Here is a 56819-nt window from a genome sequence, read left to right on the forward strand (position 1 = left end):
GCGCATGACCACTCGTTTCGGGGGGCTGCGAGAGACTGCGGGGGACGGCAGCGGATGGCATGTGAAGCGGACGTGAGTTCCTGTACCCAGGTGCTTCCCCACCTGTCACACCCGACGGCCGCCTATCTCAGTCCCTTTGGCCTCATCAGTAACAGCAGCCCCAACCGTCCCTCGTGTCTACCGGGAAACCGCGCCCGACCCGCCTAGCCTCGTCCCGATGAGCTCCGACGCCGAGGTCCCCGACGAGGTGCCACGCAACCGCCGGCTGCAGCCGCCGACCGTGTCGTACCGCGCGCGCGTCGGGGTGCGCGCCCTGTTCGCGTCGCTGTCCCTGCTCGTGCTCGTGGGCAGCGGCGTCGCCTGGGTCACGTTCTCGAACTTCACGGCCAGCGTCCCGCACGGCGACCGTGTCCCCGCCCTGACCCGCGGCGAGAAGGACCCGGACGGCGCGGACCAGAACGTCCTGCTGATCGGCAACGACACCCGGGCCGGCGCGACGAAGGCCGAGCTCAAGGCCCTGCACGCCGGTCACGACACGACCACCGTCAACGCCGACACCATGATGGTGCTGCACATCCCGGCGAACGGCTCGAAGGCGTCGCTGGTGTCCTTCCCCCGCGACTCGTGGGTGACGATCCCGGGCTTCGGCAAGGGCAAGATCAACGCGTCCTACCCCGACGCCTACAACGCCGCCAAGGCCAAGCACGCCACCGAGACCCAGGCACAGAGCGCCGGCATCATCTCGGTGATCCGGACCATCCACGCGCTGACCGGCCTGTACATCAACCACTACATGCAGGTCAGCCTGCTCGGCTTCTACCGCATCAGCAACGCCATCGGCGGCGTCCGCGTCTGTCTCAACGCGGCGCAGAACAAGCACACCGAGGTCGGCGACGGCGCGCACGGCAACTCGGGCATCGACCTGCCGAAGGGCGTGTCGGTCATCAAGGGCACCCAGGCCCTCGCGTTCGTGCGGCAGCGCCACGGCCTCCCGCACGGCGACCTCGACCGCATCCGCCGGCAGCAGTACTTCCTGAAGTCGGCGTTCACGAAGATCACGTCGGCCGGGACGCTGCTGAACCCCTTCAAGTTGCGCAACCTGCTCACGGCGGTCGGCAGCTCGTTGCTCACCGACCCCGGCCTCGACCTGCTGTCCCTCGCCCGGCAGATGCAGTCCCTGACCTCGGGCAAGATCACCCTCGAGACCATCCCGAACAACGGCCCGCAGCTCATCTATCCCGACGGTGTCGAGACCTCGATCGTCCAGGTGAACACGAGCGCCATGCCCGCCTTCATCACCCAGCTCGAGGGCAAGTCCGACGCGGCGCTGAAGAAGGCCAAGCCGGCCGCGCCGGCGACCGTCACCGTCGACGTCCTCAACGGCACGCCCACCCCCCGGCTCGCCGCCCGCAACGCCGCCGCGCTGATCAGGTTCGGTTTCAAGGTCGCCACGGTCGACTCGGCCCCCACCACGGTGGCCACCACCGTGGAGTACCCCGCCGGCGCACAGGCGCAGGCCCTGGCGGTGGCGCGTCGCGTGCCGAAGGCCAAGCTGCTGCTGACGCCCACCCTCTCCCGGGTCACGCTCGTGCTCGGCACGAACGGCCGCGAGGTGGCCGGGCTGCCCGGGCCGGCCTCAGGGGGCGCCACCGCGTCGCCGTCCGGGCGCTCGGCCACTCCTGCGGGGGTCGCCGGGCTCGGTTGCATCGACTGACGCCTGGCAACGAGCCGCACCGCTCAGCAACCTCACACGGCCGCAACTTGTACCCTCGGGCCGATGTCCTACGAACCCCTGCCCCCGCATCTCGACCCGCGCGGTCGACACCGCGGCGGCAGTCACGGGCCGCGAGCCGGGGTGGCCCGCCCCCTGGGGCGGGTGCTCGGCGCGCTGCTGTCGGTCACCCTGCTGCTGGTCGCGGGGTACTACTGGTACACCTACCGCGAGATCAACAACAAGGTGCCGCGCCTGAACGGGCTGCACGTCGGGGCGGCGCCGAGCGGGTCGAACGGCGCCCATGACATCGACGGCAAGGACCAGAACATCCTGCTGGTCGGCAACGACGACCGCTCGAACATGACCAAGAGTGAGATCAAGGCGCTGCACGCCGGCGAGAGCAGCGGCAGCCTGGCCACCGACACCATGATCATCATTCACGTACCGGCGAACGGCTCGAAAGCAACGTTGATCTCGGTACCGCGCGACAGCTACGTCGACATCAAGGGTTTCGGCAAGGGCAAGGTGAACGGCGCCTACGCCGACGCCTATTACAACAGCGCACCGAAGAACGCGACCCCCGACGAGCGGCGCACCGCCGGCGCGAACCTGCTGGTCGACACGTTGCAGGACCTCACCGGGCTGACGATCAACCACTACGTCCAGGTCGACCTGCTGGGCTTCTACCGCATCAGCAACGCGATCGGCGGCGTCACCGTCAACCTCTGCCACGCCGTCGACGACAGCCACCAGGCCAACGTCAACGCAGGCCTGAGCGGTGGTTCCGGGCTCGTGCTGTCCAAGGGCAAGCACACGATCAAGGGCGTCACCGCGTTGGAGTTCGTGCGCCAGCGGCACTTCCTGCCGCGCGGCGACCTCGACCGCGTGCGCCGCCAGCAGTACTTCCTCACCGCCGCCTTCCGTCAGGTCGCCTCGGTCGGCATCCTCACCAAGTTGCGCTCGTTGGGCGACGCCGTCGAGAAGTCCGTCTACCTCGACCCCGGCCTGAACCTGACCGACCTCGGCAGCCAGCTGCAGAACCTGCGCGCCAACAACATCGTCAGCAAGACGATCCCGACCACGAACGCCACCATCGACGGCCAGGACGTCGAGCAGGTCAACAAGACCAAGGTGCAGTCGTTCATCGACAAGCTGATCAATCCGGCGCCCAAACCGTCCGCCACGCCGGGCTCCCCGGGGACGAGTAGCACCGGATCGACGTCCGCCTCGACGCCGACCGCGGCGACGTCGACGAACACGCCCATCGACTCGAAGTGCATCAACTGACCCCGGATGCCTCCAGCCAGCACCCCTGAGCGGCGCTTCGCCGAACTCGTCGCGACCGAGGGCACCCGCCCGTTCGTCACCTACTACGACGAACACACCGGCGAGCGTTCGGAACTGTCCGTGCGCTCGTTGGCCAACTGGGTCGCCAAGACCCACCATCTGCTCACCGACGAGCTGGGGCTCGGGGTGGGCGACGTCGCGCGCATCGACCTGCCGGCGCACTGGATCTCGGTGCCGGTCCTGCTCGGTTGCCTCAGCGCCGGCCTGGCCCTCACCGACTCCGAGGACGCCGACGTCGAGTTCGTGACCGACGCGTCCTCCCGCGGCGGTGCGCCCGACGTGTTCGCGGTCGCGACGGCCTCCGCTGCGGTCGGTTTCCGCGGCAGCGAGCCGGAGGGGACGACGGACTACGTGGTCGCCGTGCGGCCGCAGGCCGACGCCTGGGCGGGCGTGGCCATGCCCGCGGGCCCGGACGACCCCTGTCTGCCCGGGCTCACCCGGCGGGCCGCCGGCACGACGGCCCTGGCCCGGGCCGGCGAGATCGGGCTCGACACGGGTGGGCGCCTACTCACCACCCGCGACTGGCGGGGACCGGCCGAATGGGTGGACGCCGTGCTCGCCCCGCTCGCCGTCGGCGGCTCGCTCGTCGTCGTCCGCAACGCCGACGACGCGACGGTGACGCGGCGCGTCGACCAGGAGCGGGCGACCGCCCAGCTGCGCTGAGGACAGTCGACTAGGCAGCCGGCGGGCGACGGGGCAGCTCGGCGGCCAGGCTGCCCCACCAGCCGACGCCGTCCCCGTCGTAGCGCAGGGCGCGCCGGATCATCCCCAGCGGTTCCCCGAGATCGAAGTCGGCGACGTTGTGCCCGAAGGCCACCGGGTCCACGTCGGGGCCGACGTCGTACCCCCAGGCCATCAGGTTGCCCAGGCGCCACTCCCCCGGCTGCACGGCGTCGTGCCAGCGTCGTCGCAGGCCCACGATCGAACGCGTCTCGCCGGGCGGGCGGTAGACGACGCACAGCGCGTCGGGGCCCTCGGTCCAGGCGTCGACGACGTGAACGAGCTGCGCGGCGGTGACCATGCTGACCTGCAGGCGGTCGAGGCAGGCGGCGAGCGCAAGGTCGGACCACTGCTGCTCGCTCACGCGCTGCTCCGGCACACCCACCCGACCAGGCTGCCACACCCGCTGACCGGGACTACTTCAGCAGCTGGCGGGCCATCACCATGCGGTTGATCTGGTTCGTTCCCTCGTAGATCTGGGTGATCTTGGCGTCGCGCATCATGCGCTCCACGGGGAAGTCGCGGGTGTACCCGGCGCCGCCGAACAGCTGCACCGCGTCGGTGGTCACCGACATCGCGGTGTCGCTCGCGAACACCTTCGCGGCCGAGGACGTGAAGGTCAGATTCGGCTCGTTGCGCTCGGCGCGGGCGGCCGCGGCGTAGACGAGGTGACGGGCGGCTTCAATGCGCATGCCCATGTCGGCGAGCATGAACTGGATGCCCTGGAAGTCGGCGATGCGCTGACCGAACTGCCGGCGCTCCGAGACGTAGTCGCGGGCCGCGTCGAACGCGCCCTGCGCGATGCCCAGGGCCTGCGCGCCGATCGCGAGCCGGGTGTGGTCGAGGGTGCGCAGCGCGGTCTTGAACCCGGTGCCGGGCTCGCCCACGATGCGATCGGCCGGGATGGTGCAGTCCTCGAAGTAGATCTCGCAGGTCGGGCTGCCCTTGATGCCGAGCTTGCGTTCCTTGGCGCCGACCGAGAACCCCGGGTCGTCCTTGTGCACGACGAACGCCGAGATGCCGTTCGCCTTCTTGTCGGCATCGGTGACGGCCATGACCGTGTACCAGCTGGACACGCCGGCGTTGCTGATCCACGCCTTGGTGCCGTTCAGCACCCAGGTGTCGCCGTCGCGCACGGCGCGGGTGCGCATCGACGCCGCGTCGGAACCGGCCTCGCGCTCGGACAGCGCGTAGCTGATCATGGCCTCGCCGGAGGCGATGCTCGGCAGCACCTGCTGCTTGAGCTGCTCGGAGCCGGACAGGATGATCGGCTGCGAGCCGAGCTTGTTGACGGCCGGGATGAGCGCGGACGACGCGTCGGCGCGGGCGACCTCCTCGACCACGATGCACGCCGAGATCGCGTCGGCACCGGCGCCCCCGTAGGCCTCGCCGAGGTGGACGGCGTGGAACCCGGCCCTGACCATCGCCTCGTAGACGTCCCAGGGGAACTCGCCGGCCTCGTCGATGTCGGCGGCCCGGGGCGCGACGCGGTCGTCGGCGAACTCCCGCACCGCCTTGCGCAGCATCTGCTGTTCTTCGGAGAGCCGGTACTGGTCGAAGGCTGCGTCCACGTCGCTCATGACCTCGATAGTAGGACGCCCTAGTAATCAGGTCATCCGGCCCGTGGGCGCCCCCGGACGCTGGGATAGTCTTCCCGGGAGCCGTGACTGGCGCTGTTGAGGTGGTCCGACCACCGGGGAGCGGTTCTGTTCACCCGCCGCGCGCCTGGGCCCACCGACTCGCGATCGGAGTTCTCCCGTGTCCCAGCCCTTCGACGGCTCGACTGCGTCAGCCGCCTACCGCAACGCCCTCGAGGTCATCGGCGCCGTCGAACCGACGATTGCCGACGCCATCCGCAGCGAGCTGACCGACCAACGTGAGTCGCTGAAACTGATCGCCAGCGAGAACTACGCCTCCCCCGCCGTGCTGCTGACGATGGGCACCTGGCTCTCGGACAAGTACGCCGAGGGCACCGTCGGGCACCGCTTCTACGCTGCGTGCCAGAACATCGACACCGTCGAGCAGGCTGCCGCCGACCACGCGAAGGCCCTGTTCGGCGCCTCGCACGCCTACGTGCAACCGCACTCAGGCATCGACGCCAACCTGGTCGCCTTCTGGGCGATCCTGGCCCAGCGCATCGAGGCGCCCGCACTGGCGGCGGCCGGCGCCAAACACGTGAACGACCTCGACGAGGGCGACTGGCAGCAGCTGCGCCGTGCACTCGGCGACCAACGCGCGCTGGGCATGTCGCTCGATGCGGGTGGGCACCTCACCCACGGCTTCCGGCCCAACATCAGCGGCAAGATGTTCCACCAATCGTCCTACGGCACGGACGAGAACACCGGCCTGCTCGACTACGACAAGGTCCGCGCGACCGCCCGGGAGTTCAAGCCACTCGTCCTCATCGCCGGATACTCGGCGTACCCCCGCAAGGTCAACTTCGCCACGATGCGCGAGATCGCCGACGAGGTCGGCGCCGTGCTCATGGTCGACATGGCGCACTTCGCCGGGCTCGTCGCGGGCAAGGTCTTCACCGGCGACTACGACCCGGTGCCGCACGCGCACGTCGTCACCACGACCACGCACAAGTCGTTGCGCGGCCCGCGCGGAGGCATGGTGCTGTGCCAGCCGGAGTTCGCCGACTCCGTCGACCGCGGCTGCCCGATGGTCCTCGGCGGCCCGCTGGGCAACGTCATGGCCGCGAAGGCCGTCGCCTTCGCCGAGGCCCGTCGGCCCGAGTTCCGCACGTACGCCCAGGCCGTCGCCGACAACGCGGTCACGCTCGCGGAGGGGCTGGCCCGCCGTGGCGTCACGCTGGTCACCGGCGGCACCGAGAACCACCTCGTCCTGCTGGACGTGTCCGGGTTCGGCCTCACCGGACGGCAGGCCGAGTCGGCCCTGCTCGACTCGGGCATCGTCACGAACCGCAACGCGATCCCGCGCGACCCGAACGGCGCCTGGTACACCTCCGGCGTCCGGATCGGCACGCCGGCGCTCACGTCGCGCGGCTTCGGGGCCGCCGAGTTCGACCGCACGGCCGAGCTGATCGTCGACGTGCTCACCGCGACCTCCCCGACGGCGGCCGCGTCGGGCGGCGCGTCCAAGGCGAAGTACACCGTCGCCGACGGCGTGGTCGACAAGACCCGGTCCGCGGCGCACGAGCTGCTCACCGCGAACCCGCTCTACCCCGGCCTCGACCTGGGCTAGGCCGCCCGGCACCTCCCCATCGACCCACCGTGCTCGACCCTCGACGAGGAGGACTGCGTGCCGCTCGACCCGAACATCGCCGGACTGTTGCAGATGACCAACTCCACCCCGGCCCTGTCGGCCGGCACCCCGGCCGACGCCCGTGCCGCGCTGCGGATGCTCATGGTCACGTTCCGCGACCCGGCCGGCGTGGTGCAGGTGGCGTCCGTCGAGGCGGGGTTCGCGGGCGGGGTGCCCGTCCGCGTCTACCGCCCGGCCGAGTCGGCGTCGGGCACGGCCACGGGAACCATCGTCTACCTGCACGGGGGCGGGTTCGTCATCGGCGACCTCGACACCCACGACGGCGCGTGCCGACGGCTGTGCCGGGACGCGAACGCGGTCGTGGTCAGCGTCGACTACCGGCTCGCGCCGGAGCACCCCTTCCCGGCAGCCGTCGACGACTGCTACGCCGCGCTGACCTGGGTCGCGGCCAACATCGGCGACTACGGCGCGGACGACGCACGGCTGGTCGTCGGCGGCGACAGTGCCGGCGGCAACCTCGCCGCGGTCTGTGCCCAGCAGGCGCAGCACGACGGGCTGTCGCTGGCCGGTCAGCTGCTGCTCTACCCGAGCACCGACATGTCGCGCGACTACCCCTCACGGACCGAGAACGGCGACGGCTACTTCCTGACCCTCGCCGACGTCGAGTGGTTCGCTGCGCAGTACACCGGGATCACGGGCGGGGCCGCGGCGCTGGCCGACCCCGCGGTGTCCGACGTCGCGGCCGACCCCCGCCTGTCACCGCTGCGGGCGGCGAGCCTGACCGGCCTGCCACCGGCGGTGGTGGCCACAGCCGAGTTCGACCCGTTGCGCGACGAGGGTGACGCCTACGCCGACGCGCTCAGCGCGGTCGGCGTACGCGTCGCCCATCGGCAGTTCCCGGGGCTGATCCACGGGTTCTACGGCCTGGAGCAGTTCAGCCCGGCCATCGCCGAGGCGACGTCCTGGATCAACGCCCAGGTGGCCGAGCTGCTGCGGTGAACGGTGTACGTCCCGCTCAGTCGAGCACCTTGTTCGGGTCGTAGAGCACCACAGTGCCGCCGATCAGGTCGGGCAGGCTCTGCCGCTTGGCCGACGACAGGAACAGGATGAACGAGATGAGGCCGGTGATGATGCTCAGGATCTGCTGCACGATGACGCCGACGATGTCGCGCAACGCCATCGTGCCAAAGGTCGCCGACCGACCGTCCACCGGCTTATAGCACCGCATCCCGAGCACGCGGAGCGCCGGCGAGGTGCCCTTGCCCCACAGGACGAGGCCCCAGATCAGGTAGCCGATCACGAGCGTGACGAGGATCAGCGGGATGGCGAGAAAATAGGCGCCGATGCGGCGGCCGCGGCTCGCGAGCTCGGTGCCGACCGGCAACGTCAGGCCGGACTCCTGGTGGAAGTAGTAGCCGGGGGGTGCGTATCCCGCAGGTGCGACGGGCGCCGACGGGTAGCCGCCCTGACTGACGGGCGGCGGCGCGGAGCCGGGCTGCCCGTAGTTGCCCTGTGGCGGCGGCGGGAACCCGCCCTGCGGCTGCTGACCCTGCTGTGTGTAACTGCCCTGTTGACCCTGGGGCGGGTGACCGCCGCCCTGCGGCTGCTGACCCGGAGGCGGGCCTTGTGGCGGCTGACCGTGTGGCGGCTGACCGTGTGGCGGCTGACCGTGTGGCGGCTGACCGTGTGGCGGTTGGCCGCCGCCGTGGGGCGGCTGGTTGGGGTCCGAGGGGTCGTGCTTGCCGAAGTCGGTCACCGGCTGGCTCCTTGGCTGGGGCGTCGTCAGTAGCGCGTCACGGTAGCGCACGCTGACCGCCCCGACCACCGTCACGACGTCGTGGCGACCCCGAGCGAGCTGAGGGCGTAGCCGGGGAACACCGAGTTCGGCGACCCGACGCCGAGGCGTTTCTGGGCCAGCTCGCCGAGCACGTCGAAGGGGCTGTTCAGGCCGGGCACGTCGCCGCTGTCCACAGTGGTCGCGCTGAGCTTGTTCCACTTGCCGAACACCGAGCTCTTGGCCAGGCCACCACCCAGCAGCCACATGACGCTGCCGTGGCCGTGGTCGGTGCCGCCGCTGTCGTTCATCGCGACCCGGCGCCCGAACTCGGTCATGACGACGACGGTGACTCGCTTGCGGCGGGTCGGCCCGAGGTCGTCCATGAAGGCACGCAGCGCGGTCCCGGCGGCGGCGAGGTTGTTGTCCAGGTCGTTGGCTTCGTCGGTGTGGGTGTCCCAACCGCCGACGTCGACGGTGGCGACCTGCATGCCGACCTCGGCCTTGAGGATGCCGGCGATGTCCTTCAGCGCGCTTGCGAAGGCGCCGCTGGGGTAGACGGTCGTGGTGGCCGGCTTGGCCTGGATGGTGGCGGCAGTGGTCAGGGCGGCCAGGGTGTCCGGTACGTCGTCGGCCAACGGGCTGCCCACGCCGCGGTACAGGGTCGACATTGCTTTCTCAGCTGCTGCGCTGTAGCTCGCAGTGCCGGGGAAGGTGAACGTGTTGATGCCGGACAGTGTTACTGACGGGACCGGCCCGGCGAGGGATGCGGGGGTGGCCGAGCCCTCGGAGATGGCCCGGAAGGTCGTCCCCAAGCCCATCTGACTCAGCGCCCGGTCCAGCCAGCCGGTCGTTGCGGTGTCGGATCCGCCCTTCTCTAGGAATTGAGCCGCCTGAAAGTGGCTGTGACTGACTCCCGGCACCGAGACCGCGGGCACGAAGGCCAGCTCGCCCGTCCCCCAGAGGCCGTCGTAGAGCGGCTTGAGGTTCTTGTTCAGGGCCCACCCCGAGGTGCCGGGCAGAGCGATGGCGTCCGTGGGGACGAGCTTGCTCCGCACCGTTCTCAGGTAGTCCACGCCGAGGTCGCTCGAGCTCGGCACCAGGATGCGCAGCCCGTCGGCCGCGCCGCGCATGAACACGACGACCAGCGTCTGGTCGTTGGCGGTCGCGGCCGAGGCGAACGACGCCCGGCTGGTCACCAGCTGGCTGCCGAGGGTGGCGACGCCGGCCATGCCCACGCCGGCGAGGAAGCGACGGCGGGTCCACCCGCTCTGGCCCCACGCCTCGTCCTGCGCAGCGAGCTCGCAGCTGACCCGCTCGGCGCGGCGGCGCAGGACGGTGTCGAAGGTGCCGGTCATGAGCGAGCTCCGCGAGCAAATGACCCGGCGGTGTGGCCTTCGGCGGCCGGAGTGAAACGTAGGTCGGTCATGAGAGAGCTCCGTTCAGCGGAAGGCGTGATGGGGGGCGTTCAGAATGAGCGCGGCCAGGGTGCCAGCCAGCCAGCGCAGGACCGACCGGTCCATGGACGTGCCCGCCGGCTCACCCAGATACGTTTGCAAGGCGGCGAGGTGCGCGGCGGACCAGCTCATCCCGGTCAGACGTTTGGTCATGAGGCTGATCGCTTCGCCGCTGCTGGTCGGGGTCGCGCCGCCGTACAGCGAGGCCGTCGATGGCGCCGGAAATCCAGCCCACCAGGCCCCAGTCATGGCCTGGTGCATGCTCCAGAGCTGAAGGATTGTCCCGGAGGAGCGCCAGGAGTTGGCGTCGTCGGGGTAGCCGTTCGGCGCGGGCCAGTCGAGGGGGCGGTTGCCCATCTGATAGGTGACCCAGTTCAGGGTGCCGAGCGCCTTGGTCATGTCGTTGGGCGTGATGTCGAGCAGCCGGATCGTGGCCATGACGTTCTCGGCCGGGCGGCGCACCTTCTTGCCGCGGGACTCCCAGAACTCCGTCGAGCGCAGGATGGTCGACAACATGGGCAGGATCTGCGTGCCGCTCGCGGTGTAGGCCGCGGCCACCGCGGCCACCAGGTCGGCCGACGGGGTGTCGCTGACCAGCCTGACGCAAAGCTTCTGCGCGAGGTGCTTGGCGGTGGCCGAATGGCCGGCCAGGTACCGCAGCAGGGCGTCGCCCGCCTTCTCGCCGCCCGCCGCCGTCGTGTTGGCGTTGGTGAACCCGAGGACCGTGACCTTGCCGGTGCCATGAATGTCGGGGTTGTAGACGTAGTGGTTGTTGGCGTCGAGGGTGCGCCCGGTGAGCAGCTTGGCCGCGTTCTTGACGTCGTTCTCGGAGTAGATGCGCCCGACGGTGTGCATCTCCATCAGCTCGCGGCCGTAGTTCTCGTTGACGGCGAGCTTGGTCGACTGGGCGAGGTTCAGCGACAGCAGCATGGCCGGGTTCTTGGCCGAGGCCAGCAGCATGTCGGTGAACGAGCCCAGGACGTAGGGCCGGATGACGTCGCGGTCGTGGGTGTGCCGGGTGGTCCACAGGTCGCCGTTGTGGTTGGGGACGTTGAGGTGGTTGCTGAAGAAGTCGACCAGCACCTCGTAGAGCTGCGCCTCGCTCCACGCCTGCAGGCCCATGGTGACCTGGCTGAGCTGGTCCATCGCGTCCGACCCATATGGGTTGCCGTTCGCGGCCAGGGTGGCACGCAGGTCGAAGGGGCTCAACGACAGCAGCGGCCCCTGGGCCGCCACCGCCGGGTTGCCGGAGTAGCCCTGGCAGCGGCGGCCGGCTGCGACCTGTGCGGCGTACCAGGCGTCCGGGCCGGTCTGGGCGAGGGAGGCACGCGAGGCGGTGGTCGGGCCGAAGGCGCAGCGCGAGAGCAGGTGGTTGACGGGATCCCAGACGAGCGGCGCCGCGGCGGTCCGGGCGGCATTCCCTTGCGCCAACGCGATCGTCGGGTAGATGCGGATGGACACGGCGGGGACCTTTCGACCTCGGGTCCCGAAGCGCAGCGGGCCGGCTTCGGAGTGGAACGCCCCCGCGCTCATGTAAGTTCTGCGTGAAGTTACCCGTAGTCGAACGTCCCTAACCAGAAAAGTCGAAGGTCCCGCCGACAGGTTCTCGAGTCGTCTCCGGCCCGGTTTTCCGGGGCGTTGCCCGCTTTGTCCAACGGCTACGTTAGGAGAATGAGTGAATCTGCATCGGCGACCATCGGCGTCACCGGCCTCGCGGTCATGGGCCGCAACCTGGCCCGCAACCTGGCCCACAACGGGCACACGGTGGCGCTGCACAACCGCACCAACGCCCGCACGACCGACCTCGTCGACAAGCACGGTGACGAGGGCACCTTCGTACCGTCCGAGTCGCTCGAGGGCTTCGTCGCCTCGCTGACCACGCCGCGGGCGATCATCATCATGGTCAAGGCCGGCGGACCCACCGACGCCGTGATCGACGAGCTCGCGCCCCTGCTCGACGAGGGCGACATCATCGTCGACTGCGGCAACGCCCACTACAGCGACACCCGCCGGCGCGAGCACGACCTGTCCGAGCGGGGGATCCATTTCGTCGGCTGCGGCGTCTCCGGCGGCGAGGAGGGCGCGCTGCTCGGCCCGTCGATCATGCCCGGCGGCTCCGAGCAGTCCTACGCGAAGCTCGGGCCCATCTTCGAGTCCATCGCCGCCGACGTCGACGACACCCCGTGCTGCGTCCACGTTGGCCCGGACGGCGCCGGCCACTTCGTCAAGATGGTGCACAACGGCATCGAGTACGCCGACATGCAGCTCATCGCCGAGGCCTACGACCTGCTGCGCGCCGGACTCGGCGCGTCACCGGCCGAGATCGCGGACATCTTTCGCAGCTGGAACGAGGGCGACCTCGAGTCCTTCCTGATCGAGATCACCGCGGACGTCCTGGCCCAGAACGACGACGCCACCGGCAAGCCCTTCGTCGACGTCGTCCTGGACCAGGCCGAGCAGAAGGGCACCGGCCGCTGGACGGTGCAGAGCGCCCTCGACCTGGGCGTGCCGATCACCGGCATCGCCGAGGCGACGTTCGCGCGAGCGCTGTCGGGCCACGCCGAGCAGCGCAGGCCGGCGCAGGAGGCGTTCGGCTCCGAGATCGGCGACCTCGCGATCACCGACCGCGACGCGTTCATCGAGGAGGTCCGCCTCGCGCTGTACGCGTCCAAGGTGGTCGCCTACGCCCAGGGCTTCGACCAGATCAAGGCCGGCTCCCGGGAGTACGGCTGGGACGTCGACCCGGGCGCCATGGCCACCATCTGGCGCGGCGGCTGCATCATCCGGGCCCGCTTCCTCAACCGCATCCGCGACGCCTACGCCGACGACCCCGACCTGTCGTCGCTGCTCGTCGCGCCGTACTTCGCCGACGCCGTTCGTTCGGGCGTCGACGCGTGGCGACACGTGGTCGTGCAGGCGACCCAGGCCGGTATCCCCATTCCCGCCTTCGCGTCGTCGCTGTCGTACTACGACGGGCTGCGCCGTGACCGGCTGCCCGCCGCGCTCATTCAGGGGCTGCGCGACAACTTCGGGGCGCACACCTACAAGCGGGTCGACCGCGAGGGCACCTTCCACGTCGAGTGGGCGGGCGACAAGGCCGAGCACGACGCGTAGGCGACCGGTCGCCGGGAGCTGAGGGTCAGTCCGGTCGCGGTCCGGGTCACGCCGACCTGCCCCACGTGCGTGGTCGGTGACCGGGCAGTGCGACCGGTGCGGCCGGTGCTGCGATGGTGCTGCGATGGTGCTGCGATGGTGCTGGGTCAGGTGGGACGCTCGTCGAGATCCATCTCGTGGTCGAGGTCCTGGTCGATCGTCTCGTCCGTGCGGACGGCGTCCCGGCTGGAGGCGCCGGGGTCGTCCCCGGCCCCGTCGTCGGCCTCAGGCGCGGGGTTGTTCGGCCCGTAGTAGCGACGGGGTTGCTGGACGCCCCGGCCCGACACGGGGGGCGGGTCGTCGTGGCCGTGCGAACGGAACGCGGGCATCTCACCGGTCGTGGTCGGGCTCTGCTCGGCCGGGTTCCAGGTCTGTGACGGCTCGGCCGCGGCGTCCTGGTCGGCCTGCGGGGAGTCCTCGGACGGGGCCGGCGCGTCGTGCCCGGCGGCGCCGGCTCGTGCCCGGAAGCGCTCGGCGTCCGGATGACCCTCGGGTGGCTCCAGCAGGAACGGCGGTTCGGTCTGCGGTGCCGGCTCGGGAGCGACCGGCTGCGGTTCGGTGGGCTGCGGTTCGGTGGGCTGCGGCCCGGCGGGCTCGGGGCTGACCGGCTGCGGCTCGGTCGGGTGCGGGCCATCGGGTGCGGGGCCGACCGGTTCGGGTGCCGCGGGCTCGGGTGCCGCGGGCTCGGGTGCGGTCGACTCCGGGCTGACGTCCTCCGGCGCCCGGTAGGCGGCGTTGCGGTCGGAATCGGTCTCCCGGCCGCCGTTGTCCCGGCCGTCGTTGTCCGCGCTATCCGCGTCACGGTCCGAGAGGTTGCCACGGTCGCTGTCGGGGTGGTCGCTGTCGGCGTGGTCGCTGTCGGGGTGGTCGCTGTCGTCGTGCAGGCGCTCCCCCACGTAGAGGGCTCCTGCCCCGGCCGCCGCTCCGGCGCCGGCCAACGGCAGCTCGGTCGTGACCGCCGAGGACCGCTGGTCACCGTCGCTCGAGCCTGAGGTGCCGGGCGTGCCGTACCCACCGGAACGTTCCCCGGTCGGATAGGCCCCACCCGTGTGCTCCGCGGCCGGACGGTCGTGAGCGCCCTGCCGGTAGTCGTCCTGCGGGTAGTCGTCCGAGCGCTCGTCGCGTCGGTAGTCGTCCGAAGGCTCGTCGCGCCGGTAGTCGTCCTGCGTGTAGTCCTCGGGACGCTCGCTGTCCTGGTCCGCGGCGGCGCGCCGTGCGGCGGCCTGGGCGTCCCGGGTGCTGTGTACCGACAGGCGGCCGATGGCGACGGCCGCGAACAGGATGATCAGCGCACCCAGCCCCGTGAAGAACGCCAGGTACTCGGCGACGTAGCGGCGGTCACCGGCCGCCGACGGCGCGCCGGGTGAGCCGAGGGTCAGCAGGTAGGACACCTGCTGGCCGACGACGAACCAGCCGCCGGCCAGGGCTGCGATCCACGCCCCGAAGCTGGTGACGATGCGGTTCGCCGAGAGGATGAGCAGCACACCACCGAGCACCGCGATGCCGCCGGGCAGGACCTCATACCAGCCGCGCGCGGCGGTCCAGTGCCAGGTCTCGTGCGGATGGGGCGTGTAGGCAAAGTGGAACGACGGCCCGACGAACGGGATGAACGCACCCCAGATGCCGGCCAGCACGAGGACCACTCCGGACACGGCGCCGCGGCCGCGCGACAGCCGCATCCCTGCTCGAGGCGGGGCCGCGTCGGTGTCGGCTTCGCTCACGGTGGAGCACCTCCGGCGTCAGCGGACGCAGAACCGTCCGTGGACCCCCAGCGTTACCCAGAGCTGCCGAACCGGCCCGAAGGCACGCCGATCACGCCCCGGTCATCCCCGATCACGAGCGAGCTCCGTTGCGCTCGCGTCACTCGCCGGTGTTCCCGCCTTCGGTGATCAACAGACTCAATCGGCTCGGCAGCACGAGCAAGCTCGGCTGCGCTCGCCTCACTCGCCGGTGGGCAGCTCGTTGTGTCCGCCGAACGCCTTGCGCATGGCGGACAGCAGCTTGTCGGCGTAGACGGCCTCGCCGCGGCTGGAGAACCGGGCGAACAGCGCGGCGGCGAGGACCGGCGTCGGCACGCCCTCGTCGATGCTGGCCTTGATCGTCCAGCGGCCCTCGCCGGAGTCCGACACCCGGCCGGCGATGCCGTCCAGATTCGGGTTGCCGTGCAGGGCACCGGCGGTGAGGTCGAGCAGCCACGACGCGATGACCGAACCGCGCCGCCACACCTCGCTGATGGCGTCCAGATCGAGGTCGTACTGGTAGTACTCGGGCTGCTCGAGGGGTGTCTCCTCGGCCGAGTGGGTCTTCTCGGTCTTGCCGGCGTTGGCCTTGGCCAGCACGTTCAAACCCTCGGCGTAGGCGGCCATCATCCCGTACTCGATGCCGTTGTGGACCATCTTGACGAAGTGGCCCGACCCGGCGGGCCCGCACAGCAGGTAGCCCTGCTCCTCTGGCGCGGGGTCGCCCTCGCGGCCCGGCGTGCGCTCGATGTCGCCGAGCCCGGGCGCGATGCTCCGGAACAGCGGCTCGCAGTGCTCGTAGGCCTTCTGGTCACCGCCGATCATCAGGCAGTACCCGCGGTCCAGACCCCACACGCCGCCGCTCGTCCCGACGTCGAGGTAGTCGATGTTCTGGTTCTCCTTGAGGGCCTTGGCGCGGTCGTAGTCCTCGCGGTAGTTCGAATTGCCGCCGTTGATGATGATGTCGCCCTCGTCGAGCAACTCCGACAGCTGGGTGACGACCTTGTCCGTGATGCCCGCCGGGATCATCACCCAGGCCACGCGCGGCTTCTCGAGCTTCTGGACGAACTCCTCGAGGGTCTTGGCGCCGACGGCGCCCTCGCCGGCCAGCTGGTCGACGGTGTCGGGGTTCGTGTCGAAGGCGACCGCCGTGTGGCCGTCGCGCATGATGCGGCGCACGATGTTCGCGCCCATCCGGCCGAGACCGATCATTCCGAGCTGCATGGTGTCAGTCGTCCTTTCGAGCGTTCCGGTACCGCTGGATCAAGGCGTTCGTGGAGCTGTCGTGCGTGAGGTCGGGAGATTCGTCCGAGGTCAGCTCGCCGGCGACCCTCTTGGCCAGCACCTTGCCCAGTTCGACGCCCCACTGGTCGAAGCTGTTGATCGACCAGATCGTGCCCTGGGTGAACACGCTGTGCTCGTACAGGGCGACCAGCGTGCCCACCGCGTGCGGGGTCAGGTGGTCCAGCAGGACCGTGTTCGACGGGCGGGTGCCGTCGCACACGCGGTGCGGCACCAGCCAGTCGCGCGTGCCCTCGGCCGCCACCTGCTCGGCCGTCTTGCCGAAGGCCAGCGCCTCGCCCTGCGCGAACACGTTGGCCGTCAGCAGGTCCTGGTGGGTGGCGCCGGCCGGTGCCGCGTCGGACCGGGCCAGCAGCGGGTTCAGCGAGTGCAGGAACCCGATGAAGTCGGCCGGGATGAGCTCGGTGCCCTGGTGGATGAGCTGGTAGAAGCTGTGCTGGCCGTTCGTGCCCGGCTCGCCCCAGTAGACCGGGCCGGTCGCGTAGTCGACCCGCTCGCCGGTGAGCGTGACGTGCTTGCCGTTCGACTCCATGGTCAGCTGCTGCAGGTAGGCGGGGAAACGCTTCAGGTACTGGTCGTAGGGCAGGACGGCCTGCGTCTGGGCGTCGAAGAAGTCGGCGTACCAGACCGTCAGCAGACCGAGCAGCACCGGCAGGTTCTCCGCGAAGGGGGCCGTGCGGAAGTGCTCGTCCATGGCGTGGAAACCAGCAAGCAGATCACCGAAGCCCTCAGGCCCGATGGCGATCATCGTGGACAGGCCGATGGCCGAGTCCATGGAGTAGCGGCCGCCGACCCAGTCCCAGAAGCCAAACATGTTCATGACGTCGATGCCGAACTCCGAGACGGCGTCGGAGTTGGTCGACACCGCGACGAAGTGCTTCGCGATCGCGGCCTTGCTGTCCAGTGTCGCGAGCAGCCAGTCGCGGGCGGTGGCGGCGTTCGTCATCGTCTCGAGCGTGGTGAACGTCTTGGACGAGACGATGAACAGCGTCTGCTCGGGATCGAGGTCCCGGGTGGCCTCGGCGAAGTCGGTGCCGTCGACATTGGACACGAAACGGAACGTGAGGTCGCGCTGGGAGTAGTGCCGCAGCGCCTCGTAGGCCATGACGGGGCCGAGGTCCGAGCCGCCGATGCCGATGTTGACGATGTTGGTGGTGGGCTTGCCGGTGTGGCCCAGCCACTTGCCGCTGCGCACCTTGTCGGCGAACTCGCCCATCCGGTGCAGCACCTCGTGGACGGCCGGCACGACGTCGACGCCGTCGACCGAGATCTGCTCACTGGTGGGCGCGCGCAGGGCGACGTGCAGGACGGCGCGGTCCTCGGTGATGTTGATCTTCTCGCCGGCGAACATGTCGGCGATGTGCTCGCTCAGCCCGGACTGTTCGGCCAACTCGATCAGCAACCGCAGCGTCTCGGCGGTGATCCGGTTCTTCGAGTAGTCGAGGTAGATGCCCTCGGCCTCGACGGTGAACGTCGTACCGCGGCCGGGGTCGGCGTCGAACAGGTCGCGCAGGGTGGTGTCGGCGATCTCGGCGTGGTGCGCCTGCAGCGCGGCCCAGGCCGGTCGACGGATGAGGGGGGCGATGTCGGACTCGGTCATGGGCAGCGTTCCAGGACGATCCTCATGGGTCATGCCTACCAGACCCGCGGATGGCGCTAAACAGTCCCGCGGGGGCTCGCTGAGGCGCGCTCAGCGCTGTGCTCGAGGTCGTCGAGCACGACCCCGAGGACGCGCTCGCACACCCGTCCGTCGTCGTGCGGGGACATCTCGGCGTTCATGGCCTGTCGACGGGGCCCGTCGGCCGGGCCGCGGGCCGGATCGAGCAGCGCGGCGACCAGCTCGTCCTGCGTCCGGACGATGGGCCCGGGGACGCTGTCGACGGGCAGGTAGAACCCACGCAACGCGTTCTCGTAGCGGTCGAGGTCGTACATGAAGAAAATCATCGGACGGTCGAGCAGCCCGTAGTCGAAGTAGATGCTGGAGTAGTCGGTGACGAGCAGGTCGCTGGCCAGGCAGACCTCGTTGATCTCGTCGACGCCGGACACGTCGAGGACGAAACCCTCGTGCGCGGCCAGGTCGAAGGAGTTCGTCACCAGGTAGTGGGCGCGGAACAGGACCACCCAGTCGTCACCCAACGCCCGCCGGAGGGCGTCGAGGTCGAGCGGCTGGCGGTACACGTATCCCGACCGCGAACTGTGCTGGTCGTCGCGCCAGGTCGGCGCGTACAGCACGACCTTCTTGTCCGGGGCGATGCCGAGCTTCTCGCGGGCCGCCTTCACGTCGGCGTCCGTGGCGTTGACGAGCTGGTCGTTGCGCGGGTTGCCGGCCTCGAGGAACAGGGAGTCGACCTTGGCCTCCGGCACCCCGAAGGCGCTGGTGAAGCAGCGCGTGGTGAACGGCGCCGCCGACAGGAAGCGGGTGATCTTGCGGGCCTCGATCCGGTAGCGCTGGTCGATTTCGTCCTTGCCGTTCATGGCCGTCTCGGTGGTCTCGACGACGTCGATGCCGATGCGCTTGAGCGGGGTGCCGTGCCAGGTCTGCACGTAGGTCTGCCCCGGGCGGGGGCTGAGCTCAGCGGCGATCACCGAGTTGCTGACCCACGCCGCGGCGCGCCCGAACGCCTGGTAGTACGGCCCGGTGCGGTAGCGCACGATGCTCGTGCGCGGGTCGGCGAGCGCGGCGAAGTCCTGCGCGTGGGCGGGATTGCGGAACGACCACACGAACCGACGGTCGGCGAAGCGGGGGTCGTCGAGCATCGCCTCGTAGAGGGCGCGCGGGGAGCCGGCGTAGCTGCGGCCCATGAAGCTCTCGAAGGCGATCAGGCCCGCGTCGGGTGCGCCTCGGGAGTTCCAGCGGAACAGCATCGTGCGTTGACGGGTGCGCCAGAGGCGGTACTGGGCGCGCAGAGCGGGGTGGCGTTTGAGCACGCCCACGCCGTAGGCCTTGACCCGCTTCAGGACGTTCATCCGAGGTCCCCCGGGGCGGCGCCGAGAGCCAGCGCGACGATGCGACGGGTGCAGCCACCGTCGGCCGGTGCGACGAACTCGTCGCGGAAGCGGGCGACCGAGGCCACCGAGCCCTCGTGGTCGTGGATGGCGGCGGCGACGTCCTTGGCGGTGGCCGCGACGGGTCCGGGCATGTCTCCCTCGTAGTCCAGGAAGAGCCCGCGTCGACCGCGGTACTCCTCGAGGTCGTAGGCGTAGAAGTAGAGCGGCAGGCCGACCACCGCCGCATCGAACACGATGGCCGAGTAGTCGGTGACGACGTGGTCGGCGACGGCCAGCCAGTCGAGCGTCGAGAACGCGCGGTCCTGGACGACGCCCGGACGGCCGGAGTAGTCGCGACGGTCCAACGGGTGCAGGGTGACGACGACGTCGAAATCGTCCGGGCCCAGCGCGTCGAGGATGTCGTCGACCCGCACCGGAATGCCCTTGCGGAAGGTCGGCGCGTACAGGACCAGCGGCTTGGCCCCCAGCTGCGGGTGCGCCTCGTGGATGCGCCGCCGCTTGGCCTTCGTGGCCTCCGGGTCGTGCAGGATGTCGACGCGCGGCGTGCCGATGGGCAGGACCCGAGCAGGCGGCACGCCGAAGGCCTCGGCGAACGGCGTGACCATCCGACGGCCGCCGGCGATGACCCAGTCGTAGCCCTGGTGCATCCGCATGGCGGTGGCGAGCTCGCGTGAGCGGCCCTCGTCGGTGTCGAGTGCGGCGAGGCCGAAACGCTTGATGGCACCCAGCGCGTGCCACATCTGCACGACGACCAACGACTCGCGATGACGCAGCACGCTGAGGGCGGCCATGTAGCTGTCGGTGATGCACGCGCGGGACGTGGCCAGGTGGTACATCTCCTGCAGCATCTGCACCGGTACGCCGAGCGGGTTGGTGTTGCGGTGGTTCAGCACGACCACGCGCAGGGACGGGTCCTGCCGGCGGATCTCGTCGCGGACGCGCTCGAAGTCCTGGGACGTGCGGCCGTACAGCCGCGACATGAGCACGACCTTCGGCCGCACCGGCAGCAGCTTGAGCAGCGCGTAGACCACCGCGAGTACGCCCACCACGCCACGCGCCGCGAACGCGACGACGGACTCGAGACGGGCGCCGGGCATCCCGTCAGCCTACGAAAGGCTCATGGGACGAGTGAGATGCGCACCGCACGGAACTGGGCCGGGGTCGCCCGCAGGACCGCCAGCTTGGGGTCTTTGACCTCGAGCCACGGTCCGGACGGCGCCGGCAACGCGACGAGGCGCCGGTCGGCGAGCACGGTCTGCACGGCGTCCCGGTCGCCGCCGGCCACGAGGGCGTCCAGGTCGGTATGTGCGCCCAGGACGCGGGCGGCCACGTCCGCGGCGTCGGCGAAGACGGCGTCGGCCTGATTGGCGCGGCGCCGGGCGTAGCGCTGCTGCGACCACCCGCCGGCCTTCGTCCCGCCCTGCACGTACCGCGACCCCACCTTCGACTCGCGCAGCTCGGCGCCCTCGAAGACCCCGGCCGCGTACCCGCCCCGCCGCACGATCAGCACGCCGACCCGGCGGGGTCGGTTCGCATGCTCGACCAGGGCGTCCAGGACGTCCCCGCCCTCCGTGACCAGCGGCGGGAACGGGACGTGGATCCAGGCGCGGTCGCCGTCGGACCCGGTCAGCGCCACGACGTCGCGGTCGAGCCGGGTGTCGGCGTCCCCGTGTCGCTCGCCGAAGCCGGCCAACCACTTCGACAGCCGCTCGGGCCCGACGCTCACCTGGCGGGCGTGCGCCGGCGGATCCACCGACCCCTCGGACGCCGCCACCCAGGTCACGCTACGGCCCTCCCCTGCTCTGCCTCCCGCCCGCAGTGGTCGCGATTCGTGCGGGTTCTGCGACCACACCGGGCGGGAAGACGGGTGGGGTTGGGTCAGACGGGTTCGACGGCGACGGTGTCGGGTGTGTCGGAACGCTCGGGGTCGGTGCCGTCACCGGCCCGCACGAGCGCGATGCCGACGAGCACGACGACGGCCCCGACGCCCTGCAGCAGCGCCGGTCGCTGGTCGAGCAGCGCCCATGAGAACAGGATCGCGAACAGCACCTCGGCCAGCCCGACGAACGAGGCCACCCGCGCCCCGAGCCGCCGCGCCGCCGCGATGCCGGTGGCGTAGGCGACGACTGCGGCGATCAGCGACACCCCGAGCACCGGCACCAGCCAGCTCACGGCGGCGCCGGCCAACCGCACGTCGGCGGTCGCCGTACGGAACGGCAGCACCCCGGTCAGGTCGACGGCAATCAACGCGATGGCCGCCGACGCCATGCCCGCCCCGGCCATCACGATCGGCGGCAGCGGCTCGCCCGCGTCGGCCGGCGACGAGCTCGACAGCACGAAGTAGGACGCCAGGCCGACCGCCGCCCCGAGCGCCCACAGCACGCCGACGAGGTCGACCCGCTGCGCGCCCGTGAGGTCCAGGACGAGCACCAGGCCGCCGAGCGCCAGCACCCCACCGACCGTCGTCAGCCGGCTCGGCCGGTGCCCGTGCACCAGCCACATCCAGAGCACCACCAGCAGCGTGCCGCAGTACTCCAGCAGCAGCGCGACCCCTACCGACAGGTGCTGGACAGCGTTGAAGAAGAACAGTTGGGGCACGGCCACCGCGGTGACGCCGTAGAGGACGGCGGTGCGCCACTGCCGGCGCAGGAGATGCCACCGGCCCCGGAGCGCCCGCGCCGCCGGTACCAGCAGCGCCAGGGCCGCGATGCCGATGCGCAGGGTCGCCGCTCCCGCCGGCGTCCACCCGGCGGCCAGCAGCGAGTCACCGAACGGCCCGGCGGTGCCGAAGGTCGCGGCGGACAGCACGGCCAGCCCGAGGCCCGCGGCACCGATCCGCTGCATTGCCGCCACCCCGCTTCGAAAAGATTGTAAGGAGTCAAACACCCGTATGCTGGTGACGGTAACGAGCAGACCCGAAAGGAGTCAAGTTGCTTTTTGCTCATGACACCGAGGTGGCGCTCGCGGCCGCTGCCGCGCTCGTCAACACGCAGGGCGACGGGGGTCTTGACACCGTCGGCGAGCTCGACGCCTTCGTCTCCGCCTGGGGCTGGACCGGGTCACGCCGGCACAACCGCGCCGAGCTCGACAGCGTGCGTGACCTGCGTCCGCGGCTGCGCTCCCTGTGGACCGCCGACGCGGACGGCGCCGTGCAGACCGTCAACGCGCTGTTGACCGAGGCCCACGCCCTCCCCCAGCTGGTCAAGCACGACGGCTGGGACTACCACCTGCACGCCACGCCGCCGGCCGCGCCGCTCGCCGACCGGATGGCGGTGGAGGCCGCGATGGCCGTCGTCGACGTCATCCGCTCGGGCGAACTCGCGCGCCTGCGCCTGTGCGCGGCCGACGACTGCGACAACGTGCTCGTCGACCTGTCGAAGAACCGGTCGCGGCGCTTCTGCGAGAGCGGGTGCGGCAACCGCGCGAACGTCGCCGCCTACCGCGCGCGACGGGCGGCTACGACGTGATGTCCTTGCGCTCGAAGCGCAGCCAGGCGTAGCCGAGGAACAGCGCCGTGTAGACGAGCGCCACCCCCGTCCCGCGGATCATGTCGTCCCAACGGATGGAGGAGCTCAGCGCATCGACCCAGGCGTAGTCGTAGTGGGTCGGCAGGAAGTTGCGGTAGGACTTCAGCGCCGTGATCTGGTCGATGATGCTGGACACCACCGCGGCCATCACCGCGCCGCCGACCGCACCGAGCGGGTTGTCGACCGCCGTCGACAGCAGGAACGCCAACGACGCGAAGATCATCATGCGGATGGCGATGAAGACGATGACGACGACCATCCGCCACAGCGACGCGCTGGTGTCGAACGAGCCGCCGATCGGCGACTTGGCCGGTGCCCACCCGAAGAACACGCCGCCGACCACGAACGCCCACGCCGGCAGCACCACGATGGCCGCGAAGCTCAGTGCCGCACCCACCGCCAGCTTCTGGCGCAGCAGACGCGACCGGCGCACGGGCTGGGCCAGCAGGTAGCGCAACGACGACCACGTCGCCTCGCTGGACACGGTGTCGCCGCAGAACAGGGCCACGACGACGACGATCAGGAAGCCCACCGACGCGAACTCGGTGAACAGTGCGAAGTTGAACCCGCCGGCGGTGGCCAGCCCGACGAGTTGCGGCGCGTCCGAACCGGCCGCGCCGCCGAGCTTGAAGGCCAGCGCGATGACGAGCGGCAGCACGAGCAGGAGCCCGAACGCCACCTGGGTACGGCGCCGGCGCAGCTGGCGCTCGAACTCGACACGCAGGCGCAGGGTGCGACGGGGGTCGAAGGTCGGCGCCCGGTCGGGGTCGAGCGCGGCCAGCCGGTCGTGGAAGCCGCGCCGCGTGGCGGCGACGCGCGACAGCTCGCGGTCGTTCGCCGGTCGCCGCGTCATCGGTTCGACCATCTAGTCACTCCCGATCAGGTCGAGGAACACGTCTTCGAGGGCGCGCCGGGCCGGGACGACCTGGACGCCGATGCCGGCGGCGGCGAGCACCCGCGACGCCTGCTGCGGGTCGTCGACGGCCAGCTGCTCGCCGGCGGTGCCCGCCACGACCTCGTCGACCGAACCCGCCGCGACGAGCTTGCCGCGGTGCATGACGACGACGTGCGTGCAGGTCTGCTCGACCTCGGCCAGCAGGTGGCTGGACACGATGACGGTGCGACCCGTCTCGGCGTACTGCCGCAGCACCTCACGCATCTCGGCGATCTGCGGCGGGTCGAGACCGTTGGTGGGTTCGTCGAGCACGAGCAGCTCCGGCAGCCCCAGCATGGCCTGGGCGATGCCGAGCCGCTGCCGCATGCCCTGGCTGTAGGCCCGCACGCGCCGGTCGATGGACCCCCCGAGGCCGGCGATGTCGAGCGCGACGCCGAACTCGGCCTCGTCCTCCGGCCGGCCGGTGGCCGCCCAGTACAGACGCAGGTTGTCGCGTCCGGACAGGTGCGGCAGGAAACCCGGGCCCTCGATGAAGGACCCCAGCCGGGCGAGCACCGGAGCGCCGGGCACGACCGGCTCACCGAAGACGTGGATCTCGCCGGACGTCGGGGTGATCAACCCGACAAGGGTGCGCAGGGCAGTGGTCTTGCCGGCGCCGTTGGGCCCCAGCAGCCCGACGACCTGGCCACGCTCGACCCGGAAGCTGACGTCGTCGACGGCCCGGTAACCGCCGCGGTACTCCTTGACGAGGTGCTCGATGCTCACCGGGACGCCGGCCAGCTCCGGCACGGGCTTGAGGGTCAGGCGACGTCGCAGGAAGACCGCGGCGACCCCGAGCGCGACGAGAGCGGCGACGACGAGGCCGACGATCAGCCAGGTGATCGGGTGGCCGCCGCTGACCGTCGTGCCACCGACCGTCGGAACGGTCACGGCGGCCGACCCGCCCGCGAGCGCGATCGCGTACTCGCGCGGCTGCGTCTCGTTGGCGTAGGCGAAGTCGGTCGAGCTGACGGTCAGCACGAGGCGGTGACCCGTCTGGATGTTGCGGACGACGGCGGGCAACCGCACGGTGACGGTCGTCGGCACCCCGGCGCGCGCGTCCGCTATGCGCAGGGGCGACACGAGCTGCGACGGCAGCGTGGCCGAGCCGTCCTTGTCGAGGTCGCGGAGCCCGACAAACAGGACGACGTCACCCGAGCTCCGCGGCGTGACGGTCAGCCGGACGGTCGGGGCGCCGACGATGCGGACGTCGGACGTCAGCGCCGCCGAGGCGAACGCCGCCGTCTGGCCCGGGGCGGCGGGCAGGGCCAGGGCCGAGCCGCCGACCGAGCCGAGGCGGTTCAGGATGCCGCCGAGGCCCGGGATGCTGGTGATGTTCGAGGGCGTCCCACCGGCCGGCGAGGCGATCGGCTGGGTGGGCCCGCGGACGTCGACGGTCCGGGTCTTCGCCGCGGACGTGCCCCCGATACCCGGGTAGCCGTCGGCTCGGAGCACCTTGTCGGCGGCGTCGCCCGTGGCCGCGGACACGACGCCGGCCTGCTCGGTGTACTCGAAGGACTGCCGCTCGGACACGGTGCCGTGCCCGGCGCCCAGGGTCGTGCCGAACCACGACGCCGCCGCGCTGGTGGCCGTGCCGCCGCCGACCGAGCTGTCGTCGTGGCCGCCCTGCCGCCACACCACCCGCACCGGGGTGCCGTGGGCGGCGATCCCCCGCGCGTTGGCGTCGGCCTCGGTCAGCGGGAACAGCGAATCCTGCTCCCCCTGGGTCAGCAGCGTGGGCGCGTCGATCTTCGACAGGTAGGTCGACGGACTGGCGGCGGTCATGATCGTGCGCAGGGCCGCGGTGGGTGCGCCGGCCTCGGCCGAGGCCTGGTAGGCCGAGCAGACGTCGGGGGCGAAGTTGCCGCAGCTCACCGAGCGCGGCAGCTCGGTGGGTGCCTTGCCCGCGGCGAGCTGGGCCAGCAGTCCCTGGCTGTTGCCGAACCCGTTGCCGAACAGCGAGCCGACGTAGAGCCGCTTGAAGACGCCGGCGGTGCTGCCCGCGTTGTTGGGGAAGAAGGCGTGCGACAGGTTGTTCCAGGTGATGTCGGCCGCCACCGCACCCACCCGGTGGTCGGCAGCGGCCAGCAGCAGCGAGATGCCGCCGCCGTAGGACGAGCCTGCGGCGCCGATCTGGGCGCGACCGTCGACCTTCTCGACCTGGCGCAGCCCGCTGAGGTAGGTCACGAGCCGGGAGGCGTCGCGGATCTCGTAGTCGGGCGACGCGAAGTGGATCAGGCCGCCGGACTTCCCAAAGCCACGAGCGCTGTAGGTGAGCACGACGTACCCCCGGTCGGCCAGCTTCTTCGCGGTGCCGGCCAGGTCACCTTTGTCACCGCCGAATCCCTGGCTCAGCAGGACGGCCGGCGCCGGGGTACCGGACGGTATGTAGAGGGTGGTGTCGAGCCGCACCGGCGTGCCGTTCTCGGGGGTGCCGGTGACGAACTGGCTGCGGCTGGTGACGTGGCTCGACGACGAGACCGCGCCCACCACGATGCCCGCGACGGCCAGCACCACGACGGCGATGACCACGACGAGAACGGTTCGGGAGCGCAGTCGCTCTCGCAGGGCGGCCACCATCTGGCCCAGCGTACGGATCGCACCTAAGGGCAGCTGACAGCGCGGTGACCTGGGACGAGCCGGGCGGTCAGCCCTGCTGCATCCGGGCCTGCAGCGAGGCGTCCTTGGCCTGCGCCGCGGCGGCGAGCTCGAGCTGGAACGCGCTGACGCGACGGGCCAGGGCGTCGTCGGACGAGGCGAGGATGCGCACGGCGAGCAGGCCTGCGTTGCGGGCGCCACCGATCGACACGGTCGCGACCGGCACGCCGGCGGGCATCTGCACGATCGAGAGCAGCGAGTCCACGCCGTCGAGGTACTTGAGCGGGACGGGTACCCCGATGACCGGCAGCGTCGTGGACGCCGCGACCATGCCGGGCAGGTGGGCCGCCCCGCCCGCACCCGCGATGATGATCTTGAGGCCGCGGCCGGCGGCCTGCTGGGCGTAGGTGTGCATCAGGTGCGGGGTGCGGTGGGCCGAGACGACCCGGACCTCGTGGGCGACGTCGAACTCGCCGAGGGCCTCGGCGGCGGCGGCCATCACCGGGTAGTCCGAGTCCGAGCCCATGATGATCCCGACCTGCGGCGCGCGTGCCGCCGCCGTCGACTCACCCATGCGCGGGCACCGTGCCGGCCGCGTCGCCGACCATGAGGTACTGCGCGGCCTCCCGGGCGCGCCGGCGCAGCGTCTCGAGGTCGTGGCCGACGACGGTGACGTGCCCGACCTTGCGACCGGGACGGAACTGCTTGCCGTACAGGTGGACCTTGACCTCGGGCCAGTGCGCGAAGCAGTGGTGCATGCGCTCGTCGATCCCCTTCGGCACCACGTCGTCGGGGCCACCCAGCAGGTTGACCATCACGGTGTGGGGCGCGACCGGGTCGGTGGTGCCCAGCGGGTAGTCGAGGACCGCCCGGAGGTGTTGCTCGAACTGCGACGTCGTCGAGCCCTCGATGGTCCAGTGGGCGGAGTTGTGCGGGCGCATGGCCAGCTCGTTGACGACCAGCCCGTCCGCGGTCTGGAAGAGCTCGACGGCGAGCACGCCGGTGACGCCGAGCTCGTGGGCGATGCGCAGGGCGAGGGCCTGCGCCTGCTCGGCCACGTCCTCATCGAGGTCGGGGGCCGGCGCGATGACCTCGACGCAGATGCCGTCGCGCTGCACCGTCTCGACCACCGGCCACACGGCGCCCTGCCCGAACGGCGAGCGGGCGACGTCGGCGGCGAGCTCCCGGACGATCGCGACCTTCTCCTCGACGATCAGCGGGGTGCCGGAGGCGAGCACCGGGGCCGCCTCCTCCACCGAACTGACGACCCATACGCCCTTGCCGTCGTAACCGCCGCGCGTGGCCTTGAGCACGACCGGCCAGCCCACCTGCTCGGCGAAGCCCGCCAGGTCGTTCTCGGTGTCGACGGGGGCCCACCGCGGGCACGGCACGCCGAGCGCCGACAGACGACGGCGCATCTCGCCCTTGTCCTGGGCGAACACGAGCGCCGCCGCGGAGGGGTGCACGGTGACGCCGTCCGCCTCGAGCGCGGCGATGTGCGCGTTCGGGACGTGCTCGTGGTCGAAGGTCACCGCGTCGCAGCCGACCGCGAAGGCCCGCAGGTCGTCCAGCGACCGGTAGTCGCCGACCACGACGTCGTGGGCGACCAGGGCGGCGCCGTCGTCGACCGAATCGGCGAGGACCCGCAGCCCCTGGCCCAGCGGGATCGCGGCCTGATGCGTCATGCGGGCCAGCTGGCCGGCCCCCACCATGCCCACGACGGGCAGCCCGGTGCGTTCGTCCACGCCAGCAGCGTAGCCGGATGAGCGTGCGCTCCGGACGGGGTGGAGCCGCGTGCGGGCGGGGGTAGAGTCCGCCAGGATGACGACGGCCGGCCCCTCCGTGTTGCGCGCGCGCTTGCGCGCGTACCTGCGTGGCTCCTGGCGGATCCTGCTGAAGGAGCTGGCCGCATTCGGCGTCGTCGGCGCCATGGCCTTCGTCCTGGACATCGGCATCTTCACCTGGCTGACCCACGGCGTGCATCTGGGCGCCCTGAAGTCCAAGGCCGTGTCCACGGTGGTCTCGACGGTCTTCGCCTACTTCGGCAACCGCCACCTGTCCTTCTCCCACCGCGCCCGGTCGAGCCTGGGTCGTGAGACGGCGTTCTTCTTCGGCATCAACCTCGTCACGCTGGCCTTCTCCGAGCTGGCGCTGGCGCTGTTCGTCTACGGCTTCCACTACGGGCACCAGAGCTCGACGGTGTTCGTGGTCAACCTGGTGACGATCGGCATCGGCACGGTGCTGCGCTTCTGGGCCTACAAGCGGTTCGTCTTCCTGCATCCCGACCGCGTGCACGCCTCGGACGCGGACCTGGAACGGCAGCTCGCCGAGTAGAACGCTCGGCCCTCGTCCGGTGTCAGTCGACCCCGCCGACGTCGGTGTGGAACGCCTCGTAGACGAGGTCGGCGCCCGTCTGCCTGTGCCGCACCAGGTGGCCCAGCAACCGGGTGGCGCGTTCGCGCAGCTCGTCGACGTCCTGCTCCGCGACCGGAGGCTCGCTGTCGGCGACGAGGGTGTCGATCTCGGCGGCCATCCCGGCGTGCTCGTTGGTCAGCCCGGTGACTGCGTTCGCGAGACGCAGGTCGCGCGTCAGGATCGCCTGGTGCAGCCCGTCCGGGCCTTCGGTGACCTCGATATGGGCACCGAAGTCGGTGGCCAGCGTGCGCAACGCGTCGTGCACCGCCTCGCCCCACACGACCGCGCGGCCGGACGCCGGCGCGGCCAGGCAGCGTTCGAGGAAGTTCAGGCTCTCGCGCAGCTCGGCGCGACGCACCCGGACGGCGTCGAGCTCGTCGATCTCGGCAGGCATCTCGGTACGGGGTTCCATGGCGCACCTCCGGTGGGCGGAGCCGGTGTTCATGGCGGGTCACCATGGTGGTCCTTGCGCGCCCGTCCCGTCCACCCCCCAGGATGGACGCCATGACGAGTGTGCTGATCGGTGGCGGACGCGACGACCTGGGCGCGCTGCTGGCGCCGTTCTTCGCCGCGGCGGGGCCCGACCCCACGGTGGCGTGTGTGGTGATCGACGAGGGCACCGGGGCCGACGAGTTCGCCGAATGGGCGGCGGCGCTGCAGGCCGCGGCACCGTGCCGGCCGGTACCTGTGCTGCTGCCCGTCGGTGCCCCGTTCGCCCTCGAGTCGCTGGATGACGCCGACGCGCTGTTCGTGGCCGGCGGGCTCACGCCGGCGTACGCCGAGGCGCTGGTGCCGGCGGCCGCATCCATCCGGTCGTGGCTGGCCGGCGGGCGGCCGTACGCCGGGTTCTCGGCCGGGGCCGCCATCGCCCCGGTGGGGGCGGTCGTCGGCGGGTGGCTGCTCGCCGGGCGGCCCGTCTGCCCGTCCGACGCGGCCGAGGACCTCGAGGAGGTGACGGTCGTCGACGGCCTCGGCCTGCTCGGGCTGGCCGTCGACGTGCACGCCGCGCAGTGGGGGACGCTGGGGCGGCTCATCGGCGCCGTGACGGCCGGTCTCGTCCCGGCCGGGCTCGCGCTCGACAACGGCACGGCGCTGGTTGTCGCCGACGACGGCGAGCTGTCGGTCCTGGGGACGGGCGCGGCCCACCTGGTGCGGCCCGCGGCCTCGGGGGTGAGCGTCGTGTCCTTCACCGGCGGCGCGCCCCTGACCGTCTGAACCCGGGGGCCACCCCGGTCTTGATCAGGTCTTCCTCCCGAGTTGCCGGTTCGGAGTCGCGAAACGGCAACTCGGGAGGTAAACGTGATCGGCACTCGGCAGGGACGTGATCAGCAGTCGGCGGCGCGGCCGAGCAGCAGGGCCCGCTCGCTCGCGTTGGCGGTCAGCGCGGCCGCGCGCTCGAACTCGGCGCGGGCCTCGTCGCGACGGTCCAGCTTCAACAGCAGGTCGCCACGCACCGCGGGGACGAGGTGGTAGCGCCGCAGTAGCGCGACGTCCTCGTCGACGAGCGCGTCGACGACGGCCAGCCCGGCCTGCGGGCCGTCGGCCATCCCGACCGCGACGGCCCGGTTCAGCTCGACCACCGGCGAGCCCGTGACCGCGACGAGCCGGCCGTACAGCGCGGCGATCAGCGGCCAGTCGGTCCGGTCGGCGCTCACCGCCCGGGCATGGCACGCGGCGATCGAGGCCTGCAGCACGTACGGCCCGGCCCCGCCGAGGCTGGTCGCCCGGTCGAGCGCGGCCAGCGCGTGCGTGATCAGCAACCGGTCCCACCGGGAGCGGTTCTGGTCGAGCAGCGTCACCGGGGCCCCGTCGGGGCCCACCCGGGCGCGCAGCCGTGACGCCTGGATCTCCATGAGCGCCACCAGGCCGTGGGCCTCGGATTCGCCCGCGGCCAGACCGGCCAGGATGCGCCCGAGTCGCATGGCCTCCTCGCAGAGCGTCGGCCGGGTCCAGCTCTCCCCGGCCGTGGCTGCGTACCCCTCGTTGAACACCAGGTACACGACCTCGAGGACGGAGGCCAGCCGCGCGGTGAGATCGTCGCCGGACGGCACCTCGAACGGCACCTGCGCGGCCGACAACGCCTTCTTGGCCCGGGTGATGCGCGCGGCCATGGTGGGCGTCGGGACGAGGTAGGCGCGGGCGATCTCGTCGGTCGACAGGCCACCGACCATCCGCAGGGTCAGCGCGACCCGCGCCTCCGGCGCGAGTACGGGATGGCAGGCGGTGAAGATCAGCCGCAGCACGTCGTCGGCGACCGTGGCCCCGCCGTCGACCTCGGTGTCTATGTCGATCATGGGATCGTCCGTCGTCTCTGTCAGGTCGCGGCCCAGCTCCTCGAGCTTGCGCTCGTAGGTCACCTCGCGGCGGACGGTGTCGACCCAGCGGCGCCGGGCCACTGCGGTCAGCCAGGCGCCTGGGTTGTCCGGCACGCCGGACTGCGGCCACTGCTCCAGCGCGGCGAGCAGCGCGTCCTGCGTGAGGTCCTCGGCGAGGCCCGCGTCGTGGGTGACGCGGGCCAGCCCGCCGATGACCCGCGCGGCCTCCATCCGCCACACCGCGTCGATGCGGCGGCGGACGGCCTCACTGCTGCTGGGCGGCAATCTGGTCGCGCAGCTTCTGCTCGGCGGCCTGCACCTCGGCGGTGAAGCCCGCACCCAGGTCCTCGCCCTCCATGACCTTGCGGAGCTCGAGGTACTGGCCGTCCGGGAACGGCGCCCGCTTGGCCCACTCGACGGCCTCGTCCATCGAGGAGACCTGCCAGATCCAGAACCCGGCGACCAGTTCCTTGGTCTCGGCGAACGGGCCGTCGAGCACCGCGGCGTCCTTCCCGAACCGCACCCGCTTGCCCTGCCGGCTCGCCGTCAGACCCTCGCCGGCCAGCATGACGCCGGCGTTCACGAGCTGCTCGTTGTACTGGCCCATCCGGGCGAATTCCTCCGCGGAGGGCAGGCGCCCGTTCTCGGAGTCCTCGTTGGCCTTGACGATCACCATGACGCGCATCGCAGTCGCTCCTTCGTCCGTCGGGCCCCTGATGGGCCCGTCACGAGTGCGTCGAACGACCCGTGACCATTTCGACAGCGTCCGCAGACTAATTTCCGATGCGTGCGAGGTCACGCCTCTACGGCGTGACCGCGTCGATCGCCCGGTAGATCCGCTTCTCGCTGATCGGGCGGGGGGTCCCGAGCTGCTGCGCCCACAGGCTCACCCGCAGCTCCTCGAGCTGCCAGGCGATGTCGCGGACGTCCTGCCCCGCGGACCGCACGGGCGGCAGGGCCCGCACCAGCTCGTCGTAGGCGTCGCGCACCGTGTGCACGCGGGCCATCCGGGCACGGTCGGTGTCGACGTCACGGGGCAACAGCTCGAGACGGCGCGCGATGGCCGTCAGGTACCGCGTGAGGTCGCGGAGTCGTCCGGCGCCGGCGCGGGCCACGAAACCCGTGGGCAGCAGTTCGCGGAACTGCTGACGCACGTCCTCGACCGCGTCGGCCTGGCTGCGCGGCGGATCGGCGGGCAGGGCCAGGCGCACCTCGTGGGCGGCGGCCAGCACCTGCTCGACGTCGCGGACGACCGATGCCGTGCGGGTGACGAGCTGCTGGGCGACCTCGGTCCGCAGCCCTTCGAAGGCGTCCCTCGTCCAGACCGGTTCCGGCGCCAGCACGTCGACGGCCGCGTCGGCGCAGTCGTCGAGCAACGCGGCCAGCGACCCGTCCGGGTTGCTGCCGAGCACCAACCGGGCCCGGGTGGCGATGGTGCGCTCGACGGCCTTGACGGGTGACGGCGTGGTCAGGCGCAGCAGCCGCCGCTGCCCGGCCCGCGCGGCCGCACGCTGCTCGGCCGCCGTGGCGAACACCCGTACTCCGACTGTGGCGCCGCGCTCCACCAGCGCCGGGTACCCGCGGACGACGTGCTCGCCGCTGCGCCGCTCGACGACCTGCGGCAGCTCGGCCAGGTCGGCAGGCCAGGTGGTGAGGCCGTCGCGTTCCAGCTCGCCGCCGATCGCGTCGGCCACCGCGGCCCGGACCGGGGCGGCCAGCTGCTCCTGCAACGCGGCGAGGTCCTTGCCGCGCGCCACCTCGGCCCCGGACGCGTCCTCGACGACGAAGGACATGCGCAGGTGCGACGGCAGCCGCTCGGTGTCGAAGGCGTCGAGCGGGACGAGCACCCCGGTACGCCGTTGCAGCTCGCGCTGCAGACCGACCAGCAGCGGTTCCTGGCCTGGGTCCAGGTCGGCGAGCACGGCCCGCGCGGTGTCGGGTACCGGCACGAAGTTGCGGCGCAGGTCCTTGGGCAGTGAGCGGATCAGCGCGGTGACCAGCTCCTCGCGCAACGCGGGTACCTGCCACGCGAACTCGTCACCGCCGAGGCGGGCCAGCACGTCGACCGGGACGTGCACGGTGACGCCGTCGTCGTCTGCCCCTGGCTCGAACCGGTAGGTGACGGGCAGCGCGAGGTCGCCGGCCTGCCACACGTCGGGCCCGACCGCGTCGGCGTCCTCGGTGCGCAGCAGGTCGTCACGGGTCAGGGTCAGCAGGCCGGGGGTCCGGTGCCTCTGCCCCTTCCACCACGCGTCGAAGTGCCGTTGGGACACGACGTCGGCCGGCAGCCGGGCGTCGAAGAATGCGTACAGCTCGTCGTCGCCGACGAGCAGGTCACGGCGGCGGGCCCGCTCCTCCACCTCCTCGAGCTCGGCACGCAGGACTGCGTTGTCCCGGACGAAGTGGTGCCGCGTCTGCCAGTCGCCCTCGACGAGCGCGTGGCGCAGGAACAGCTCGCGCGACTCGACCGGGTCGACGGTCGCGTAGCCCACGCGCCGGCGGGCGACCAGCGGCAGCCCGTACAGCGTGACCCGCTCGTAGGCCATCGCGGCGCCCCGCCGGGCGTCCCAGTGCGGCTCGCTGTAGGTGCGCTGGACAAGGGGTCCGGCGACACGCTCGACCGTCTCGGGTTCGATGCGGGCGGCGATGCGACCGAAGAGCCTGCTGGTCTCCACGAGGTCCGCGACGACGATCCAGCGTGGCGGCTTCTTCGACAGCGTCGAGCCGGGCGCGAGCACGAATCGGGTGTTGCGGGCGCCGACGAAATCGCGCGACGCGCGAGAAGGAGGACCGGAGTCCCGGGAATCGCTCTCCCGCAGGCCGACGTGACCGAGCAGGCCGGCGAGCAGGGCGGCGTGCACCCGCTTCTCGTCGGCGGGCTCGTCGTTCTCGACGATGTCGAGGCCGCGGGCGATGGTCCGCAGCTGGCCGACCAGGTCCTGCCACTCGCGCACCCGCAGGTAGTGCAGGAACTCCTCGCGGCACATGCGTCGGAACTGGTTGCCGGACAGGTCCCGGCGTTGCGAGCGCACGTAGTTCCAGAGGTTGACGAAGCTGACGAAGTCCGAGTGCTCGTCGGCGAAGCGCGCGTGCTTCGCCCTTGCGGCGTCCTCGCGGTCGGTCGGGCGTTCGCGCGGGTCCGGGATCGACAGCGCGGCGGCGATGACGAGCACCTCGCGGACGCACCCCTCGTCGTGCGCGGCGAGGATCATCCGCCCGACGCGCGGGTCGAGCGGCAGCTGCGCCAGCCGCCGCCCCACGTCGGTGAGCCCGCCGTCGGCGTCGAAGGCGCCGAGCTCCTGGAGCAGGGCGACGCCGTCGCGGATGCTGCGGCGGTCCGGCGGGTCCAGGAACGGGAACTGCGCGATGTCGCCGAGGTTCAGCGCGGCCATCTGCAGGATGACGCTGGCCAGGTTGGTGCGCAGGATCTCGGGCTCGGTGTAGCGCGGACGGGCCTCGAAGTCCTGCTCGCTGTACAGGCGGATGGCGATGCCGTCCGCGACACGACCGCACCGTCCGGCGCGCTGGGCGGCCGACGCCTGCGAGATGGGCTCGATGGGCAGGCGCTGGACCTTGGTGCGCCTGCTGTACCGCGAGATGCGGGCCGTGCCCGGATCGACGACGTACCGAATGCCCGGCACGGTCAGCGACGTCTCGGCCACGTTGGTGGCCAGCACGACGCGTCGACCGGTGTGCGACTGGAACACCTTCTGCTGCTCGGCCGTCGACAACCGCGCGTACAGCGGCAGGACCTCCGTGTTCGGCAGGTCGGACAGCGCTTCCGCGGTGTCGCGGATCTCGCGCTCGCCGGACAGGAACACCAGCACGTCGCCCGGCGCCTCGTGCTCCAGCTCGCGCACGGCGTCGACGATGGCCTCGGTCGGGTCGCGTGTCTCGGTCCGGACGACGTCGTGGTCCGGGTCATCCGCATCGTCGTCGTCGGCGGGGGCGACGGGCTGCTCGAGCGGCCGGTACCGGATCTCCACCGGGAAGGTGCGCCCGCTCACCTCGACGATCGGCGCACCCCCGAAGTGGGCCGCGAACCGTTCGGGCTCGATGGTCGCCGACGTGAGGACGATCTTGAGGTCGGGACGACGCGGCATGAGCTCGCGGAGGTACCCGAGCAGGAAGTCGATGTTGAGGCTGCGCTCGTGCGCCTCGTCAATGATCAACGTGTCGTAGCGCTGCAGCAGACGGTCACGTTGCATCTCGGCGAGCAGGATGCCGTCGGTCATCAACTTGATCAGCGTGCGGTCGCTCGCCTGGTCGGTGAAGCGCACCGTGTAACCGACCGCGTCGCCCAGCTCGGTGTGCAGTTCGTCGGCGATGCGCTGGCCGACCGTGCGGGCGGCGAGCCGACGCGGCTGGGTGTGCCCGATGGTGCCGCGGACGCCGCGGCCGAGCTCCAGGCAGATCTTGGGCAGCTGGGTCGTCTTGCCCGACCCGGTCTCGCCGGCGACGATCACGACCTGGTGCTCCCGGATGGCGGCCGCGATGTCCTCGCGACGGGCGCTCACCGGCAGGTCCGGATACGTGACGGTCGGCACGGCGGCCTTGCGGGTGGCCACCAGCGCCTCACCCCGCGTGATCTGCTCGGCGATGCGCTGCAGCTTGGTGTCGCGGTTGCGGGCCCGGCGGGCCTGCTCCAGACGTCGGCGGATCCGGTGCTCGTCCCGGATGGTCAACCCGCCGAGGCGCGCACGCAGGTCGACGACGGACGGGGCGGACACCCGCTCCAGGGTAGGCGGGCCGTCGCGCGGGTAGGCACGTCCCATGAGCGCACCCAACGACACGTCCTCACCGTCGAACGAGCAGCAGCCCGGAGACCCGCACGAGGGCATCAACGCCTACGAGAACCAGGACGCCCGCGCGTTCGAGGAGAACCAGAGCTCACCGCTGGCGCGCGCCTCCGGTGGCGAGGGCATGCCGCCCGCCGAGGCCCCCAAGGAGGGCGAGGCCCCCGAGCTGGCGGGTACCGGCGCGGGCGACCCGCTGGCCGGCGTGCACATCAGCGACGAGGACTCCGAGCACGCGGTGTCCGGCGACGAGGGTCCGGAGCATCCCGGGGTGCGCCGCAACACCTGAGGCCAGGTCGGCCCACGTCGTCAGCGAGCGGCCACCTGGCAGGCCGTCGCACCGTGGCAGGTGGTCAGCGCACGCAACCGGGCGTGCAGACCGGCGAGTACCACCGGTGACGCCGTGGGCGCCAGGTTGTTCGTCTCGTACGGATCCTTGACGGTGTCGTAGTACTCGCGTTCGCCGTCCTGGTACTCGACGTAGAGCGCAGTCGACGTCCGCAACGCCTCGTAGGTCGGTGGGTTGCCGTAGCGGACCGTCTGCACGTCGGGGTCGTGCCGGTCGTAATCGGGCCCGTGGTGCTCGACGAGCACGCTGTTCTGCCAGTCGGTGGGTACCGCGGCGCCGTGCCACAGCTTGGCCAGGCTGACACCGTCCGGGTCGCCGCGCAGGCGACCGCCACCCAGGTCGGCGAAGGTTGGAGCGAGGTCGATGCTGGACGCCATGGCGCTGACGGTGCGCCCGTGCGGCACACCGGGCCCGGCCACGATCAGCGGAACCCGGATGTCGGTGTCGAACGCGGTCTGTTTGCCGGGCAGCAGGCGGTGCTCGCCCATGTGGTAGCCGTTGTCGGAGCTGAAGACGAAGTAGGTGTTGTCGGCGAGGCCCTGCTGCTGCAGCTGCCGCTCGAGGGCTCCGACCACGCGGTCGACCTCCTGCACGGCCTGCACCCGCTTGCGGAAGGCCTTGTCGATGTGCACGTTGTCCTGCGGCGCGAGCGGCGGCAGCTTCCGTAGCCATGCCGGTGCGTTCACGGAGACCCGCCCGTAGCTGGGGTTGCGCGGTGCGTGCACGTCGGGGAAGGCGTTGGCGTCGCGTGGCGCGGGCGTCGCCGGGATGTGCGGGGCGAAGCTGGCCAGTTCCAGCATGAACGGTCGGCGGGCGTCGTGGATCAACGAGCCGGCCCGCCGACCGATGACGGTCGTCAGGTAGTCCTCCGGCGCATTGCCGTACGACGTCTGCACGCCGTCCTGGTTCAGGGTGTAGTTGAACTCGCCGTATCCGCCGGTGCCGGCGACGTCCCACTCCGACCAGCCGGCGGGCTTGGGCACCGTCGGCTGGTAGCCGTTGAGGTACTTGCCGAGCAGCCCGGTCTGGTAGCCGCGGCGTTGCAGGGCGACGGCGAAGGTCCGGTCGGCGTCGCGGTGCTCGTCGAAGGCGCGCATCCCGCCGTCGGGCAGGTGGTTGGTGTACACGCCGGTGTCGTGCGGGTAGTCGCCGGTGAAGATGGCCGAGCGCGACGGGCAGCACAGCGAGTCGACGACGTAGTAGTTCGAGAACGACGTGCCGCGTCGCGCGAGCCGCTCGACGTTGGGCATGTACGGCAGCAGGTTGGACGCCAGGTCGTCGGTCAGGACGAAGACGATGTTGGGCCGCGACGACGAGTTCGGCCCGGAGGCGGCATGGACGGCCCGTGCGCCGGCGGACGCGCCGCCGTGCCGGTGGCTCGCCGACGACGTCGTGCACCCGGCCAGGAGCACGACCAGGCAGGTGAGCACGAGCATGAGACGGGGCGTCAGGGTTAGGCGCACGACCGAGATACTTCCGGTTCGTTGCTGAGGGCTCGGCGCCGGGCTCGGCGCCGGGCTCGGCGTCGGGCTCGGCGTCGGGCTCGGCCGGGGCGGTCAGAGGCGGACGGGCAGGGCCTCTAGGCCGTAGACCATCGACAGGTCGCGGTAGGGCAGGTCCTCCGCGTCGGTCGCCAGGTGCAGGCCGGGGAAGCGGCGCAACAGGGCCGGGAACGCCAGCCGGAGCTCGAGGCGGGCGAGTTCGGCGCCCACGCAGCGGTGCAGACCGTGCCCGAACGCCAGATGGGACACGGGCTCGCGGTCGAGGGAGACGGCGTCCATGTCCGCGCCGATCCGTCCGTCGCGGTTGGCGCCGCTCAACGAGCAGATGACGACGTCGCCGGCGAAGATCTCCTTGCCGCCGAGCGTGACGTCCCGGCGGGCGAAGCGCGGGAAGCCGGCCTGCACCACGCTCAGCAGGCGCAAGGCCTCCTCGACGAAGGGCTCGACCGCGGCGTCGTCGTCGCGGACGCGGGCCGCCAGCGCCGGATCGCGCAGGAGCACGACCGAGCCGAGCGCGAGCATGCTGACGGTCGTCTCGAGGCCGCCGGTGAGCACGCCGTCGGCCAGGCCGGCGAGCTCGACGTCGTCGATCGAGTCGCCGTACTCGGTGAGGACGGCGCCGATCAGACCGGGCCCTGGGTTGTTGCGCTGACGGGCCACGACGTCGCGCAGCAGGGCAATGGCCTCCTGGATGTAGTCCAGCGTCGCGGCACCCTCGTTGAAGTCGAAGCGGGCGGTGCTGAGTCGTTGGAACTCGGCCTGGTCGTCGTCCTCGACACCGAGCAGTTCCATGATCACGCGGGACGGGATCGGCAGGGCGAAGTGCTGCTGCAGGTCGACGACCCCGTCGCGTGCTGCGGTGGCGGCCACATCGGCCAGCGCGTCGTCGACGATCTCGCGTACCCGCGGCACCTGCCGGGCCAGCGCCCGGGTCGTGAAGTGCGGCGTGAGCATGTGCCGCAGCCGGGTGTGCGCGGGCGGGTCGGCGAAACCCAGGCCGCCCGGGTCCTGGTCGGCGCCGATCCCGATCTTGCCGACCATGTTGCTGAAGTCGTTGCTGAAGGTATGCGGGTCCGCGGCCAGCACCTGGCGCGACTCCTCGTAGCCGGTCACCAGCCACCCACGCAGCCCCAGCGGCAGCTTGAGCCTGCTGACCGGCGCGCGTTCGCGCACGGCCGCGAGCTCCGGCACCGGGTCGAGGCCGACCCGGCGCAGCGGCATCTTGGCCTCGTCCGGGAAGCGGGCCAGCAACGAGGACGGGTCGGACTCCCCGGGCAGCCGCATCAGCAGCCCGAGCAGGGCGCGGCGACCACGGTTCGCCCCCTTGGCGCCGAGTGTCCGTAGCGACTGCACCGTGCTGGCCTCCAGGTCGTGGTTGCGCTCATCGTAGGGACGGCGGCCCGGCTGTGCCGGACGGCGCGGCGGGACATACTGCACGACGTGTCGGACGCCGGGTTGACCGTCAGCGCGGGGTTGGCCCTGGCGAGCGCGCTGGCCTTCGCCGTCGCCACGGTCGCCCAGCAGCGGGCCGCGTCGCGTTCCTCCGACGAGGACGCCCGGAACGCCTCCTTCATCGTCTCGCTGCTGCGCAGCCCGCTGTGGTGGGCCGGGACGCTCGGCAACGGCGGCGGGTACGTGCTGCAGGCGTTCGCCCTGGCCTTCGGCCCGCTGCTGCTCGTCTCGCCGATCGTCGTCACGTCGCTGCTGTTCGCGTTGCCGCTCAGCGCCCGGCTGATGGGCCGGCGGCTGACCGCGGCCACCTGGACGTGGGCGGTGGTGCTGGCCGGGTCGCTCGGCGTGTTCGTCGCGCTGGGCAACCCCGACAAGGGCCGCGACCGCGGCACGGGCACCGGCTGGCTGCTCGTCGTCCTCGTCTGCCTGCCGGTCGTGCTCGCCTGCCTGGTGATCGCCCGCCGGCGGACCGGGGCGGCGCGGGCCGGGTCGCTGGCCGTCGCCGACGGAGTGCTCGCCGGCGTCAACAGCGTGCTCACCAAGTCCACGGTGCTGCTGCTCGGGCACGGGCTCGCGACGGCCTTCACCTCCGGCGAGACGTACGGGGTGATCGTCGTGGGGCTGTCGGGCGTCTACCTGCAGCAGTTGGCGTTCCAGGCCGGCGAGTTGCAGGCCTCCATGCCGGTGATCGCGGTGCTCGAGCCCGCCGTCGGCGCGTTGCTGGGGGTGACCCTGCTCGACGAGCGGCTGCAGGCCGGTCCGGCCGTGGTCGTGGTCCTGCTCGTGGTGAGCGTGATCATGGCCGTGGCCACGGTGGCCCTGGCACGCAGCCACGCGCAGGCGCATGATGAGGTCGCCGTCGCGGACGCCCCGTCCGGTGCGCCGCAAGTCGACACGCCGACAGACGTCGTCGCACGATTGACGGATTAGAACATCTGTTCGATGATGGGCGGATGCTCGACGTCGCCATCCACAAGGCCGACGGCACCACCGCCGTCGACTGGGCGCACGTCGGTGTGCGCACCGCTCCCCCGTTGCCGGTGGCCCCCGCACTGCGGGCCGTCCTGCCCGACGGGCTGCGGCGCGGCAGCACGGTCAGTGTCAGCGGGTCGCTGTCGCTGCTGCTCGCGGTGCTCGGCACGGCCTCGGCCGACGGCGCCTGGTGCGCGCTCGTGGGGTTCGGCCCGATCAGCGCCGAGTCCGCGCAGGAGTACGGCGTCGAGCTGCGCCGGCTCGCGCTCGTCCCTGCCCCCGGCGACGGCTGGACGACCGCGGTGGGTGCACTGCTCGACGCGGTCGACATCGTCGCCGTGCGGCCACCCCAGGCCGGCGGTGCGTCCGGGCGTCGCGGGGTGGCTCCCGGCGACGTGCGGCGCCTGGCCGCCCGGGCGCGCAGCAAGGACGCCGTGCTCATGCCCTACACCGATGCCTGGGCCGGCGCCGACGTCCGGCTGACGGCCCGCGAGGGCAGCTGGACGGGCGTGGGCGGTGCGGGCGGTGGCCGGCTGCGGTCCCGTCGGGTGCAGGTCGAGGCCCGGGGTCGCGGGCCGGCCGCCCGTCCCCGTTCGGCCGGGTTGTGGCTGCCGGCCGACGGCGGCGGGGTCGACACCGCTGCCGCGGTCGCTGCCGACCTCGCGTCGGCTGACCTCGCGTCGGCTGACCTCGCGTCGGCTGACCTCGCGTCGGCTGACCTCGCGCCGGCCGACCTCGCGCCGGCCACCGCCCAGGACATCGCCCAGGACATCGCTCCTGTCGTCGAGCTCGCCGGCTGAGCCGCGCCATGACCTCCGCGAGAAGGATCTGCGTGTGGGCGCCCGACTGGCCGGTCACCGCCGCACAGGTCGACGCCGGCCTGGCCGGCACCGATCCGGCCACCTCGGGTTCGGGCCAGGACGTCCCGGTCGCCGTCGTCACCGCCAACCGGGTCGTCGCTTGCTCGCACCCGGCCCGCGAGCAGGGGGTGCGGCGGGGGCTGAAGCGGCGTGAGGCGCAGGCCCGGTGCCCGCAGCTCGTGGTGCTCGGCCGCGACGAGGCGGTCGAGGCACGCCTGTTCGAGCCGGTGGTCGCCGCCCTCGAGGCCATCGCGCCGGGCGTCGAGATCACCCGCCCCGGGCTGGCGGCCATCGGGGTCCGCGGCCCCACGCGCTACTTCGGCGGCGAGACCGGTGTGCTGCACGCGCTGTCCCGGGGGGTGCACGACGTTCCCGCCCTGCGCGGCGGTGACGTCCTCATCGGGATCGCTGACGGCTCCTTCGCCGCCGAACAGGCCGCCCGCCGCGGCCTGGTCATCGATCCCGGCGGCTCGCCGGAGTTCCTGGCCGAGCTGCCCGTCGAGACGCTCGACCCGGGCGGCACCTCGTCGCTGATCGATCTGCTGAACCGCCTCGGCATCCGCACGCTGGGCGCCTTCGCCGCGTTACCGCCGCGCGATGTGCTGGCCCGCTTCGGCCCCGACGGCGCGTGGGCGCACCGGCAGGCGGGTGGCGTGGACGAGCGGCCGGTGTCGGGGCGGCGGCCGCCGGTGGAGTTCACCGTCACCCTCGATCTCGAACCGGCCCTCGACCGCGTCGACAGTATCGCCTTCTCGGCCCGGGGCGTCGCCGAGCAGTTCGTCCTCGACCTCGCCGCGCACGGGCTGGCCTGCACCTGCCTCGAACTGCAGGCGCTCAGCGACAACGGCGAGGAGACGGTGCGGCGCTGGCGGCACGCCGGTGTGCTCACCGCCGTCGACGTGCTCGACCGGGTCCGCTGGCAGCTCGAGGGCTGGCTCTCCGGCACATCGGGGGGAGCTCGCGACCCCCGCCTGGCCTCGCGACCGACGGCTGGAATCACCCGCCTGCGGCTCGTGCCGATCGAGACCGTGCCGACGGGCACGCACCAGCGGGCGCTCTGGGGCGGCGCGGGCGACGACGACGAGCGCGCGGCCCGGGCGCTGTCCCGCGTGCAGACGCTGCTCGGGCACGGTTCGGTGCTCATGCCGGTGATCGAGGGCGGCCGCAACCCCACGCAGCGCACCCGCCTGGTGTCGTGGGGTGACGACCCGCAGCCGCTGCGCTCGCCCGAGCAGCCGTGGCCGGGGCGGCTGCCGGCACCGGCACCGTCGGTCCTGCTGGACCCGCCGCGCCCGGCGCAGGTGCTCGACGCCGAGCGGCGCCCGGTCGTGGTCACCGACCGCGGCGCCGTGCCCGCCCCGCCGGCCCTGTTCGCGATGGGGTCCGAGGCGCCGACGGCCATCACGTCCTGGGCCGGTCCTTGGCCGGTGGACGAGCGGTGGTGGAACGAGTCCGCGCACCGCAGCGTGCGCTGCCAGATCGTCGACGTCCGGGGTCGCGCCTTCCTGGTCAGCGCGACGATGGGCCCGGCCGACGGCGTCGGGCCGCAACCGCGCTGGCAGGTCGATGCGATCTACGACTGAGCCGACCCGCTCTCCCGACGGTGTGCAGACGCGCGGGCCGGTGACCGCGTGTCTGCACACCGTCGGTGCGGGACGGCGGCGTTTAGGCTCCGCGCATGGAATCCCCGGGCCGCGCGTACCAGAACCTGATCTACCGCGACGGGGTCACCGGTCGTCGTCCCACGGTGTCGACCTCCGCGGCGGGGCTCGAACGCCAGGCGAGGCGGCGCATGTCGAGGCGCGCGTGGGCCTACGTCCAGGGCGGCGCCGGGTCCGAGGCCACGATGGCCGCCAACCGTGCTGCGTTCGACCGGCACCGGCTCGTGCCCCGCGTGCTGCGCGACGTCAGCCGGCGGAATCTGTCGATCGACCTGCTCGGCACCCGGCTGCCCGCACCGCTGCTGCTCGCCCCGATCGGCGTGCTGTCGCTGGCCCACCGTGACGCCGACCTCGCCGTGGCCCGAGCCGCGGCGGCGCGCGGGGTCCCGTTCGTCTTCTCCAACCAGGCCTCGGTGGCGATGGAGGAGACCGCCGCCGCCATGGGCGACGCACCGCGCTGGTTCCAGATGTACTGGTCCACCGAGGACGACCTCGTCGACTCCTTCCTCCGACGCGCAGCCGCCGTGGACGCCGGCGCGCTGGTCGTCACCCTCGACACCACGATGCTCGGCTGGCGCCCCCGCGACCTCGACCTCGGCTCGCTGCCGTTCGCCCGCGGCGAGGGCATCGCCCAGTACACGTCCGACCCCGTCTTCCGCCGCCTGCTCGACGACGTACCGCCGGCCGGCGAGCGGCCGCGGATCACGCCGCAGACGATCCGCACCCTGATCGAGATGACCTCGCACTACCCGGGTGACTTCCGCGAGAACCTGCGCTCCCCACTGCCCCGTGCGGCGGTCGAGACGTTCCTCCGCATCTACTCGCGCCCGTCGCTGACCTTCGACGACATCGCCACCCTCCGCGACCGCACGGACCTGCCCGTGTTCCTCAAGGGCGTCCTGCACCCGGACGACGCCAGGCGCGCGCTCGACGTCGGCGTCACCGGCATCGTGGTGTCGACCCACGGCGGCCGTCAGGTCGACGGCTCGGTCGCGGCCCTCGGCGCGCTGCCCGGCGTGGTCGACGCGGTCGGTCCGGACGTGCCGGTGCTGCTCGACAGCGGGGTGCGGGGCGGGGCGGACGTCGCCAAGGCCGTCGCGCTCGGCGCGCGGGCCGTGCTGCTCGGCCGGCCCTACGTGTACGGGCTCGCGGTCGCCGGTGAGGCCGGCGTGGGCGCCGTCCTGGACACCGTCATCGCCGAGCTCGACCTCACCCTCGGCCTGTGCGGCGTCACGAGCCCCGACCAGTTGTCGCCCGACAACCTCGCCTGAGTCCGAAGCGACCTCAGCGGCTCGAACTGAGCTACGTCAGCCCCGCCACGGTCGCGGCGACGGTCGCGCCGAGGTCCCAACAGGCCTCGCGGTCGTCCTTGCCGGGCGACCCGGACACCGTCACCGGCTCGTGGGCCTGCGACCACCCGAGGCCGCCGGTGATCGACGCCGCAGCGCGCAGCGCGCCGTCCACACCTTGATTCCCGTGCACCCAGATGCCGTACGGCGCACCCGGCTTGGCGGTCAGCGTCGGGTAGTAGATGCCGTCGAAGAAGTGCTTCAGCGCACCGGACAGGTACCCGATGTTGGCCGGCGTGCCGAGCACGAAACCGTCCGCCTCCAGCACGTCGACGGGCGAGGCGACGAGTGCGGCCCGTACGCGGACCTCGACGCCCTCGATGCCGTCGGCCCTCGTGCCGTCGAGCACCGCCTCGAGCAGCTCCTGCGTCGCGGGCGAGACGGTGTGGTGGACGACGAGCAGCAACGGCATCTCGTCAGCCAATCACAGGGCTCCATCGGCGCCGCAGAACGCGGAACCGGCCGGCGCCGTCCCCCGCGGACGGCACCGGCCGGTGTGGCGAAGAACCGGTCAGAACGCCCCGGTGCCGTTCGGGGTGCCGAGACCGGTCGGGCCGTCGTAGCCCGGCTTGCCCGTGCACAGGTAGCTGCCCCCGCAGCTGCCGTTCGAGCCGGATGTGACGTCGTTGAGCGACCCGGTGTGCGCGTAGGGGTACGAGCCGTAGGTCACCGCGTTGCCGGCTAGCGCGTACACCGACGCGATCAGCGGCGACGAGAGGCTGGTGCCGCCGACGGTGGCCCAGCCGTCGAGTCCCTGGACGAGCCCGTAGGAGATCAGCTGGTCGCAGAACGACGACGACCCACAGCTGTTGTAGGTGTCGTACACGCCGAGGCCGGATGCCGGGTCGGCCACCGCGGCGACGTCGGCTACGGTGCGCTTGGCGCAACCGCTGTCGTGCTGCCAGGCCGGCTTGGGCTCGTAGGCGGAGCAGCCGCTGCCGGCGCCCGACCACACCGTCTCGTTCCAGCCGCGCGTGTTACCGGACTTGGTCAGCGTCGTGCCGCCGACGCCGGTGACGTACTGCGAGGACGCCGGCCACGAGACGCCGTACCCGTCGTCGCCGCTCGACGCGGTGATGGCCACGCCCGGGTGGTTGAAGTGCGAGTCCGCGGCCAGGATCGTGCTGTCCTCGGCCGAGCCGTAGCTGTTCGAGACCGCCGACGCACCCAGGCGGACGGCGGTGTCGACTCCGGCGGTCAGGGCGTCGGTGGACGGGGTGCTGGCCTCGACGAGCAGGATGTGGCAGTCGGGGCAGGCGGACGACACCGCGTCCAGGTCGAGGCTGATCTCCTCGGCCCACCCGTAGTCACCCGACGGCAACGGCGAGGCCGCGCCGGACTGGTTGACCTTGCGGAAGCACCCGTTCGCGGTCGTGCACGGCGCGAGCCCGTAGGCCTTGCGGTACGCGGCGAGGTCGGACTCCGCCTTCGGGTCGTCGTAGGCGTCGACGATGCCGACGGTCCGGCCACCGGACTTCAGCCCGGACAGCTTGTAGGCCGACTGGATCTGGGCCGGGCCGAGGCCGGTGGGGCCCTTCGTCAGCTTCGGGCCGAGCTCGCCCTCGGCCGTGACGGCCTGCCCGAAGCACGTGGCGCTGGAGCCCGAGAGTCGGGTCACGGCGGGCAGCAGCGACGACGAGTGCCGGTTCGCCGGGTTCGCGCAGCCGAACGGCGCGAGCGCCTGGGCGACCGACGATGCCGGCGACGCGCCTGCGGACGGGACGCCCGCGACGGCGACGAGACCCAGCATGCCCAGTGCCAGTGCCACCACGGCCGTGACGACCGCTCGAGTTCTGTTGACCACGTGTGCCCCGATTCCGCATCGCGAGAGGGTCACGCCGACGCGTGACCGGCCCAGCACAGCACGCAGGGCGGGTGCGGTCTCGGCGAACAGCTGTCAGGTAGCGGACTCGCCGGTTGCTGACAGTGCGACCTCGCTCTGGCGAACGCGACTCAGGCGAAGGTGACGTCGGCGGCGCGGACGGTGCCCGCCGTGCGCCCCGGCGCCTGATGATGCGTCCAGTACAGGTTCGTGTGGGCGATGACCTGCTCCGGCGGGGGCGCGCCCCACTCGGTGAGGTCCTCGGTGGTGTGCGCGTCCGAGACCAGCTGGGCGTCGTACCCGCGCACCACGAGCCCGTGCAGGGTGCTGCGGATGCACTGGTCCGTCTGCGCACCGGCGACGATCAGCCGGCCGACGCCGCGGTCGGCGAGCACGCGTTCCAGGTCGGTGTCCTCGAACGCGTCGCCGTAGTTCTTGTGGACGACCGGTTCGCCGTCGTCGATCGTCAGCTCGGGCACGTACTGCCACGCGTCACTGCCGTGTTCGAGTTGGTTGTCGGAGTGCTGCACCCAGACCACCGGCACGTCGTCGGCACGCGCCCGGTCGACCAGCCGCGCGATGTTCGCCACGACGCTGTCGCGTTCGGGCGCACCGTCGACGACGCCGACCTGCACGTCGACGACGAGCAGTGCGGTGTGCGGACGGTCGGCCAGTGTGGTCATGACAGCTCCTCTGCACGGGTGGTCGTCGCGACCCACCGTAAACCGGGGTCACGACATCGTTCAGTGCTGCGAGACCGCGGGTCAGGGTGCCTCGGTTCGTGAGGTGACGAGCACCAACGGACCGGTGTAGCTGGGCTGGGTACGCAGCGCGCCGTGGCTGCGGTCCCACGACCCCGAGTCGAGGTCTGTGGCCAGGCGACCGAGTCCGCGCTCGGCCGCGGCGGGGTCGACGAACTGCCAGCCCGACTGCGCCGCGCGGACGCGCTGGTCGAGCAGGGCCTCCGGGCGCCCGTAGTAGGCCTCGAGGAACCCGTCGCTGCAGTCGAGCGGGATCGGCACCGGGGTGATCTCGACGTGCCCGCCCAGCGCCGTCGCGAGGTCGGCCAGCGGCGGGAAACGTCGCTGTTCGGCTGCCAAACGTTCGGGAAGGTAACGGCCGAGCCAGAAGTCAGGCAGGGCGTCGATGTCCAGGGTCATGACCACGACCGGGCCGGCCGCGACCCGACGCAGCTCGCGCAGGCCACGACCGACGTCCGGCCACTGGTGCACGGTGAACACGGCCATGGCGGCGTCCACGGCGCCGTCGTCGAACGGCAGCGCCTCGGCCGCGGCGTCGACGGCCGGGACGACCGCGTCCGGCGCGCGCCGGGCGCGCATGGCCGCCGACGGTTCGACGGCGAGGACGTAACGGTCGCGCGGTTCGTAGGAGCCCGTGCCCGCCCCGACGTTGAGCACGGTTCGCGCCTCGCCCAGCTGCCGGTGGAGCACCTCGGCGATTCGCGGGTCGGGACGCCGGAAACGCTCGTACGCTGCAGCCGCCGCGGTGTAGTCGGTGTCGCCCGCGCCGTCGGACCTCTGGTCGTCGGTCTTCTGTTCGCTCACGACCCAAGCTCATCACGGCGCGGCTGAGCGCGGATACCGCCTGAGGCGTCGAGTCCCGCTGGCCTGACGGTCAACGTGGCCCTCGTCGGTTCGGGACGCGTGCCGGCGACGGACGGGCGGTAGCTGTCCTCCGTCTTGCGCTGAGCGCGGCGTGGCGCGGTCGTCAGTCGTAGATGACCGCGAGCCCCTTCCGTCGCAGGTCGCCGAGGAGGCCGCGCATCGACTGCAGCTGCTCGTCGGTGTGTCCCGTCCAGTCCAGGATCTCCCCGACGATCCGCACGGGTTCGCGAGTACGGAACGAACGCGTGGGGTTGCCCGGGAACTTCTTGTCGGTGACGTTCGGGTCGTCCTCGAGATCACCGACGGGCTCCACCATGTAGATGCGGCCCGGCCCATCACCCGCCGCCAGCTCGGCGCCCCACGTCGCCGCGTCGAGCGTCGCGGTCACGTAGACGTGGTTCATCACCCGCCCCGGTTCGAAGTTGGACAACCGACCCGGGACCAACAGGTCGCCTACCGCCAGTTGAGCCTTCGTCCCGTGCAGCAGGATGCCCTCCTCGTAGATCTCGAACGGTGTCGATGGTTTCGGCATGACGGCCCTCCGGGAGTCGAACGCGGTGTCGAGCCGGTGACGGTAGAGGGATTTCGCGCGGCTCATGAGACGCGCCGTCGTCTGCTAGAACTGGACGTGGCAGCAGCCGGCCCGCCGGTCCGCAGACACGAACTCTTCCGGCCGTGACGACGTGGCCGCCACGCCATCGTGAGGACATTCATCGAGAGCCTGCGCCCGCTCGATGTCGGTGGGCGGAAGATGGCGCACCGGCTCGAGGGACTCGGTGTCGTCACGATGGGCCTCGCCAGCAACGGGATCGGCCACGGGGACTTCGCTCTCGGCGTCGACGAGTTCAGCGACTGAGCTCCAGACGGGCGCGCGGGCATCGTGGACGGCCCGTCGACGAGTCACCTGCCGCCGCGCGCACACCACGTGGCGCTGTGCGAACAGATGTTCTAATGTCACGGTATGGGTTGGGAGAATCCCGAGATCCCCTGGCGGGAGCTCGAACGGCGGCTGTCCGGCCGCGCCCTGCCGCCCGACGCCGACCCGTCCGGCCAGCGCATCCCGTTCCCCGGCGCGCAGGTGCGCGGCGACGGCGGTGACTCCCCCGCCTGGTCGCGCAAACGCGAGCACTACGAGGCACCGCCGCTGGAACGGCTCGGCACCCAGGTGCCGTTCGCGGAACTGCACGCGCACTCGTCGTTCAGCTTCCTCGACGGCGCCTCCTCGCCGGAGGAACTCGTCGAGGAGGCGGTGCGGCTCGGTCTCGAGTCACTGACGCTGACCGACCACGACGGCGTCTACGGTCTCGTGCGCTTTTCCGAGGCGGCCGAGGAGCTGGGCCTGCCCACCGGCTTCGGGGCCGAGCTGTCGCTCGACGTCGCGCGGCCGCCGACGCAGTCCGAACGCATGGTGGCGGCCCGGGTCGGCGTCCCCGACCCACCCGGGCAGCACCTGCTCGCCCTGGCCCGCGACCCCGAGGGCTACGCCCGGCTCTCGCGCACCCTCGGGCGCGCCCACCTGCGCGGCGGTGACAAGGGCCGTCCGAGCTACGACGACCTCGAGGCGCTGGGGGCGGAGGCGGACGGTCACTGGCTGGTGCTCACCGGCTGCCGCAAGGGCGCGGTGCGCCAGGCCCTCGACCGGCCGCGCTCCGACGGCGGCGGGATCGTCGGCGCCCGTCGTGCGCTCGACGAGCTGGTACAGACCTTCGGGCGCGACAACGTCGCCGTCGAGCTCATCCACGAGTTCGACCCGCTGGCCGACGAACGCTACGAGGTGCTCGCCACGCTGGCCGACGAGTTCGGCCTGCCCGTCGTCGCCACCAGCGCCGCGCACTACCACGGGCCGCCGCGCCGCCCGCTGGCCACGGCGATGGCCGCGGTCCGCGCCCGCTCCAGCCTCGACGACCTCGACGGCTGGCTGCCGTCCTGGTCCGGGCAGCACCTGCGCTCGGGTGAGGAGATGGCGCAGCGCTTCGCCCGCTGGCCCGACGCGGTGGCCAACGCGGCCCGGCTGGGCAAGGAGATCAGCTTCTCGCTGCAACTCATCGCCCCCGACCTGCCGCCCTTCCGATGCCCCGACGGCCTCGACGAGATGGGTTACCTGCGCCGGCTCACCGACGAGGGATTCGAGCGGCGCTTCGCCGGCACTCCGCACGCGGCCAGGGCACGCGACATCATCGAGCACGAGCTGGAGACCATCGAGGACCTGCACTTCCCCGGCTACTTCCTCGTCGTCTGGGACATCGCCCGCTTCTGCCGCTCGCAGGGCATCCTGTGCCAGGGCCGCGGCAGCGCGGCCAATTCCGCCGTCTGCTTCGCCCTCGACATCACCGCCGTCGACCCGGTGTTCTACGACCTGATGTTCGAGCGCTTCCTGGCACCCGAACGCGGCGAGCCGCCGGACATCGACCTCGACATCGAGTCCGACCGCCGCGAGGAGGCCATCCAGTACGTCTACGAGCTGCACGGTCGCGAGCACGCGGCCCAGGTCGCGAACGTCATCACCTACCGGCCGAAGTCGGCGGTGCGCGACGTCGCCAAGGCCCTGGGTTACTCCACCGGCCAGCAGGACGCCTGGAGCAAGGAGATCGAGCAGGGTTACTACTGGGCCTACACCACTGACAACGGCACGCTGCCGCCGACGACGCAGACCACCGAGCAGGAGCTGGCCGACGTCCCGCCCGAGGTCGTGCGCCTGGCCGCCGAGCTGCAGGACGCGCCGCGCCATCTCGGCATCCACTCCGGCGGCATGGTCATGTGCGACCGGCCGGTCATCGAGGTGTGTCCCGTCGAGTGGGGGCGGATGGAGAACCGCACCGTCCTGCAGTGGGACAAGGACGACTGCGCGCAGATCGGGCTGGTGAAGTTCGACCTGCTCGGGCTCGGCATGCTCTCGGCGATCCAGTACAGCTTCGAGCTGATCACCAGCCACCACGGCGTCACCTACGAGCTGCAGACCATCCCCAAGGAGGCGCCCTGCGTCTACGAGATGCTGCAGGCCGCCGACACGGTGGGCGTGTTCCAGGTCGAGTCCCGCGCGCAGATGGCGACCCTGCCGCGCCTGCGGCCCGAGAAGTTCTACGACCTGGCCTGCGAGGTGGCGCTCATCCGCCCCGGCCCCATCCAGGGCGACTCCGTCCACCCGTTCATCCGGCGCAAGAACGGCGAGGAGCCGGTCACCTTCCCGCACCCCGCGCTGGAGCCGGCCCTGGCCCGGACTTACGGCATCCCGCTGTTCCAGGAACAGCTGATGCAGATCGCGGTGGGCGTCGCCGACTTCAGCCCGGCCGAGGCCGACAAGCTGCGCCGGGCCATGGGCTCCAAGCGCGGCAAGGACAAGATCGACGCGATGCGCATCCGGCTCTACGACGGCATGGCCGGCAACGGCATCACCGGCGAGCTGGCCGACGAGATCTACGAACGCATCCGGGCCTTCGCGGCGTTCGGTTTCGCCGAGTCGCACTCGATCTCGTTCGCGCTGCTCGTCTACGCGTCGTCCTGGCTCAAGCGGCACTATCCGGCGGCGTTCTGTGCGGCGTTGCTCAACGCCCAGCCGATGGGCTTCTACTCACCGCAATCGCTCGTGCACGACGCCAAACGCCATGGCGTCGAGGTGCGGGGCCCGTCACTGACGTCGTCGCGCTCCAACGCGTCGCTCGAGCCCGCCGACGGCGCCTCGCAGTGCCCCTGTCTCGACGCACCGCAACCCGCGGTGCGGATGGGGTTGTCGTCGGTGCGGACGATCGGCACCGACGACGCCGAGCGGATCGTCGCCGCCCGCGACGCCGACGGGCCGTTCACCTCGATGGCCGACGTCGCGCGCCGCGTCGGCCTCACCGCCGAGCAGGTCGAGGCCCTGGCCACCGCCGGCGCGTTCGCCGACCTGCACGCCTCGCGGCGCGACGCGCTCTGGGGCGCGGGCGCGGCCGCCACCGCCCGCCCCGGCCAGCTCGACCTCGCCGTCTTCGACGAGACCCCGCCGACCCAGCTGCCGCCGATGACCGGGCCCGAGCAGCTCATCGCCGACATGTGGTCCACCCACGTCACGCCCGACGTCTACCCCACCGCGCTGATCCGGCCCCGCCTGGCCGCGCTGGGCATCGTCACCGCCACCGCGCTGCACGACGTGCCCAACCGCACGCGGGTCACCATCGGCGGCGTCGTCACGCACCGGCAGCGCCCGGCCACCGCGCGCGGCGTCACCTTCCTCAACATCGAGGACGAGACGGGCATGGTGAACGTCATCGTCGAGGAGACGGTGTGGCAGCGCTACCGCCGGGTCGCGCGCGAGTCCGGCGGGTTGCTCATCCGCGGCATGCTCGAGAACACCGCCGACGGCGTGATCAACGTGCTGGCCGAACGCATCGAGCGATTGCCGCTCGGGCTCAAGAACACCTCGCGGGACTTCCGATGACGACCTCCGGGATCGACTGCGGCTCGTGGTCGGGAACCGGCCACGAGCCGCAGTCGATCTGCATCGGGGTGCGGCGATGACCGAGGCGTTCCGGTGGAAGACCGTCGACGACGGTGAGCCGGCGCTGTTCGGCGTCGACGACCTCGTGGCACCGGTGCAGGGCACGGGGCGGATGTCCGACCTCGAATTCCTGCACGTCACCGCCAAACGCATCCTCAACCACGTCCCGCCCGGGTCGCGTGCACCGAGCAACTGGACGATCAACGTCTACCGCGGCTGCAGCCATGCGTGCACGTACTGCCTGGCGGGCGAGACACCGGTCCTCATGGCCGACGGACGCACCAAGCCGATCCGCGACGTCCGTGCCGGCGACCACGTCTACGGCACCACAGCACAGGGCACGCAGCGCCACCTCGTCCCGACCGACGTCCTCGACCACTGGCCGACGGTCAAACCCGGCCACCGGATCACGCTCGAGGACGGCACCGAGATCACCGCGAGCGCCGACCACCGCTTCCTCACCGACCACGGCTGGCGTCATGTGACCGAGTTCGGACCGGGAACGCGGCTCGTGCGTCCCACGCCCGACGGTATGCAGACGCGCGGGCCCGAACCCGCGCGTCTGCATACCGTCGTCGTCCACATAGCCCCGCTGCGCGGCGAGATGCCCATGTACGACATCACGACCGGGACCGGCGACTTCATCGCCAACGGTGTAGTGAGCCACAACTGCTTCGCCCGGCCGACGCACACCTACCTCGGGCTGAACCTCGGGGAGGACTTCGACAGCAAGATCGTCGTCAAGATCAACGCCGTCGAACGGGTGCGTGCCGAGCTCGCCGACCCGACGTGGGCCGGCGAGTCGGTCGCCATGGGCACCAATACCGACCCCTACCAGCGCGCCGAGGCGAAGTACCGCCTGACCCGTGGCGTCGTCGAGGCCCTGGCCGAGCGGGGCAACCCGTTCTCGATCCTCACCAAGTCTCCGCTCGTCACCCGCGACCTCGACCTCATCGCCGAGGCCGCGAAGCACGCCGACGTTCGTGTCAACTTCTCGCTCGGGACGCTGGACCCGCGCGTCTGGCGGGCCACCGAGCCCGGCGCCCCCGACCCCCGCCGGCGCGTGGACGCCATCCGGCGCCTGGCCGAGCGCGGGGTGCGCACCGGAGCGCTCATCGCGCCGGTGCTGCCGGGCCTCAGCGACTCCGAGCCGCAGCTGCGTGCCGTGGTCACCGCCGTGCGCGAGGCCGGCGGCGAGATCCTCGGGTTGGGGCCGCTGTACCTGCGCCGGGGCACCCGCGAGCACTTCCTCACGTGGCTCGCGACCCACGACCCCGAACTGCACGCCGACTACCTCCGCCGGTACGCGACCTCGGACTACGCCCCGGCGCGGTACCTCGAGACCCTGTACGCACGTGCCGGTCTCACGCGTCGGGGGTGGGCCTCAGGTCCGGCGCGGGTGCGGGCGCGGTCGTGATCCCGGTCAGCTGACCTGGGCCGAGATCGCCGGGGTGTCGATGAGCGACCACACACGGTCGATCCGGCCGGACCGGAAGCGGTAGAAGACGTGCTCGGCGAACTCCACGTGCCGGCCCTGCACCGGGAGGCCGAAGTAGTCGGTCGCCGGGACGCAGTCGAACCAGAGCCGGGCGGCGACGGTGTCGTCCTGCACGACCAGCAGCTCGATCCGGAACACCAGGTCGGGGATCGCGGCGACGTCGGCCCTGAGCATCCGGGCGTAGTCGTCCCGGGTGATCGGGGCGCCGTTGTACTGCAGGTCGTCGTGCACGAAGTTGCTCAGATCCTCGAACCGGCGCTCGTTGAGAACCGTGAGGTAGCCGCGGTAGGTGACTTCCAGGTCGTCCATGGCGTCTCCCTCGAGGGTCTGCGTCACGTGCGGGGAACCGGGCTGCCCAGTGTCCCCGGTCCCGGCCGACCCTGGCGCCGGCCGACCGACTACGGCAGGGTGGTAGCCCCTACCGGTCGAGCTGGGCGAGGTGCACCATGATCATCTCCGACATCCTGCGCTACAAGACGTCGTCCGGGGGCTCGGATCGGCCCGGCCTGGTCACCATCGCACCGGGCGACACGGTCGCGGACCTCGTCGCCACGCTGGCGCGGCACAACGTCGGCGCGCTGGTCGTCGTCGACGGAGACGGCGGCAGCGTCGCCGGTATCGCGTCCGAGCGCGACGTGGTCCGCCGGCTCGCCGACCACGGCAACGACCTGCTGGCACAACCGGTCTCCAGCATCATGACGACGACGGTCGCCAGCTGCGCGAGCACCGAGGGCGTCGACGACGTCGCCGGAACCATGACCGAACGGCGCATCCGGCACATGCCCGTGATCGACGACGACCGTCTCGTCGGCATCGTCTCCATCGGTGACGTCGTGTCCAGCCGGATCCGTCAGCTCGAACACGACCGGGGCCAGCTGGAGCAGTACATCTCCAGCTGACCCCCGGGCACGCATCAGGTCACTTGCAACGGTTGCGCACGATCCCGTCGACGCACTTGGTGTGGGCGAAGATCGCGTGGCTGAACACCGCGCCCTTCACCGTCGCCCGGTTGAGCACCGCCCGGCTGAGGATGGCGCCGGCGAAGTCGGCACCGGTGAGGTTGGCCCGGTCGAAGTTGACCCCGGACAGGTCCGCCCCGCGGAAGTCCGCACCGCTGAGGTCGGCGTTGGCGAACGTCGCACCGGCCAGGTTGGCATGCGCGAACCCGGCGTTCTTCCCGAGCACGTTGGCGGCCTGCAACGAACGCAGCGTCGCCCCGGTGAACATCGCGCCGGTCAGGTCCGCGCGGTAGAACTTGGCGTGGTCGAGCACCCCACCGGTGAAGTCGGCGAAGCGCAGCGAACCCTGCGTGAGGTCCACCCGGTTCCCGATGACGTTGCGGCCCTGCACGCTCGACAGGTCGGCGCGGAAGGCCCGCAGCCCGGTGAGGTCGGCGGACGTGAGGTCGGCGCCGTGGAACACGGCCTGCCACACGTTCGCGAACCGCAACGAGGCCCCGGACAGGTCGGCTGCGGTGAAGACCGTCTGCGCGAGGTTCTTGCCGTCGCAATCGGCGCCGGGTACGACCTGGCAGCCGTTGACGAGGCGGCCGGCCCGCAGCGCGATGAACAGCGTGGCCGAGTGCAGCGTGCCCGAGACACCCGGGACCGCGCCGCTCGTGGCGATGCCGGTCTCGGTCGCAAGACCTGTGGTGACCGACGACGCCGAGGCGACGGTGAAGGACAACCGGCCGGATGTCAGCGACGGGCCCGAGAGGGTCAGCGCGTGACGCACGCCGTCGGCACCGAGCAGCACGGCGTCCAGCGAGCCGGCGAGCGGGTCCGACGTCCAGCGGTTGATGAAGGCCGACAGGCTCTGGCGGCCCGACCCGGACGTCGAGGTCAGCGAGCTCGCCGGCGCGTACAGGACGAGGTTGCGGCCGGTCGCCATCGTGACGTCGGCGGTGAGGCGGTAGACGACGGTCGGGTTGCCCTTGGTCACTGACACGGCCGAGACGTCGCTGCCGGAGCCCGAGCCGCTGCCGGTGCCGGTGCCGCTCTCCGCGTACCCCGCGTTGCTCGCCGGTGTCGCCGTCGTCCGGCTGGTCGGTGCGGGGCTCGAGGACGGGTGGGCCGGCGCGGCGTCGGCACTGTGGCCGAGGCCGGTCGACATCCGACCGGACAGCACGGACAGCGCGACCACGGCCGCGACGACGGCCGCGACGATGGTGACGAGCCGCTTCACGGCTTGAGCCCGTGGTCGGGGCGGAACAGGCGGTAGCCCATGTCCAGCACGGTGATCAGGGTGAGCACGGTGAGCAGACGCCAGCCCACGAGCAGGGCGACGTAGGCCGAGTGCGGGGCACCGTCGCGGATGCCGCCGAGCAGGGATTCGAACCAGGTCATGACCGAACTGCCTTTCGCTCTGCCTCGTACTGGGCGGACCAGCCGTCGAAGCCTTGGTGGGTGAGGACCTTGAACCAGCAGCGCACCCAGCAGGCGAGGCGCAGCCAGAGGAACAGCTCCGGGACGATCAAGGTCCCGGCAAGGAAGAGGTCGCGCTTGCGACGGTTGGGCATCGCACCGGCGAGCCGGAGGTTCAGCAGCGACGCCCAGACGGGCGGGAAGATCCACACCCAGTACCAGGTGAATGCCGCGAGCAGCCACGCCGCGAACAGCTGCACGACGAACATCGCGCGCAGGCTGAAGTCCAGCAGCATCTTCGACTGCAGGCGCCACGGGTAGCGGGTGCTGGCGTCGCGCAGGCCCCGCCGATCGTGCAGCAGCTTCGCCAGCCCGTAGTCCCACTTGCTGCGCTGGCCCCACAGAGACCGGATGGCGGTCATCGGGCCGGCGTAGGCGCGCGCCTCGGCGGAGACCCGCACCTTCCAGCCGGCGTCCTTGAGCTGCCAGGTGAGCTCCATGTCCTCGACGAGGGTCGTCGTGGTCCACGGGCTCTCGCGGTCGTCGCGGGCCGCGACCTGGGCCAGGGCCGAGGTACGGAACAGCGACGCCTGGCCGCCCAGCACGTACGTCTCGCGCTTGCGGTGCAGCAGGTCGTCGATCCAGCCCGCGAACTCGAGCCGCTGCGCGAACACGAGCAGCGATGCGATCGGTCCCTGCTTGTCGGCGGACGGCTGGTCGAAGGTGTACCGCGCCATGACGCCGGCGAGCTTGTCGTCGGCCTGCAGCTCGTCGCGCAGCTGCCGGATGCAGTCGGGGTCGAGCCGGGTGTCGGCGTCCACGCCCAGCCAGTACGGGTGCTGCTGTCCGACGATCCCCCACGAC

At 71.7% G+C, this 56819-nt stretch carries 48 protein-coding genes, 1 pseudogene and 1 riboswitch (1 of these 50 running past the window's edge); of the genes and pseudogenes, 18 read left to right on the forward strand and 31 right to left on the reverse strand.

Going from position 1 to position 56819, the window contains the following annotated elements; genetic code table 11:
- Positions 1-217: 217 nt before the first annotated feature.
- The 3 genes from ACFFCA_RS00005 (at position 218) to ACFFCA_RS00015 (ending at position 3724) form a co-directional block, all read left to right on the forward strand.
- Complete coding sequence (locus tag ACFFCA_RS00005) at positions 218-1714, forward strand: LCP family protein (protein ID WP_375480859.1); 1497 nt, start codon at positions 218-220, stop codon at positions 1712-1714.
- Positions 1715-1777: 63 nt separating this feature from the next.
- The gene (locus tag ACFFCA_RS00010) at positions 1778-3001 is read left to right on the forward strand and encodes an LCP family protein (protein WP_375480860.1); all 1224 of its coding nucleotides are present in this window, start codon (positions 1778-1780) and stop codon (positions 2999-3001) included.
- Positions 3002-3007: 6 nt separating this feature from the next.
- Positions 3008-3724 carry a TIGR03089 family protein gene (locus ACFFCA_RS00015; RefSeq protein WP_375480861.1) on the forward strand — a complete coding sequence of 239 codons (717 nt, stop codon included), beginning with the start codon at positions 3008-3010 and terminating at the stop codon, positions 3722-3724.
- A 10-nt stretch (positions 3725-3734) separates the two neighbouring features.
- Here the strand turns inward: ACFFCA_RS00015 and ACFFCA_RS00020 are convergent, their stop codons facing one another.
- Positions 3735-4145: a hypothetical protein gene (locus ACFFCA_RS00020; RefSeq protein WP_375480862.1), complete on the reverse strand. Its 411-nt coding sequence runs from the start codon at positions 4143-4145 to the stop codon at positions 3735-3737.
- Between the two features lie 52 nt (positions 4146-4197).
- The gene (locus tag ACFFCA_RS00025; RefSeq protein WP_375480863.1) at positions 4198-5361 is read right to left on the reverse strand and encodes an acyl-CoA dehydrogenase family protein; all 1164 of its coding nucleotides are present in this window, start codon (positions 5359-5361) and stop codon (positions 4198-4200) included.
- A gap of 73 nt (positions 5362-5434) precedes the next feature.
- Positions 5435-5519: riboswitch (ZMP/ZTP riboswitch) on the forward strand.
- A gap of 20 nt (positions 5520-5539) precedes the next feature.
- On the opposite strand from ACFFCA_RS00025, the gene ACFFCA_RS00030 reads away from it, so the two are divergent.
- Both ACFFCA_RS00030 and ACFFCA_RS00035 read left to right on the forward strand, forming a co-directional pair.
- Positions 5540-6988 carry a glycine hydroxymethyltransferase gene (locus tag ACFFCA_RS00030; RefSeq protein ID WP_375480864.1) on the forward strand — a complete coding sequence of 483 codons (1449 nt, stop codon included), beginning with the start codon at positions 5540-5542 and terminating at the stop codon, positions 6986-6988.
- A 57-nt stretch (positions 6989-7045) separates the two neighbouring features.
- On the forward strand, positions 7046-8008 hold the full coding sequence (locus ACFFCA_RS00035) for an alpha/beta hydrolase (protein WP_375480865.1): 963 nt from the start codon (positions 7046-7048) through the stop codon (positions 8006-8008).
- A 16-nt stretch (positions 8009-8024) separates the two neighbouring features.
- Here the strand turns inward: ACFFCA_RS00035 and ACFFCA_RS00040 are convergent, their stop codons facing one another.
- From ACFFCA_RS00040 to ACFFCA_RS00050, 3 genes are all read right to left on the reverse strand, one after another.
- Positions 8025-8765 (reverse strand): RDD family protein, encoded by a 741-nt coding sequence (locus tag ACFFCA_RS00040; RefSeq protein WP_375480866.1) that lies wholly within the window; start codon positions 8763-8765, stop codon positions 8025-8027.
- A 71-nt stretch (positions 8766-8836) separates the two neighbouring features.
- Positions 8837-10141: a DUF1501 domain-containing protein gene (locus ACFFCA_RS00045; RefSeq protein ID WP_375480867.1), complete on the reverse strand. Its 1305-nt coding sequence runs from the start codon at positions 10139-10141 to the stop codon at positions 8837-8839.
- A gap of 84 nt (positions 10142-10225) precedes the next feature.
- Positions 10226-11701 (reverse strand): DUF1800 domain-containing protein, encoded by a 1476-nt coding sequence (locus tag ACFFCA_RS00050; protein WP_375480868.1) that lies wholly within the window; start codon positions 11699-11701, stop codon positions 10226-10228.
- A 210-nt stretch (positions 11702-11911) separates the two neighbouring features.
- Between ACFFCA_RS00050 and gndA the strand changes: the two genes are divergently transcribed.
- A complete protein-coding gene (gndA, locus tag ACFFCA_RS00055) occupies positions 11912-13354 on the forward strand; it encodes an NADP-dependent phosphogluconate dehydrogenase (protein ID WP_375480869.1) in 1443 nt (480 codons plus the stop codon).
- Between the two features lie 146 nt (positions 13355-13500).
- Here gndA and ACFFCA_RS00060 read toward each other — a convergent pair whose 3' ends face one another.
- From ACFFCA_RS00060 to ACFFCA_RS00090, 7 genes are all read right to left on the reverse strand, one after another.
- Positions 13501-15114 carry a hypothetical protein gene (locus tag ACFFCA_RS00060; protein ID WP_375480870.1) on the reverse strand — a complete coding sequence of 538 codons (1614 nt, stop codon included), beginning with the start codon at positions 15112-15114 and terminating at the stop codon, positions 13501-13503.
- Positions 15115-15333: 219 nt separating this feature from the next.
- Positions 15334-16356, reverse strand: a complete 1023-nt coding sequence (gene gnd / locus ACFFCA_RS00065; protein ID WP_375480871.1) for a phosphogluconate dehydrogenase (NAD(+)-dependent, decarboxylating) — start codon at positions 16354-16356, stop codon at positions 15334-15336.
- 4 nt (positions 16357-16360) lie between these two features.
- The gene (pgi, locus tag ACFFCA_RS00070) at positions 16361-18034 is read right to left on the reverse strand and encodes a glucose-6-phosphate isomerase (protein WP_375480872.1); all 1674 of its coding nucleotides are present in this window, start codon (positions 18032-18034) and stop codon (positions 16361-16363) included.
- A gap of 56 nt (positions 18035-18090) precedes the next feature.
- Positions 18091-19401 carry a CDP-glycerol glycerophosphotransferase family protein gene (locus ACFFCA_RS00075; protein ID WP_375480873.1) on the reverse strand — a complete coding sequence of 437 codons (1311 nt, stop codon included), beginning with the start codon at positions 19399-19401 and terminating at the stop codon, positions 18091-18093.
- Entirely contained in the window at positions 19398-20540 is a 1143-nt protein-coding gene (locus tag ACFFCA_RS00080; RefSeq protein WP_375480874.1) for a CDP-glycerol glycerophosphotransferase family protein, read from the reverse strand. The genes ACFFCA_RS00075 and ACFFCA_RS00080 overlap by 4 nt, the downstream gene beginning before the upstream one ends.
- Positions 20541-20560: 20 nt before the next feature.
- Positions 20561-21217: an acVLRF1 family peptidyl-tRNA hydrolase gene (locus ACFFCA_RS00085; RefSeq protein ID WP_375480875.1), complete on the reverse strand. Its 657-nt coding sequence runs from the start codon at positions 21215-21217 to the stop codon at positions 20561-20563.
- Positions 21218-21321: 104 nt separating this feature from the next.
- Positions 21322-22287 (reverse strand): DMT family transporter, encoded by a 966-nt coding sequence (locus ACFFCA_RS00090; RefSeq protein WP_375480876.1) that lies wholly within the window; start codon positions 22285-22287, stop codon positions 21322-21324.
- 86 nt (positions 22288-22373) lie between these two features.
- Here ACFFCA_RS00090 and ACFFCA_RS00095 point away from each other — a divergent pair, with 86 nt between their 5' ends.
- The gene (locus ACFFCA_RS00095; protein WP_375480877.1) at positions 22374-22910 is read left to right on the forward strand and encodes a CGNR zinc finger domain-containing protein; all 537 of its coding nucleotides are present in this window, start codon (positions 22374-22376) and stop codon (positions 22908-22910) included.
- On the opposite strand, the gene ACFFCA_RS00100 is transcribed toward ACFFCA_RS00095, so the two are convergent.
- The 4 genes from ACFFCA_RS00100 to ACFFCA_RS00115 form a co-directional block, all read right to left on the reverse strand.
- Positions 22900-23823 carry an ABC transporter permease gene (locus ACFFCA_RS00100; RefSeq protein ID WP_375480878.1) on the reverse strand — a complete coding sequence of 308 codons (924 nt, stop codon included), beginning with the start codon at positions 23821-23823 and terminating at the stop codon, positions 22900-22902. The two genes, ACFFCA_RS00095 and ACFFCA_RS00100, sit on opposite strands and share 11 nt — an antisense overlap.
- Positions 23824-23835: 12 nt before the next feature.
- A complete protein-coding gene (locus ACFFCA_RS00105; RefSeq protein WP_375480879.1) occupies positions 23836-26484 on the reverse strand; it encodes an alpha/beta fold hydrolase in 2649 nt (882 codons plus the stop codon).
- Between the two features lie 67 nt (positions 26485-26551).
- Positions 26552-27076 carry a 5-(carboxyamino)imidazole ribonucleotide mutase gene (purE, locus tag ACFFCA_RS00110; RefSeq protein ID WP_375480880.1) on the reverse strand — a complete coding sequence of 175 codons (525 nt, stop codon included), beginning with the start codon at positions 27074-27076 and terminating at the stop codon, positions 26552-26554.
- Complete coding sequence (locus ACFFCA_RS00115) at positions 27069-28247, reverse strand: 5-(carboxyamino)imidazole ribonucleotide synthase (protein WP_375480881.1); 1179 nt, start codon at positions 28245-28247, stop codon at positions 27069-27071. The genes purE and ACFFCA_RS00115 overlap by 8 nt, the downstream gene beginning before the upstream one ends.
- Positions 28248-28323: 76 nt before the next feature.
- Here ACFFCA_RS00115 and ACFFCA_RS00120 point away from each other — a divergent pair, with 76 nt between their 5' ends.
- Positions 28324-28836 (forward strand): GtrA family protein, encoded by a 513-nt coding sequence (locus tag ACFFCA_RS00120; protein WP_375480882.1) that lies wholly within the window; start codon positions 28324-28326, stop codon positions 28834-28836.
- 22 nt (positions 28837-28858) lie between these two features.
- Here ACFFCA_RS00120 and ACFFCA_RS00125 read toward each other — a convergent pair whose 3' ends face one another.
- A complete protein-coding gene (locus ACFFCA_RS00125; RefSeq protein ID WP_375480883.1) occupies positions 28859-29329 on the reverse strand; it encodes a hypothetical protein in 471 nt (156 codons plus the stop codon).
- 92 nt (positions 29330-29421) lie between these two features.
- On the opposite strand from ACFFCA_RS00125, the gene ACFFCA_RS00130 reads away from it, so the two are divergent.
- Positions 29422-30132, forward strand: a complete 711-nt coding sequence (locus ACFFCA_RS00130; protein WP_375480884.1) for a hypothetical protein — start codon at positions 29422-29424, stop codon at positions 30130-30132.
- Positions 30133-30242: 110 nt separating this feature from the next.
- Here ACFFCA_RS00130 and ACFFCA_RS00135 read toward each other — a convergent pair whose 3' ends face one another.
- The 3 genes from ACFFCA_RS00135 to hrpA all read right to left on the reverse strand — a co-directional run bounded on the left by ACFFCA_RS00135 (position 30243) and on the right by hrpA (position 35962).
- Positions 30243-31463 (reverse strand): RNA polymerase sigma factor, encoded by a 1221-nt coding sequence (locus ACFFCA_RS00135; RefSeq protein ID WP_375481036.1) that lies wholly within the window; start codon positions 31461-31463, stop codon positions 30243-30245.
- 34 nt (positions 31464-31497) lie between these two features.
- Positions 31498-31917, reverse strand: a complete 420-nt coding sequence (locus ACFFCA_RS00140) for a YciI family protein (protein ID WP_375480885.1) — start codon at positions 31915-31917, stop codon at positions 31498-31500.
- A 118-nt stretch (positions 31918-32035) separates the two neighbouring features.
- Positions 32036-35962: an ATP-dependent RNA helicase HrpA gene (hrpA, locus tag ACFFCA_RS00145; protein WP_375480886.1), complete on the reverse strand. Its 3927-nt coding sequence runs from the start codon at positions 35960-35962 to the stop codon at positions 32036-32038.
- A gap of 43 nt (positions 35963-36005) precedes the next feature.
- Here hrpA and ACFFCA_RS00150 point away from each other — a divergent pair, with 43 nt between their 5' ends.
- Positions 36006-36317 carry a hypothetical protein gene (locus tag ACFFCA_RS00150; RefSeq protein ID WP_375480887.1) on the forward strand — a complete coding sequence of 104 codons (312 nt, stop codon included), beginning with the start codon at positions 36006-36008 and terminating at the stop codon, positions 36315-36317.
- A 20-nt stretch (positions 36318-36337) separates the two neighbouring features.
- Here ACFFCA_RS00150 and ACFFCA_RS00155 read toward each other — a convergent pair whose 3' ends face one another.
- Positions 36338-37840, reverse strand: a complete 1503-nt coding sequence (locus ACFFCA_RS00155; RefSeq protein ID WP_375480888.1) for a sulfatase — start codon at positions 37838-37840, stop codon at positions 36338-36340.
- Positions 37841-37933: 93 nt separating this feature from the next.
- Complete coding sequence (locus ACFFCA_RS00160; RefSeq protein WP_375481037.1) at positions 37934-39163, reverse strand: cytochrome P450; 1230 nt, start codon at positions 39161-39163, stop codon at positions 37934-37936.
- Between the two features lie 156 nt (positions 39164-39319).
- Between ACFFCA_RS00160 and ACFFCA_RS00165 the strand changes: the two genes are divergently transcribed.
- The 4 genes from ACFFCA_RS00165 to ACFFCA_RS00180 all read left to right on the forward strand — a co-directional run bounded on the left by ACFFCA_RS00165 (position 39320) and on the right by ACFFCA_RS00180 (position 44095).
- Positions 39320-40261, forward strand: coding sequence for a DMT family transporter (locus ACFFCA_RS00165; protein ID WP_375480889.1), 942 nt, complete (start codon positions 39320-39322; stop codon positions 40259-40261).
- Between the two features lie 23 nt (positions 40262-40284).
- The gene (locus ACFFCA_RS00170) at positions 40285-41103 is read left to right on the forward strand and encodes a hypothetical protein (protein WP_375480890.1); all 819 of its coding nucleotides are present in this window, start codon (positions 40285-40287) and stop codon (positions 41101-41103) included.
- 8 nt (positions 41104-41111) lie between these two features.
- A complete protein-coding gene (locus ACFFCA_RS00175; protein WP_375480891.1) occupies positions 41112-42746 on the forward strand; it encodes a DNA polymerase Y family protein in 1635 nt (544 codons plus the stop codon).
- A gap of 95 nt (positions 42747-42841) precedes the next feature.
- A complete protein-coding gene (locus tag ACFFCA_RS00180) occupies positions 42842-44095 on the forward strand; it encodes an alpha-hydroxy-acid oxidizing protein (protein ID WP_375480892.1) in 1254 nt (417 codons plus the stop codon).
- Positions 44096-44126: 31 nt separating this feature from the next.
- Here ACFFCA_RS00180 and ACFFCA_RS00185 read toward each other — a convergent pair whose 3' ends face one another.
- The 5 genes from ACFFCA_RS00185 to arr all read right to left on the reverse strand — a co-directional run bounded on the left by ACFFCA_RS00185 (position 44127) and on the right by arr (position 48152).
- Entirely contained in the window at positions 44127-44585 is a 459-nt protein-coding gene (locus ACFFCA_RS00185) for a flavodoxin family protein (RefSeq protein ID WP_375481038.1), read from the reverse strand.
- Positions 44586-44684: 99 nt separating this feature from the next.
- Positions 44685-45923, reverse strand: coding sequence for a peptidase S8 (locus ACFFCA_RS00190; RefSeq protein ID WP_375481039.1), 1239 nt, complete (start codon positions 45921-45923; stop codon positions 44685-44687).
- Between the two features lie 203 nt (positions 45924-46126).
- A complete protein-coding gene (locus ACFFCA_RS00195; protein WP_375480893.1) occupies positions 46127-46678 on the reverse strand; it encodes an isochorismatase family protein in 552 nt (183 codons plus the stop codon).
- A gap of 81 nt (positions 46679-46759) precedes the next feature.
- Positions 46760-47560, reverse strand: a complete 801-nt coding sequence (locus tag ACFFCA_RS00200; RefSeq protein ID WP_375480894.1) for a class I SAM-dependent methyltransferase — start codon at positions 47558-47560, stop codon at positions 46760-46762.
- Positions 47561-47723: 163 nt separating this feature from the next.
- A complete protein-coding gene (arr, locus tag ACFFCA_RS00205) occupies positions 47724-48152 on the reverse strand; it encodes an NAD(+)--rifampin ADP-ribosyltransferase (RefSeq protein ID WP_375481040.1) in 429 nt (142 codons plus the stop codon).
- A 162-nt stretch (positions 48153-48314) separates the two neighbouring features.
- Between arr and ACFFCA_RS00210 the strand changes: the two are divergent.
- The 3 genes and pseudogenes from ACFFCA_RS00210 to ACFFCA_RS00220 form a co-directional block, all read left to right on the forward strand.
- A pseudogene (locus tag ACFFCA_RS00210) lies at positions 48315-48476 on the forward strand (NADP oxidoreductase); the annotation flags it as partial.
- A gap of 105 nt (positions 48477-48581) precedes the next feature.
- Positions 48582-52034, forward strand: coding sequence for an error-prone DNA polymerase (locus ACFFCA_RS00215; protein ID WP_375480895.1), 3453 nt, complete (start codon positions 48582-48584; stop codon positions 52032-52034).
- Positions 52035-52110: 76 nt separating this feature from the next.
- Complete coding sequence (locus tag ACFFCA_RS00220) at positions 52111-53511, forward strand: radical SAM protein (protein ID WP_375480896.1); 1401 nt, start codon at positions 52111-52113, stop codon at positions 53509-53511.
- A 6-nt stretch (positions 53512-53517) separates the two neighbouring features.
- Here ACFFCA_RS00220 and ACFFCA_RS00225 read toward each other — a convergent pair whose 3' ends face one another.
- On the reverse strand, positions 53518-53901 hold the full coding sequence (locus ACFFCA_RS00225; protein WP_375480897.1) for an ester cyclase: 384 nt from the start codon (positions 53899-53901) through the stop codon (positions 53518-53520).
- Between the two features lie 137 nt (positions 53902-54038).
- Here ACFFCA_RS00225 and ACFFCA_RS00230 point away from each other — a divergent pair, with 137 nt between their 5' ends.
- The gene (locus ACFFCA_RS00230) at positions 54039-54491 is read left to right on the forward strand and encodes a CBS domain-containing protein (protein ID WP_375480898.1); all 453 of its coding nucleotides are present in this window, start codon (positions 54039-54041) and stop codon (positions 54489-54491) included.
- Between the two features lie 19 nt (positions 54492-54510).
- Here the strand turns inward: ACFFCA_RS00230 and ACFFCA_RS00235 are convergent, their stop codons facing one another.
- The 3 genes in view from ACFFCA_RS00235 to ACFFCA_RS00245 are tightly spaced (each overlapping or abutting the next) and all read right to left on the reverse strand, a layout consistent with a single transcriptional unit that may run on beyond the window.
- A complete protein-coding gene (locus tag ACFFCA_RS00235) occupies positions 54511-55776 on the reverse strand; it encodes a pentapeptide repeat-containing protein (RefSeq protein WP_375480899.1) in 1266 nt (421 codons plus the stop codon).
- Positions 55773-55937 (reverse strand): hypothetical protein, encoded by a 165-nt coding sequence (locus tag ACFFCA_RS00240; RefSeq protein WP_375480900.1) that lies wholly within the window; start codon positions 55935-55937, stop codon positions 55773-55775. The genes ACFFCA_RS00235 and ACFFCA_RS00240 overlap by 4 nt, the downstream gene beginning before the upstream one ends.
- Positions 55934-56819, reverse strand: partial view of a glycosyltransferase gene (locus ACFFCA_RS00245; protein WP_375480901.1) — the 3' portion only. Its footprint extends 353 nt past the window's final position; only the last 886 of its 1239 coding nucleotides appear in the window; its start codon lies beyond the right edge, outside the window; it ends in the stop codon at positions 55934-55936. Before ACFFCA_RS00245 ends, ACFFCA_RS00240 begins: the two co-directional genes overlap by 4 nt.

This window comes from uncultured Jatrophihabitans sp. (genome assembly GCF_964252635.1).
In the GTDB taxonomy this organism is placed as follows: domain Bacteria; phylum Actinomycetota; class Actinomycetes; order Mycobacteriales; family Jatrophihabitantaceae; genus Jatrophihabitans.

What these genes read in the sequence shown, in the direction of transcription:
- ACFFCA_RS00005 (WP_375480859.1), top strand. Translation starts at nt 218, where the DNA reads ATGAGCTCCGACGCCGAGGTCCCCGACGAGGTGCCACGCAACCGCCGG.
- ACFFCA_RS00010 (WP_375480860.1), top strand. Translation starts at nt 1,778, where the DNA reads ATGTCCTACGAACCCCTGCCCCCGCATCTCGACCCGCGCGGTCGACAC.
- ACFFCA_RS00015 (WP_375480861.1), top strand. Translation starts at nt 3,008, where the DNA reads ATGCCTCCAGCCAGCACCCCTGAGCGGCGCTTCGCCGAACTCGTCGCG.
- ACFFCA_RS00025 (WP_375480863.1), bottom strand. Translation starts at nt 5,361, where the DNA reads ATGAGCGACGTGGACGCAGCCTTCGACCAGTACCGGCTCTCCGAAGAA.
- ACFFCA_RS00045 (WP_375480867.1), bottom strand. Translation starts at nt 10,141, where the DNA reads ATGACCGGCACCTTCGACACCGTCCTGCGCCGCCGCGCCGAGCGGGTC.
- gndA (WP_375480869.1), top strand. Translation starts at nt 11,912, where the DNA reads ATGAGTGAATCTGCATCGGCGACCATCGGCGTCACCGGCCTCGCGGTC.
- gnd (WP_375480871.1), bottom strand. Translation starts at nt 16,356, where the DNA reads ATGCAGCTCGGAATGATCGGTCTCGGCCGGATGGGCGCGAACATCGTG.
- pgi (WP_375480872.1), bottom strand. Translation starts at nt 18,034, where the DNA reads ATGACCGAGTCCGACATCGCCCCCCTCATCCGTCGACCGGCCTGGGCC.
- ACFFCA_RS00075 (WP_375480873.1), bottom strand. Translation starts at nt 19,401, where the DNA reads ATGAACGTCCTGAAGCGGGTCAAGGCCTACGGCGTGGGCGTGCTCAAA.
- ACFFCA_RS00080 (WP_375480874.1), bottom strand. Translation starts at nt 20,540, where the DNA reads ATGCCCGGCGCCCGTCTCGAGTCCGTCGTCGCGTTCGCGGCGCGTGGC.
- ACFFCA_RS00090 (WP_375480876.1), bottom strand. Translation starts at nt 22,287, where the DNA reads ATGCAGCGGATCGGTGCCGCGGGCCTCGGGCTGGCCGTGCTGTCCGCC.
- ACFFCA_RS00100 (WP_375480878.1), bottom strand. Translation starts at nt 23,823, where the DNA reads ATGACGCGGCGACCGGCGAACGACCGCGAGCTGTCGCGCGTCGCCGCC.
- ACFFCA_RS00105 (WP_375480879.1), bottom strand. Translation starts at nt 26,484, where the DNA reads ATGGTGGCCGCCCTGCGAGAGCGACTGCGCTCCCGAACCGTTCTCGTC.
- purE (WP_375480880.1), bottom strand. Translation starts at nt 27,076, where the DNA reads ATGGGTGAGTCGACGGCGGCGGCACGCGCGCCGCAGGTCGGGATCATC.
- ACFFCA_RS00120 (WP_375480882.1), top strand. Translation starts at nt 28,324, where the DNA reads ATGACGACGGCCGGCCCCTCCGTGTTGCGCGCGCGCTTGCGCGCGTAC.
- ACFFCA_RS00125 (WP_375480883.1), bottom strand. Translation starts at nt 29,329, where the DNA reads ATGGAACCCCGTACCGAGATGCCTGCCGAGATCGACGAGCTCGACGCC.
- ACFFCA_RS00130 (WP_375480884.1), top strand. Translation starts at nt 29,422, where the DNA reads ATGACGAGTGTGCTGATCGGTGGCGGACGCGACGACCTGGGCGCGCTG.
- ACFFCA_RS00135 (WP_375481036.1), bottom strand. Translation starts at nt 31,463, where the DNA reads ATGGAGGCCGCGCGGGTCATCGGCGGGCTGGCCCGCGTCACCCACGAC.
- ACFFCA_RS00140 (WP_375480885.1), bottom strand. Translation starts at nt 31,917, where the DNA reads ATGCGCGTCATGGTGATCGTCAAGGCCAACGAGGACTCCGAGAACGGG.
- ACFFCA_RS00150 (WP_375480887.1), top strand. Translation starts at nt 36,006, where the DNA reads ATGAGCGCACCCAACGACACGTCCTCACCGTCGAACGAGCAGCAGCCC.
- ACFFCA_RS00160 (WP_375481037.1), bottom strand. Translation starts at nt 39,163, where the DNA reads ATGCGGCTGCCCGGGGAGTCCGACCCGTCCTCGTTGCTGGCCCGCTTC.
- ACFFCA_RS00170 (WP_375480890.1), top strand. Translation starts at nt 40,285, where the DNA reads ATGCTCGACGTCGCCATCCACAAGGCCGACGGCACCACCGCCGTCGAC.
- ACFFCA_RS00175 (WP_375480891.1), top strand. Translation starts at nt 41,112, where the DNA reads ATGACCTCCGCGAGAAGGATCTGCGTGTGGGCGCCCGACTGGCCGGTC.
- ACFFCA_RS00180 (WP_375480892.1), top strand. Translation starts at nt 42,842, where the DNA reads ATGGAATCCCCGGGCCGCGCGTACCAGAACCTGATCTACCGCGACGGG.
- ACFFCA_RS00185 (WP_375481038.1), bottom strand. Translation starts at nt 44,585, where the DNA reads ATGCCGTTGCTGCTCGTCGTCCACCACACCGTCTCGCCCGCGACGCAG.
- ACFFCA_RS00190 (WP_375481039.1), bottom strand. Translation starts at nt 45,923, where the DNA reads ATGCTGGGTCTCGTCGCCGTCGCGGGCGTCCCGTCCGCAGGCGCGTCG.
- ACFFCA_RS00195 (WP_375480893.1), bottom strand. Translation starts at nt 46,678, where the DNA reads ATGACCACACTGGCCGACCGTCCGCACACCGCACTGCTCGTCGTCGAC.
- arr (WP_375481040.1), bottom strand. Translation starts at nt 48,152, where the DNA reads ATGCCGAAACCATCGACACCGTTCGAGATCTACGAGGAGGGCATCCTG.
- ACFFCA_RS00215 (WP_375480895.1), top strand. Translation starts at nt 48,582, where the DNA reads ATGGGTTGGGAGAATCCCGAGATCCCCTGGCGGGAGCTCGAACGGCGG.
- ACFFCA_RS00220 (WP_375480896.1), top strand. Translation starts at nt 52,111, where the DNA reads ATGACCGAGGCGTTCCGGTGGAAGACCGTCGACGACGGTGAGCCGGCG.
- ACFFCA_RS00225 (WP_375480897.1), bottom strand. Translation starts at nt 53,901, where the DNA reads ATGGACGACCTGGAAGTCACCTACCGCGGCTACCTCACGGTTCTCAAC.
- ACFFCA_RS00230 (WP_375480898.1), top strand. Translation starts at nt 54,039, where the DNA reads ATGATCATCTCCGACATCCTGCGCTACAAGACGTCGTCCGGGGGCTCG.
- ACFFCA_RS00240 (WP_375480900.1), bottom strand. Translation starts at nt 55,937, where the DNA reads ATGACCTGGTTCGAATCCCTGCTCGGCGGCATCCGCGACGGTGCCCCG.